This window comes from Enterococcus sp. 10F3_DIV0382, from assembly GCF_002140245.1.
In the GTDB taxonomy this organism is placed as follows: Bacteria; Bacillota; Bacilli; order Lactobacillales; family Enterococcaceae; genus Enterococcus_B; species Enterococcus_B lactis.
The window spans coordinates 1,467,827-1,525,497 of sequence record NZ_NGMF01000001.1 but is presented as its reverse complement, the minus strand read 5'-3'; the positions used below and the strand labels follow the sequence as shown (position 1 = coordinate 1,525,497).

Sequence of the window (57,671 nt, the reverse complement as noted above, 5' to 3'; positions counted from 1 at the left end):
GTTTCAACAGATCTGCATACATTTTTTCTTGCGGCTGATCAGTAGTCAGCCGTTTTACAGGGCGAAAGATTGGGGGATGTTTAGCAATCAGCAGATCGATTTTTTTCTCGATTGCTTCTTCGACCACTTCTGGGCGAACATCTAATGTCATCATTACCCGTTGAATCGGTTTATCTAATGTTCCAATATGCAGTCCGACTGGGTCTCCTTCTTCAGCTAGCCATTGAGGACAATAGCTCTCAAACTTTTGGATGAAGGTACGTCCGCTTATTGTCATATCTCTAAAACCTCCTCAATCATTTGGATTTCCTGTTCGATTTGTTTTTGACGTGCCTCTTGATTAGCTGCTTGTTTGAGCTGTTCACGGATAGCTTTTCTTTGTTGAAGCTCTCTTGTCCATTTTGATTTGAAGATCTCACTTTTCTCTTCGAGCAGAAATGGTCCGAACATCAGCTCCATTTCGTTGTAAGTAACTGGTTTTTGTTCTTTTTCGGCTACAATAATTTCATATATTTTTTTGTTTTCTTCAAGTATTTTTTCTGATTGGATTTTGTATTGATTTTCTTGCAGCCATGATCGTAACGTACGCTCTCCGATATTTGGCTGAAGGATCAAACGTTCTTGTCCACTTAGGCGTTGATGCAACTTGCCAGCTTCTAGGATCTCTCGGATCAGCGAACCTCCCATACCCGCGATCGTGACAGCCGTTATAGCATCTTGCGGTTGGATCGCATCTAGACCATTTGCAAGACGTACAGTGATACGGTCTTCCAATCCATCTTTTTGGACTTGCTTACGTGCTGATTCATAAGGACCTTGAACGACTTCACCTGCAACTGCATATTTGATTTTTCCTTTTAGCATCAATGCAACAGGTAAGTATGCGTGATCTGATCCAATGTCTGCTAAACGAGCAGATTCAGGAACAAATTCACCAACTGCCGCTAAGCGCTGAGATAAATCTAAATGGTTCATAGCTTCACTCCTTCTAGGTAATTATAGCATTTTCCATATAAAATAAGGAGACTAGGAATAAAAAAATTCCCAGATCTCCTTAAAAATTATACCTTTTTGTTCAATGAAATATCAATGATCGAATCTCCAGGCACTTGTGGTGGGATAGACATCGTCATGATCGGCATCTCAACTAATGTAAATTGGACTTTGTCACCGATTTTCAGTTCATCTATGTCCACGCTTATTTTTTCAGCAGTAGCATTCAAAATCACTCCGTCATTGCTGAATGATGTCCCCATATTCGCTGGATCTTCTTTGGCCATGACATCGACGAGTTTCAGTTGAATCGTTTCTTCTTCCGCTTCTACTTGAGTGATGCTTTCAATCGTTCCTACAAATATGCTTTGTCCCTCCGTTTTCGTACTGCTTGTTTTTATTGTTTGACCCGCATCAATCGAATCAAGAGAACCTGTGTTGCTGTCTGCACTACCGCATCCTGCTAAAATAAAAAATAGACCAACTACATATATACTAGAAAAAATAGCCCTCATAAAAAATCCTCCGTTTAAGTTTTTGCATTACTTGTTGCGGTGATTGTCTCCGGTCATTTCTGTCCATGTAAAGATTCGCTGACCTGCTTTTACTACTTGGTCAAATATCAGTTGGACTTATCAACTGTTCAACCATTGCGGCGGTTGCGACCAGTCATTTCGATTTCTTTTGTCAAATAACGTATGCGTTCCATTATGCGTTTTGCTTTCAGCGGCTCTTCATCTCCACGTTGAGTGACGGACAAATGCTGTTCCAATTCATCCATTGTGAAATTTGATGAGAAGAAGGTCGGTAGCTGTTCCTGCATCCGATATTGAAGGATGACGCCAAATACTTCATCCCGTATCCAACTGCTCATCGCGTCTGCACCAATATCGTCAATCATTAAAATGGGGGAACGCTTCACTGCATCTAGCTTTTCTGCCACTTGATCTTTTCCGATTGCCTGTTTCATCTCAACGGCAAACGTCGGAAAGTGGACTAATGTCGTGGTGAATCCAGCAATCGCTAGTTCTCTCGCTGTTGCTCCTAATAAGTATGTTTTTCCAATACCAAAACTCCCCACCAAATAAAGACCTTTATGATACCCTTTTGGATCTGCAGTATATTTCTCTACGAAATCTAGGGCTTCCAAGCTTGCATATCCTCGTCCATCTGTACGCTCAAAGTTTTCAAAAGATGCTGATTGAATATCTTTTGGCATATCCATTGCTTTTACTCGGCTTCTAATTTCTTCTTGTCTTTGCCGAGCTAACAATGCTTCTGTTGGTACATAAGTGACATCCACATAATGAAAATTCAACGTCAACTTCGGCTCGTATCCTGGAGCGATCATCGTTGGATCGTTTTTTTGATATTTACGCTTTTCTTGCACGAACTCATACAATTTGGCGTAGCTTTTTTCAATATCCGCTTGTGTCAGTTCTTCTTGGTGTGCACTTAGAAAAGCTTGAACATCCGTATCATTTAGGACGTCAGCAATCATTTCAGCATATTTTTCTTGATAATTACGTTTGCTGATGATCCTCTTCAATTCTTTGCCTACGTCTTCCATTAGATGTCACCCTCCTTTTTCGCCAGGTATTCTTTAAAACGGCGGTCAATCTCTGCTTTTTTCTCACTACTGATCTGTTTTTCATCTTTTGGCTGGTTGACCCAATCAGGAAGCTTTTCCCGCCGAACATTTCGCTTGCCGTTTGGATAATTTGTTTGCTTTTTTTGTTTTGATTGTTTTGCTTGATTGCTTATTTGCCGAATATGCTGAATCGCTTCTTCTGCTGTGGCGATTTTCTTTTGTGCCCATTCATTTGCCACTGTATTCACATAACTAGCATTTAAGCTAGCATTATTTTTGATCACCAACACATAATTCAGCAAAACATTGATCACACTGCTGGAAAGACCTGATTGAGAAACAAGGTCTTGCAGTAACCAAGTTTCTTGTTTAGAAACATATCCGCCTTTTTCTGACTTGATTGCTTCCAGATATTTCATCGGCGGAATGCTCTGTGCTTCTTTTATCAACTGAAGCGCTGCATTTGTCAAATGTTCGTTCGTCGGAGATTCATTGCTGTTTTCAGCAACAGCTACTGTTTCCTTTATTTGCTTCACTGGTCGTCTCTGCATTGCCAAAACAGCTTTTTGCAGCTCCTTCATGGATACTTTTTGTTCACTAAAATCATAAGATTGACTGATGAGTTCACCAAGAGTTAGTTCATCGAATCCATAAAGCTGATGATACATGTCGACTTGTTTGATGATTGAATCATCAAGAACAGTCATATGTTTTTTTGCCAGCCAATCATTCAAAAATTGCCAATCGAATGTCGAATCTGTTTCAAGTAATGCTACTGGCTCAGATTCTTCAAAAGATTTATTCAGTGATTCGATGTTTTCTTGATTAGCAGCGTATACTGCTTCATTGAAGCGATAAACATCTAAAAATTTTTTTGTGATTTTTTGATATCCCTCTGTTGTATGCCTTTTAGGTTCAAACAACTGGGTAAGCTTCTGGAATCGTCGTTCACCAACTTTTTCCAAAAGAAGAAATGCCAGAACAGAATCTTTGAAAAATGCTTTAGGAATGAGTGGCTCTAACAACTCATAAATAAAACGAGGCCCCAGATCGCTATCTTCTTTAAAATAAACATCCAGTAAGCCGATTCCTTCCAGCTTTTTTCTTGCATCATAAAATTGAGGGATCCCGCAGCCTAGACTACTGAGTAAATCTGCATGCATCCCTTCAGGACCTTCACCAGATTCTTGCGAGATCTCTGATAACAGAGTGAAATAGATACTCAAGGCTTCTCCGCCGATCAGTGGCTGATAAAGATACAGCAACGCGTTCTTGCTGTCTTCCCTCAGCGGAGCTTCTTTTCTTCCTTGGTAAATATTTTTTGGTTGAAGCTCTTTCCAAGCATTTTCCAAGGAAATGCCTCCTTTTTGTTTCTTAATTGTTTTCTTTATTATTCTCTTTATTATTCTCTTTATTATTCTCTTTATTATTTTCTTTTGCTTTATCCACGATATCTTGCAGCTCTTTTAAGAAAACAGACATATCTTTGAACTGGCGATAAACACTGGCAAAACGGATATACGCGATTTCATCTAAATCGACTAAATCCTCCATCACATATTCACCAATCAGATTCGTTGATACTTCGTTTTCCCCAAGACTGCGTACGCGGTTTTCGACATGGTTGACGATTTGTTCCATTTGCTCCATAGCTACAGGTCTTTTTTCTGCTGAGCGGATGAGTCCTCTTAAAATTTTATCGCGATTGAATTCTTCGCGTTCCCCGTTTTTCTTGATGACTAATAACGGAGCAGCTTCAATTCGTTCAAAAGTAGTGAATCGGAACGAACAATTCTCACATTCGCGACGGCGACGGATCGCACGTCCATCATCTGCTTGACGGCTGTCGATTACTCGTGAATTATTATGTTGACATCTGGGACATCTCATTTTGTCTCACCTCTTGCATCGCATTTTTATATAAAGGATGTGTCTTTCTTTACAACTAGTTGTATTATAACACGAAACAAATCACAAACGCGACTGTCCTACCCAAAAAAACACGGATATAAGAACAATTTTTTCTATTTTCATGCGTAATTATGTCCCCTGTCCTAATTCAATTTCAATTTTCCAGTACTGATGACCTTGATTGCTGAGAAATGACTCGCCCAAAAGCTGATTTAGTCGGCTAGCACAAAAAACTTGAAGCAGATGAACATCTTATCATCTGCTTCAAGTCACATCTCTATTTCTTATTGTTTTATAACTTCTCTTCGATTCCTGTATAGTGTTTCATTCGTTGTTCCTCGATTTTTTGTTCATCAGGAATGTGTTCACTTTCTGGGAGCGGTGTCTTACTACGATCAGGTACCGGATTTTTTCGTTCTTGAGTCAAATCTTGCTGTTTCGCTTCTTTTTCTGCCTGCTGGTCTTCTATTTCATCGATTCTTGCTTGGTACTGCTTTTCTTTCTCTTCTGCTGTTTCTGATTGCGTACGACCTTCATCGATTAGATTTTCTTTATTGAGTATTTCGCCGATTTTTTCTTTTGCGTTACCTACGACTTTATCCTTTTGGTTTTTAAATGATCCCATCGCTATCCCTCGCTTTCTATATACTCAGGATAGCAAACTTGACACAGATACTCAAAGAAAGCGATTAGCTGAAAGCCAATTTTCGATTTGTTCCACAAGTTCCTCTTTTGTTCCGTTGTTGTCAAACAAAATATCCGCACGTTGCTTTTTTTCTTCGATTGGAAGTTGACTGCTAATTCTCTGCTGTGCTTGTTCTAGTGTTAGTTGATTACGTTTCATCAAGCGTCTGAGTTGAATATCTGGCGTGGTATAAACGACAGCTACTGCATCCATATAGTGGTCATAATGACCTTCATAGAGCAATGGGATATCTACAATTACTAAAGGATGATGGGAACTTAGATAGGCGATTTGATCTTTTATCGCTTTTCGGATAAACGGATCTAATAGCTGATCAAGTTTTTGTCGTTTCTCCTTTGATGGAAAAACAATCATCCCAAGTTTCCCTCGATCTAGCTGACCATCAGACTGCAATATCTCTTGGCCAAACACGGACACAACCTTCCTCAGAGCAAGCGTTCCAGGCTCAACAGTTTCTCTAGCAATCACGTCACCATCGATCAAAGGAAATCCATGAGACTGAAAGACTTTGGCTGCCGTACTTTTGCCAGTAGCTATTCCGCCCGTCAAACCTAAAACAAAGCCTACTTTTCGATTTTCAGCCTTTGACAATTCGGACAATAGTGAGTCCCCCTTTGTGCCACTTTTATTTTCACGATCGGTGTCCCACAACGTATACATGGTTTGCCAGTTTGCTGATAGACATGCAGTGCGACTTGGAATCCGCCTGATTCTCCTAATGCATTCAAATAGCTGCGAATCGTGGTACCTCCGGCTTCTATTGCACGATTCAAAACATCAATGATCGATAGACGTAATTGTTCTATCTCTTTTGGACGTAATGTATTCGCCGGTTGTTCTGGATGAATCTTCGCTTCCCATAATGCTTCGTCTACATAAATATTACCTAGTCCCGTTACTAGACGTTGATCTAGCAGTAAAGGCTTGATTGCTTTGTGCGATTTTTTCAGTCCAACTGCAAAATCTGCTAATAAAAAGCTGTCAGGCAATGGCTCAGGTCCTAATTTCATGATTCCTCGGTAAGTTGCACTTGCTCCTTTTTCGACAATTGTCATACGACCAAATTTTCGTACATCGTTGTAGCGAAGTTGGCTCCCGTCCTCAAAAAAGAAAAGTACATGCGTATGTTTATCGATTGGTGTATTTTCTTTCGTGAATTGATATTTTCCTTCCATTCGCAAGTGTGAGATCAGTTCATAATGATCGAGATGAAAAATCAAAAACTTCCCTCTACGTCCAATGGATTGGATGGTTTCGCCAACAAGAGAAGCCTCAAAGATGGGCGTCTCTGGTTGCTCAATGATCTTGGGCCACAAGACCTGCACTTTCTGAATCGTTTTTCCTACTACTAACCGTTCCAATCCTTTACGAACGGTTTCTACTTCTGGTAATTCTGGCATTTTTTCTTTTCACCTTCATTATATTGCTCTGTCTTAAACAATGTTTATTTTGCTTCGTACCACGTTTTTCCCCAACTGCTGTCAGTGATCAGTGGTACATGGAGAGAAACAGCTTGTTCCATAACTTCCTTCACCAATTTATCTAATGATTCAAGTTCTTTTTCAGGTACCTCGAAGACAAGTTCATCATGAACTTGTAACAGCATCGTAGCTTGAAGACCTGTTTCTTTTAATCGTTTATCCAATTCAATCATCGCGATTTTCAAAATATCAGCAGCACTTCCTTGAATTGGTGTATTGATAGCTGTTCGTTCCGCAAAAGAACGGATATTGTAATTTCTTGAATTGATGTCTGGCAAATATCGTCGGCGGTGATACAGCGTTTCGACGTAGCCTTGATCTTTTGCTTCGCGTACGATTCTTTCCATATATTCTTTGACACCTGGGTATTTTTCAAAGTACGTATCGATGTATTGCTGTGCTGCTTTTCGGCTGATGCCTAAATTTTGTGAAAGTCCGTAATCAGAGATGCCATACACGATACCAAAATTCACTGCTTTTGCCTGCCGACGCATATTTGGTGTGACATCCTCTGCCTTTTCGATTCCAAATACGCGCATCGCTGTGCTGGCATGGATATCTTGACCTTCTAGGAAGGCAGCTTTCAAATGTTCATCATTTGAGATATGCGCAAGTACGCGTAACTCGATTTGTGAATAGTCAGAAGAATAAATCAACCAGTCTTTTTCTCTCGGAACAAATGCCTGACGTATCTTTCTCCCTTCATCTAATCGAATCGGGATGTTCTGCAAATTAGGATCAACAGAGCTTAATCGTCCTGTTTGGGTCAATGTCTGGACATAACGGGTATGCACTTTTCCATCTGATTGGATCACTTTCAGCAGTCCCTCGACATAGGTAGATTGAATTTTTGCGATTTGACGATAGGTTAGGATATCCTCTACGATTGGTGCTTGTTCACGAAGCTGTTCCAGTACATCTACGGCTGTGGAGTACCCAGTTTTTGTTTTTTTGATAACGGGTAATCCCATTTTTTCAAATAAGATCACTCCTAATTGCTTTGGTGAATTCAAATTGAATTCTTCGCCGGCTTCTTCGTAGATTTTTTGTTCGATCTCTCTTAAGCGAGCAGAAAACTCGCCCTTCATTTCTTGTAAGCGAGTCGCATCTACTTTGATCCCGCTTATTTCCATCTCTGCCAAAATGATAGACAATGGCAGTTCCATTTTCCGGAAAAGATCTTCTTGGTTTTTATCTGCCAGTTCTTGGCTCAATTTTGGTGTTAACGCATTGATTGCAGCTACTTTTCGCGCTAAATGAGCAAAAAAGAGTTCCTCTTCTTCTGGTAAACCTTTTTTCGCCCCTTTGCCGTATACAGTTTCATCTGATTGGATATCGTTGTATCCGTAATGTGCAGCTATTCCTTCGATATCTGTGCTTTTTTCATTCGTATCGAGAAGGTATGCACCTAGCAAGACATCAAAATCGATTCCTTTCGTTTTTCCAGTATAGCGATTTAAAGCAACATAAGTTCGTTTCGCATCATATACTTTTTTCAATCGGTTCGGATCAGTGATCCAAGAATGGAACGCTTGGTTTTCGAATACAGACAGATCATTCGTGACATAGATTTTCTTTTCTGTCCCCCACGCTACTCCGACGATTTCCTCTGTATGGTAATTGTCGCCCATCATTTCCACGTACAGTGCCATATCCGTAGTAAACATTTCCTCTTTAAATTCATGCACGACTTCAAATAAAATATCATCCATTTTTACTTCTTCTTCAACGATATTCAGTTTAGAAAGGAACTGATTGAAATCCATTTCTTTATAAAATGGAACGAGTTTATCGAGATTTTTCCCTTCATACTTCAATGAGTCGATAGAGACCTCCACAGGGGCTGAAGTATTGATGGTCGCCAATTTCTTCGATAAGAACGCTTGCTCTTTGTCATTTATCAGATTTTCTTTCATTTTGCTTTGCTTCATTTCATCAATATGCTCATAGATTCCTTCGACTGAGCCATATTGTTTCAATAGCTTGATAGCTGTTTTTTCACCGATTTTAGTCACACCTGGGATATTGTCAGAGGCATCTCCGGCTAGTCCCTTCATGTCAATAATCTGTTTTGGTATCAATCCATCATATTTTTCCGCCACATGTTCTGGTGTATAACTTTCGATATCGCTGACACCTTTTACAGTGATATCCACTTTTACTTCTTTACTAGCTAATTGAGTCAAATCCCGATCACCGGAAAGTACGACGACATCAAATTGATTTTTATCTACTTTTTCTGCCAAAGTACCGATAATATCATCCGCTTCATAATTGGGCAATTCGTAATACTGTACACCTAATCCCGTCAACAAATCACGGATATATGGCATTTGTTCTTTGAATTCGCCTGGTGTTTTAGATCTTCCTCCTTTGTACTCCGCATACATTTCTGTCCGAAAGGTCGTTTTTCCTGCATCGAACGCAACCAGAACATGCGTCGGTTGCTCTTTTTGCATAACATTTTCAAACATCGTATTGAATGCATAGATTGCATTTGTATGAAGACCGTTTCTGTTTTTGAAACGTTCAAGGGAATTGTGCAGCGCAAAGAATGCGCGAAAAGCCACACTGTTCCCATCAACGAGTAATAATTTATTTTTTGTCATCTTCTTAACTCCTTACTGTAAAGTTCTTATTCATTCTAACAAAGAATCATGCGGAATGCGAAAAGAAAAAGCGGGACCATACCAAATATTTTGGTATAGCCCCAACTGATCAATTTTTTCCTTTTTAGTTGTTCCGTCCAAAGATTCTTAAAAACGCCAAGAACAAGTTGATAAAGTCTAAATACAGCTTCAATGCCATAAATACAGCAATGCCACTATGTGCTGTTCCATTTGTCTGGACATAGATATTACGAATGCTTTGGTTATCATAAGCTGTGATCCCTGCAAAGATGACGACTAAAAGCAGTGAGATGAACAGCTCAACTGCGCTACTTCTCAAAATGAAGATGTTCAAGACTAGTGCAATGATCACTCCGATCAAAGCAGCCTGTCCTGCTCTTCCGACCCCGCTAAGATCTCGTTTTGTTGTCACTCCGACAACAGACATCCCCATGAACATCAAGGTAGCTGTCAAGAAAGCTTGTGTTACTGTTCCAATATCGTAGAATGCAAGAGTAACTGCTAATGTTACGCCATTCAAAAGAGAGTAGGCAATGAATCCACCGATCGCTAAGCTCGGATTCTTTTGTGCTTTTACGCCTAGAACCATTACCAAAATCAGTTCAACGATCCACAGACCCATAAAGCCTAATGGAAAGTTATTGATAAAAGTTGCTAGTTGTAAAGGAAATACCCAAAGAGCCAAGTAAGAAGTGACTGCACTAAGGGCAAGCCCCATACCTAAAAAACCATAAACTTTTGCATAAAAACGATTGATGCCTGACATTGATGTACTTGGATTATTCATTTAATTCACCTTCACTTTCGATTGCTATTTCCAATTCAGGAACTTGTGGCGGTTGGACCATAACAACAGCATCCAACACACGATCTTCGTTCGTGTTTTCCGCTTCTACAGAAATCGTCACCACGTCCTTCATCTTATCTACTTTTATGACCTCAAACTGAAAAGTCAGTGTTTCATAATGGAAAACCGGTTCAATAAAATTGACAGAAAAATTGACAACATGTGATCCTGGTCCAGGAAGATGCTTTGAAATTGCACTTGTGATGATCCCCATCAGCATCACTGATGGAACGATTGGCTGATGATATTCTGTTTTTTGTGCAAAGTCATGTTGGATATACAAAGGATTTGCATCATTCGTCAATCCCAAATACAGCAAAAGCTGGTTATCTTCAATAGATTCTGTTAAAGATAACGAGTCGCCTTCCTCGATTTCATTTATTGTTTTTCCTAGTTTTCTCGGCTTACCTATGTTCAAGATAGAAACCCTCCAGTTTATTTTTAATCATACATTATTGTACCAAAAGCAGCGCAAAAGGCAAGTTCTGCTCCTTTGATTTAACAGATTCCTATAGTTTAAAGAGGTCGTGAAAAAGCTGTCCTGCATCAAGTAATAAGAACAGCCAAGAAAAAACAGCTTCTCATGTTTTTGATTTGGTTGGGCTTATTGCCGCAGATGCAAGCTTTTGAACGCCGTTTATCAAAAGTTGTAAAAAAGGGAGCATGACAAGAATTTTGCCACTCTCCCTCTTTCTATTTTTATAAGGACACTGCAGTAATTGTATTACAGTACATTTTTCGTCGTGCTGCTTAAAAGTTTTTCATACGCTTGTTCAAATTTTTGAACATCTCCAGCACCCATGAAGATTACTACTGCATCATGATAATCTAATAATGGAGATACATTATTTTCTTTGATGACTTCTCCACCTTTTTTGATTTTCGCTCCAAGGTCTTCGATCTTAACGTTTCCTTGTTCTTCCCGAGCCGAACCAAAAATATCGCATAAGTAAACTTTATCAGCTAAATCAAGTGCTTCTGCAAATTCATCCATCAATGCAATCGTACGCGTAAACGTATGAGGTTGGAAAACTGCAATTATTTCTTTATCTGGATATTTTTGGCGTGCGCCATCAATGGTTGCTTTGATTTCTGCAGGGTGATGCGCATAATCATCGACTACGGTCATGTCTGCTACGATTTTTTCACTGAATCGACGTTTTACTCCTGGGAAAGTCAGCATTTCTTCCGCAACTTCTTTCAGATCCAGATTTTCGAAATACGCGACTGCAATAACACCTAAAGCATTTAAAATATTGTGTTTGCCGAATGCCGGTACAGTGAAATGTCCAACAAATTCATCCCCATGATAGACATCAAAAGCAGAACCGGATGTTGTACGTTCGATGTTTCGTGCTTGGATATCATCATTTTCTGTGACACCATAATAATAAATCGGCACATCTGCTTCTAATTTGCGTAAATAAGCGTCGTCACCGTACGCAAAAATAGCTTTTTTCACTTGTCCAGCCATTGTTTGGAAAGCTGTAAATACATCGTCGATACTTGTATAATAATCCGGATGATCAAAATCGATGTTTGTCATGATCGCATAGTCTGGTGAATAGGCAAGGAAATGACGGCGATATTCACAGGCTTCAAATGAAAAGAATTCCGCTTGCGGATCACCATGCCCTGTTCCGTCTCCAATTAGATAACTTGTTGGACGAACACCACTCAATACATGAGAGAGCAGACCAGTCGTACTTGTTTTTCCGTGAGAACCGGTTACAGCGATACTCGTATAGTTTTGGATAAAATGACCAATAAAGTCGTGATAGCGAATCACTTCCAAACCTAATTCTTTTGCTCGCTGGATTTCTTCATGTGAATCAGGAAATGCATTTCCTGCAATAATCGTCATACCTGGTTTTACATTGTCTGCGTTAAATGGCAGAATCGTGATATTTGCTTTTTCTAAATCTCTTTGTGTAAAGAAATATTTTTCAATGTCTGATCCTTGGACATTTAAACCTTGTTCATGTAAAACAAGAGCCAAGGAGCTCATTCCTGAACCTTTGATACCAACAAAATGATACAATTTATTTTGATTTTCCATTTGAATCCTCTTCTCTTATCTAGCGTCCATTCTTTTAGCTATTACATTCAACACGCTCCTCATTATCTTATAAACGATTGAAAATTTCAACCAAATTTATTTAGAAAGGAGGATTCGCCTGCTAAAAAGGTCATGTACGGGAAAAATCCGTTTTTATTGACTGTTTGATTCTTGTATAAGAAGACCAAACTTCTTCTGATATATCAATATGAGGAATAAAATCTTTTCCTTTCGGACCATAGCCATTCTCATCGTCGTGGAGTCGCTCCATTTCTCCTAACACCAGTGCATAGAAATATTCCTTCGGCCATTGATGGTTCAGTTCTTTTACTGTAAAGACGATCTCCTCAGAAAAGTGAAGGATTTCCGGCACAAATGGCACAGCATTTGCGAAAACAGTTTGTTCATTTTGCCATACTTTCTCAAAAGTTGCTCGAGTCCTGCGTTGCAGTGTCGGATCATTCATCAATAGGACTTTTTCTGGTACAGCATCTAAGGAATGAAGAATCTCCAGTGAAAAAGTGGCGTTCTCTCCAGAATTTGTAGACTTCGATTCTATCAGGAAAGCCTTATCGGGCAAATCATAGACTTCTTTTAGATACTGACGACAGATTTCACTTTCACTCATGCCTTCTTCAAAATGAAATCCTTGCTTTTCAAAATTCTCATAAAGGATCCTAGTCGCATGACCCACCCCGCCGACCAAAAACAAACGTTCTACTTGACCATTTACATACATTTGTGCTGCTTTATCAGCTAAGATAGGAAGACCGTTTCCAGCTAAAATAAGTGTAGGTGCCGACAATTTCTCAAAATCTTTCTCATCAGGTGCGGCTAAAAAGGCTAATAACTGATTCCAGTCTTTTAGATTTCTCTGCTCGTTTTTTTCCAAAAACTCTTCATCCTTTCATTTGATTTTTTATACTTCATTGAGGCTTTCTCTCTTTGTCTCAATCCATTTGATTTCCCCATGACATCTTCCACAACGATATTTGTGTACATCGATTCTTCTTTTGCGGCAGATCGTGGCAGAACAATCTTGGCATTGATAATATTCGATCTTTATCTGTTTCTTCGTCAAGGCTGGCGCATAGCGCAATCCTCCTGTTTTTTTCAAAAGATACTTGAAATCCATATCTTTATGACGATATCCTCTTCCAGTTAGATGCAGATGATAATGGCAAAGTTCATGTTTGATGATTCCTGCAATTGTTTCTTTGTCTGACTCTTCAAACAGCTTTACATTAAAATCTAAATGATGATCGTTTAAATGATAGCGCCCGCCAGTTGTACGCAAGCGTGGATTGAACATTGCTTGGTGCTTGAAAGGACGCTGGAAGCTTTTTAATGATATCTCTTCTACTAACTGCTGCAGTTCTTCTTGTGTCAATTTTTGTTACTCCTCATTGTTACTCTTCATAAGGGGAAAGCATCGTCAAACTGATTCTGCCTTTTTTCGTATCAACTTGCTCTATCCAAACCGTCACGATATCTCCGACTGACACGACGTCTGTTGGATGCTTGACAAATTTTTTGCTAAGTTTTGAGATATGGACAAGTCCGTCTTGTTTCACACCGATATCGACAAATGCGCCGAAGTCGATGACGTTACGGACCGTTCCAGTCAATTCCATACCTGGTTTCAAATCTTCCATACTCAACACATCTGTACGCAATAGGGGCGCTGGCATCTCATCACGCATATCTCGTCCAGGTTTTGTCAGCCCAGCTAAAATATCGGCTAACGTTTCTTCTCCGACTGATAAGCTTTCAGCCAGTTTCTCCGCGGATAACCGTGTCAATTTTTCTACTGCTTCTTCTGTCCCAAGCTCTTTTTCTGAAAGATGGACGGTCATTAATATGTCTTTCGCAATAGAATAACTTTCGGGATGGATACCGGTGTTGTCCAAAATGTTTTTCCCGCCAGGAACTCGCAAGAAGCCGATTGCTTGTTCATATGCTTTTGGTCCTAAACGTGGCACTTTTTTCAGCTGAGTTCGTGCAGTAAATTCTCCATTTTCTTCACGATAACTGACAATGTTTTGGGCAGTCGTTTTATTCAATCCTGATATATGCTGCAAGAGCTGTGGACTAGCCGTGTTCACATCCACGCCTACTTGGTTGACCGCTGTTTCCACGACAAAATCCAATTGTTCAGCCAAACGTTTTTGAGAAACATCATGTTGGTACTGTCCTACACCGACAGCTTTAGGATCGATCTTGACTAATTCAGCTAAAGGATCTTGCAGACGACGGGCAATAGAAACAGCACTTCTTTCTTCTACTTGTAGATGCGGGAATTCTTTTCGTGCAATTTCGCTAGCAGAGTAAACAGAAGCGCCAGCTTCATTGACAATGGCATAATAGGCTTTATGGTCGGCTGATTTCAATTGTTCAGCCACAAAAAGTTCTGATTCCCGACTGGCTGTTCCATTCCCGATAGCTACCATATCTACTTGATATTGATTGATCAATTGGATAAAAGCTGGACCAGCAGCTTCCCTTTTCGCTTGTGCTGCAGGTTTATGCGGATAAATGACTTCGATTGCCAAAACTTTTCCTGTCGCATCTACGACTGCTAGTTTACATCCAGTACGATAGGCCGGATCAAATCCCAGTACGACTTTACCTTTTAGCGGCGGTTGCAACAAAAGATTGCGAAGATTTTCTCCAAAAATAGCGATGGCTTGCTCATCCGCCTTTTCAGTCAATTCATTACGCAGTTCTCGCTCGATTGCCGGCTGTATAAAGCGTTTATAACTATCTTGATAGGCTTCTCTTACAAAGGAAGAAGAAGGTGAGGCAGGATTTTTCACTAATTGGCGATCCAAGTAAGCTAAAACTGCTGCTTCGTCTACTTGAAGGAATACTTTGAGAACCTCTTCTTTTTCTCCTCGATTAGTGGCCAATATCCGATGAGAAACCATTTTATGGACAGGTTCTGCAAAGTCATAATACATTTCATATACGCCTTTTTCATCTATTTTCTCATCCTTGACTTGGCTGACATACATGCCTTTGTTATACGTATAAGACCGAATCCAAGTCCGAAATTTTGCATTATCGCTGACTTGTTCAGCAATGATCTCATGCGCACCTTGCAACGCTTCTTCAGCAGAAGAGACTTCTTTTTCTTTATCGATATATTTTTCTGCTTCCGATTGCACCTCTCCATCTGTAAGCTGCATCAGCCACAGCGCGAGTGGCTCAAGTCCTTTTTCTTTAGCAATCGTTGCTTTTGTCCGTCGTTTCTGTTTGTATGGCCGATATAAATCTTCCACTTGTTGCATTTTTACGGATTGCGTGATTTCTGTTTCTAACTCAGGGGTCAGTTTCCCTTGTTCATCGATCAGCCGAATCACTTCGTTTTTTCGTTTTTCTAAGTTTTCAAGATATGCATACCGCTCTTCGATTTCACGAATCTGGACTTCATCAAGACTTCCCGTCATTTCTTTTCGATAACGCGCGATAAAAGGAACGGTGTTTCCTTCATTTAACAAATTAAGTACAGTCGTCAACTGCTTGGGACGATAGTCTGAAAGCTCTTTTTGTACAAGCTGAATGATTGTCTGGTTCAAATTTTCCGTCATTAAAATGCCTCTTTTCTGCTAAAAATTGCTTCTTTATTCTATCATACTTTTTATCATGGGTTAAACTGCTGAAAGAAACAATATTCTCTATACAAATAAAAAGAGCAGCAACAAAGTCGCAGCTCCTTCATTCTTTCCATTTGTCAGATTCCTTGCCAAGATCCTTCGTTGTTCTGATATTCAATGTCTTGAAGGATGCCTTCCTTGTCAAAAACAACCCCATGCAATGACCCTCCGAATACAGCCCCACCGTCCATTCCGATTTTATGATCCTGAATCCAGAGATCTGTTGTCTGCATATCTCCATGGAGCATTGGTGTAATCGTATGTCCAAATACAATTGTCTTACCTGTATTGTTTTTCCCTTCATGAAATGGTTCCCGTATCCAAATAAAATCGCTTGGACTTGTCTTACGCCAGTCTTTCTTTGTCAAATCCACTCCAGCATGGACAAACAGATAATTTTCCCATTCATAATACAAGGGGCGCTGGACTAAAAATTCAATCAGTTCTGGGTATCTCGATCGGATCATCATTGAGATTTCAGTCGGGGAGTATTCCTCCGACGCACCTGGGTGAAGTAGGCTTTCAAATGTTTCTTTTCCACCATTTCTGATATAAGGCGCATACCAGTCCTCCGGTGCTTGCAGAAATTGCAAAAAATATTCTTCGTGGTTGCCCCGGAGATAAATGGCTCCTGTTTCTTCGACTAATTGTTTTCCTAATAGAAAACATTCCTTTGTACGAGGTCCTCGATCATTGAGATCTCCTAATAAAACAAGCTGATGGATCGTCGGATCATAATAGTGAATAAGTTTTTCAAAAAGATCATATTTACCATGGACATCGCCAATAGCATAAATCAATGATTTCATGTGGATCACCATCCTCAACGATAGTATAGCGCATATTGGAAATGGTCGACAATCAAAACTATTGTTTTCTATTTATTTAAAGCTGCAAACCGCAGTTCTGCTTCTTCTGGAGAGATTCCATGGTCTTGAACATAGCGGTTGCGTGGATGTTTCGCACACTCTACGCTACATGCTCCTAAATGTTTTTCTTCATTTTCAATGGAAGCAAGAATCTGGCGATTGCACTCAGGATTGCTACAATTGATATATCGTTCACATGGTGTTCCGTCAAACCAGTCGCGACCGACGATTTGTTTATCTACTTGGTTGATATCGACAGCGATTCGTTCATCAAACACATACATCTTGCCGTCCCATAATTCTCCTTGGACTTCAGGATCCTTACCATAAGTAGCAATACCGCCATGCAGCTGTCCGACATCTTTGAATCCTTCACGGACAAGCCAACCAGAAAACTTCTCGCAACGAATACCACCAGTACAGTAGGTCACTACCCGTTTTTCCATAAATTCTTCTTTGTGCTCGCGAATCCAGTCTGGAAGCTCTCGAAAACTGCGTATATCTGGGCGTACGGCCCCTCGAAAATGCCCCAAGTCATATTCATAATCATTCCGTGCATCAATCACCACTGTCTGTTCGTCTAAAATAGCTTCTTTAAATTCTTGCGGTGAAAGATAAGCACCTGTCACTTGGTTTGGATCAATGTCCTCTTCTAGCTTTAAACTTACAAGCTCTGGACGGTATCTTACAAACATCTTCTTAAAGGCATGTCCTTCGCTTGGATCAATCTTGAACATCGTATCAGCAAATCGAGGATCAGCTTTCATTGCTTCCATATAGGCAGTCGTGTTTTCAACGGTTCCAGACACAGTACCATTTATTCCTTCTTCAGCTACTAGAATACGACCTTTAAGATCCAAAGATTTGCAAAAGGCTAAATGATTTTTGGCAAATTCCTCTGGTTCTTCTATTTTTGTATAATTGTAATAAAGCAGTACTTGATAATCCATGTATTTCTTCCTTCCTTCTTTTCGTTCCTAAACAGTATAAAGAAGGCGTTCGCATTTGACGATTTATTTGCTTGTGTATAATTACGCATGTGTTTTTTTGTTTACATAATATTATTATTTGAATTAAAAAAACTTCGCTTTCCTGTTTTGCACAGAAAAACAAAGTCTTTGTTTCTATTATTTACCTGTAACCGCAAAGTAATTGCCATCAGGATCAGCAAAGTTGAAGACATATTCTTCTCCAAGCTGTACCATATCACCTAATGTGACTGATTGCGTCTGCATTTTTTTATATAATCCAAAGATATCTTTGCTGTAAAACATCAAAGATGGGGCACTAGTAGCTGTACCAGGTGAATGGGACTCAACAAACGCTCGATCATATAACACGAATGAGGTTTGACTGTCCTCAATCCCTACTTCAATTACAAGCGTCCCATCCATTTCTTGACGATCTTTTTCCGCAAAGCCAATTGCTCTCCAAAACGCTGCATTTTTTTCTACATCGTCCACATACAGCATGATTTTTATTTCATTTGTAAACATCTGTTTCCTCCTAAACGATCTGTTCTAACATCCCCAACTTTGTCAGTTTACCATAGGAAAATGGGAAAATCTACGAAAGCTCTCAACAGATTCATCCTACTTAAATACGCTTCTCTTTAATAATAAATTAAGTTGGTTGTTTTTGTTATTCAGGCTTTCACTTTTCGGAATAAATATTTTGTACTTATATGGAATGAATAAAAAAACATACTAAGAGAGGAGAACCTCATTTATCAATGATGTTCCCCTCTAATCTTAGTATGTTTTTAACTATGCATTCACATCGATCACTTTTGAATCATCATTGATGACATCGCGATCTAAATCTTTGATGCGTGCACTTGTCACGATACCAGCTACCATGCTACCGCTGACGTTTACTGCTGTGCGTGCCATATCGATTAATGGTTCAACAGAGATAACTAACCCAACGATTGCTACTGGCAAGTTCATTGCCCCTAAAACGATCAGTGAAGCAAATGTTGCACCACCGCCGACTCCGGCTACACCAAAAGAGCTGATTGTTACAATCGCCACAAGCATCAAAATAAATTCCAAACTAAAGACATTCACTCCAGCCGCTGGTGCGACGATCGTTGCCAACATAGCTGGATAAACACCAGCACAGCCGTTTTGTCCAATAGATAAACCAAAACTTGCTGAGAAGTTAGCTGTTGCATCGTCTACTCCTAAAGCTTTTGTCTGAGTCTCGATGTTCAATGGCAAGGCTCCGGCACTTGAACGTGAAGTAAACGCAAAGCTCAATACTGGAAAAGCTTTTTTGAAATAGTTGATTGGATTGACTTTGGCACCAATCAAAATCAGTGAGTGGACAATTAAAACAGCCAGCAATGCTACGTAAGATGCAACGACAAATTTACCTAAATTGACGATAGCTGCAAAATCACTTGTTGCCAAAACGTTTGTCATCAAAGCAAATACCCCATATGGTGTCAAACGCAGAACAAGCGTTACGATCCGCATAATGATTTTATACAGACTGTCGACTAGATCTGAAAAGAATGCTGCTTCTTTTGGCGCTTTTCTTTTCACCCCTAGATAAGCGATACCGACAAAGGCTGCAAAAATAACGACTCCAATCGTACTAGTTGCACGGCTACCTGCTAAATCAGCAAATACGTTTTTAGGGATAAAGGATAAAATCTGCTGCGGAATCGATAAGTTTTCAACCGTTTCCTGACGTGTCGCCAATTCAGAGATCCGTGCTGTTTCTGCTGCTCCTTGTGTGAATTTAGCTCCTTGAAGACCGAACAGCATCGTTGAACCGATTCCGATCAATGCTGCAATAGCTGTTGTACCAAGTAAAGAAGTCAGTACAGTTGCACTGATTTTCCCCAGCTTTTCAGAAACTTTCATTTTTGTGAATGCACCAATGATCGAAATGAACACTAGAGGCATAACTAGCATTTGCAAGAATGATACATACCCTTGTCCTACGATCCCGATCCATTCCATTGATTGAGTAACGACTTTGTCTTCTACCCCAAAGATCAATTGAAGCAGACCGCCAAAGACGATACCAACTCCTAATGCTGTAAAGACGCGTGTTGAAAATTTTGTATGGCGCTTTTGCATACGATAGAACACATATAATAATGCCGCAAAAACTAGAACCACTAAAACTGTGATGAGTGTTGTCATTTTTCTCCTCCTCATATTATTAATGACAAGTCCATCGAAGGAAGTAAAGGTTCCCGAGAATGATTCTTCAACCATCCTCCTGAAAAATTTTTTTCAGTGACTTTTATATTTTAGACGATTTTTATCGAAATGACATTCTTTTTGCTTACAATTAGTAATAAAAAAACATGCCTGTGATAGATTAAAACTATCACAGGCATGTTTTTACTGTCTATTCTTGTTTTTCTGATTGAAAATTCAATTTTACCCCAGGCTGATCCAAGGCGATCTCTGTCACCTCATAAGACATCCGGCGTACGATATCGAATAAAGGTGCTACTAGTTCGTCCACTTCTTCTTGTGTGACATCATTTTGACCTTCAATTTTCCGATTGAGGATATGATTGATCTGACTCACACTTCCAGATAAAACATATGTATCAAACACTAAACGGAACTCTAAGCGTGCTCCTACGATGCTATGTTCTTTCGGATAGTTTTCGATCGTTTCTTTCAAAGGCGAGAAGCCCACTTTCAAATCTGTTTCTACTTCTTGGTTCGGTAATCTCATATCATAATGAAATGCTTCTACTACTTCTTTTTGTCTTCTGATTTCCATATAATTTTATCACTCCTTTATAAAAATTATAACATATCTCCTTTGTAAGGGGATACTATTTTTTTACGTTACTCTGCAAGGATAGGATTTCATTCAAATTTCCTACCACATAATCTGCAGGAATCTCTCCCAGAAAATGATCGATATCGTAAAGACAAGTAACGACTCCTGCGTTTTTCCCTGCTTCAATATCTAAACGGCGATCGCCGATCATCATCGTGTCTGTTCTTTCTAAATGAAAAGTCTCAATCAAATACTTTAAAGATGCTGGATCCGGTTTACGAGGAAAATCCTGATCAATCCCTACTACTTCCTCAATCAGATGGGCTAATTGATACTCTTTCAGCAGTTCCCATGTCGATTCTGTCAAACGGTGGGTCAAGATGAAGTGACGTCCTCCATTGATTTTTAGCCTTTCAAGTACTTGTTTCGTTTCTGGAAATGGACGGGAAGCTTCCTTGCTTTTTTTCTCATACCGATGAAACCATTCATTAAACTCATTGGCGTCCAAATTTGATTCATTGATCAAATAACTGGTGGAATATTTTTTCATTTTGAAGTAGATCTCTTTTTTGTCCATATTGATACCAAAATCTTTTAGAGCTTGCTGAGCACCATCTACCATTGCGGGATACGTATCAAACAATGTCCCATCAAAGTCCCATATATAATTTCTCACGTTTTTTGTTCCATTCCTTTGCTTCTTTTTTCTATCTTTCATTATAGATAAATACGTTGATTAAAGTATTGTTTTCTCTAGAATCGTCAAATCGTCTGTTAATGTATATTGGATTGGTTGTGCGTTCGGGATATCAATTGTATCCATTTGATCCTCAGGAACATTTTCTAAATATTTTGTCAGTGCTCGGATGCTATTCCCATGACCCACAACTAGTAAATCTTTCCGATCTTTCAGTTTTGGTGCTAGTTGATCTTGCCACAAAGGAATGATCCGATTCACTGTCATTTCTAGACTTTCTCCGTACGGAATCAAATGTGGATCCAAATGATCATATCTGCGGTCAAATCGGTTTTCTGCGGTTAGCGGCGGAACTTCTGTATATCCTCTGCGCCATTTCTTTACTTGATCTTTTCCGTATATTTCTTTCATCTGATCCTTGTTTTTACCAACAAGATCCCCATAGTGCCGTTCATTCAGACGCCATGTTTTTACTATAGGAAGCCACAACTGCCCCATTTCTTCTAGTGCGACTTGACCGGTAAGAATCGCGCGTTTTAAAACAGAGGTGTAAACCGCATCGAATTGAAGACCGGCTTCATACATTTTTTGACCGGCTACTGCTGCTTGTTCTTTTCCTTTTTCTGTTAAGGCGACATCTAGCCACCCTGTCCAGTAATTTTCAAAATTTGCTTCGCTTTCGCCATGACGCAATAATACTAATTTCATTTTTTTCTCCCTTAAACATTCGTTTCGAATTTTATGCCACATGTTTTGCATGTCACGCGTATTCGTCCTTTTCCTCTAGGCGCACGCTGCTTTTGATGACAATTCGGGCACTCAAAAAAAGTATAGCTTTTTCGTTCCGTTTTAGCTTGCTTTTTGTTTCTCATCTGATGATATTTTTCTTTGACTTTATCAAAATATTCCAAATAACGTTGATTTTCATTTAGTCTAGGATAGATTTTTTTTGATAGAAAACGAAATAGCATCCATCCGAAAAAGACGATGAACAACAATTGCCCGATTCTAAATGGCAACCACCGACTTAGTAAACTAAAAAAAAGTGCGATAATCAATAGAACCCGATTCAATTGATCAAATTTTGCATATCTTCCCTGCATAAGTTTTTGATAGTTCTGCTGAAACCGTATCAGTCTTTCTAACCATGTTTGCATCCTATTATCTCCTCCATCATCTATCATTCATTATGACAAAAAAAACAAAAAAGAAAAAGCCTTAATTGGCCTTTTCCATTGCGACTTGATGAAGGACATTCCGATTTCTGGTAAAGTCGATCACAATCACTTTCTTTTTATCTTCTCTGTTGACTACACGGAATGTGTCCGTCAATGGCAAAAACAGCTTCTTAGATGGTAGCTGTTGCATACGTATAAATCGATGGATCATCGTAATCAATTGAGGGAATTGAATGGACGTATGAAGCAGATTTGGATATTTTTTCAACAGTTGAGTCGTTTTGATCAAATTCCGTTTTTTACTGATTACTTTTAAAAAGCTTTTTAGAATCTTTTGCTGACGTCTAAAAATAGAAAAAGAATTTTCATCATCTATTTGATAACGCATTTGTTTCTGTAGTTCTGCTGCAGTCAAATGAATCTTCCCATCATTCGTATCGATCATCAAACCTTCTGGGAATAGCTCAACGACTGCTCGATCCCAAGATTCGAGAGAAAGCTCGATATAATCTTTTACCGGTAATTCCAATTCTGCCTCAAAAAAGTGCAAAACAGCCGATAGTCCTTCTGCTTGATAAATTTCTCCTAATGTTAGTCCCTCTAGATGGAACTCTGGTGAAAAATGCAGCAATGTTTTATTTTCCTGCAATTGAACATATAGAAATGTAGACCGCTCAATCAGAGTATCTTTTAAAACAACTAAAAAATTCATTTTTCTCCCCCTTTTTTCATCATTTTTAAAATAGCATATTTTGAAAAGAATGTCTGATGCTTAGAGAAGAATTTCATAAAAATTTACTATTTCATAAGTATTCACGAAAAAACCTAAACAAAAAAGCGGAAATAACGTTCATCCGCCTTCTTATTTAGGTATATTTTTTCTTCAAATGCTTGTCTATGATTCAGGACTTTCTCTATCGTTAGTTTCATCCAAAAGTTCCTGCATCCCGATAATTTCCCGATACTGATGAATCTTAGTGATACCAATTACTTTATCTACATCAATACTAAAACAAATCCCGTTACCTGGAACATCGATGTTGATGCCTTGACCAATCGCATCCATCACTTGATTCGTCAAACTATCTGGTACTAATGTCAAAACAACATCTTTTTCTGGCGAGATGTCCAAACCTAAAAATTTCCCTGAATCATGTACACCAGAACCACGACCATGCAAGATTGTACCGCCAGCTGCACCTGCTTCTTTTGAAAAGTCGATGACATCTTCACCTGTTCCTCCGTCCACGATCGTCACAATCATGTGAAGATTCAATGCTACAAGATCTTTCATTTGCTTCCCCCCAATTTTTGCAATCTTTCTTTTTCGATTCTGTCTTTTTCATCTTTTCGTTTATAAATATATCCTAGTACTAAAGTGGATAATATTGGTGTCAATGCAATCATTGCAACCACACCAAACCCATCAATGATCGGATCTCTTCCCTCAATTTGTGCAGCGATCGCCACGCTCATTGATAAAATAAATGTCGAACACATCGGACCCGTTGCTACTCCACCGTTGTCAAAAGCCATTGCTAAAAAGATCTTGTCCACTTTTCGTCCTAAAATAAATGCTAGCCCATATCCTGGAATCAAGAAATAATAAAGAGAGAATCCGACGAGCAAACGCCACATAGACAATCCTACTGCTGCGCCAATCCCAATCGAAATTACCATCAGCATGACTTTCGACCGGATCCTCCCTTCACTCAATTCTTCAACCTGTTTGACCATTACATGAATCGCCGGCTCAGCAAACCCTACTAGGAACCCCATCAAAAAGCCAAGTGGAACCAATATATAATTATAGGGCAATCCAGCGATCGTACTACCTAAATGCTGTCCTACCGGAACGTAAGCCATATTGACTCCGTGCAGGAAAAGGATCAACCCAATAGTCGTTATCAAGAAGCCTTTCATAATGTCAAAGAAACGCTTCTTGCGCATACGAAAACTAATGATATTCATCAAAACAAATAGAATCACGATAGGTGCCACTGCTAAAATAACTTCCATAGTAACGATCTCGATACCATCTATCACTTGCTGCCAGAAATTCATTGGAAGATCACCCCCAAAATCATTACGGCAAGAATTGGTCCTAATGAAGCAATACCAACCATCCCAAAGCTGTCATTTTCATTTTTCTTTTGTTTGATCATACTAGTCATCCCTCCGGCAAGGGCCAAGATAAATGGAACAGTTACTGGACCAGTAGTCACTCCCCCCGAATCAAAAGCAATCGGCATGAATTCGGAACTGGTGAAGAACGAGGCGATCAAAACGCCTATGTAGCCTATAGCCATCAATTGATAATAGGATAGCTTGAATACGACCCGAAGCAGCGCAAAGGCTAGAAATACTCCAGTGCCGACGCTGACGATCCCAATCAGCAACACTCTGCCAATCTCTCCGTCAGATATATCATATACTTGTTGTCCCAAAACTTGCACGGAAGGTTCGGCAATCGTGATCACGATCCCGATAGCAAACCCCAAACTGACCAAAACAGCCAAACTTTTCTTTTTGATCATATATTTCCCTACTAGATCTCCGACTTCCATCATGGAATAGTCTGCCCCAAACAAAAAGAGCGTCATTCCGATCATCATGATAGCCGCACCTACCAAGAATGAAGCGAGGTCTTCTCCTTCTAACGGCGCAAAAACAAACGTTAAAATGACAATCAGGACGGTCATCGGCAATATGGCAGCAATCACTTCTTTAAAATTTTTTAGCATGTATCCTCCTCCTTTACTCTTTAAGTTTACCTTAAAATGAAAGAGTTTTCGAGTATAAACTTAAAACGTTATCTTTTAATTTTTCTCAACATAAAATAACACACGTCCCAAAAGTATCTTTTTACTTGGAAAAGATGACTTTGTAGGGACGCACTTGCTGTTGTTTTTTATTTTACAGAGCCGATCATTCCTTGAACGAATTGCTTTTGCAAAACAAAAAATACGATGGCAGTTGGTAAAGTAGCAATGACTAATCCAGCCATGATCATTCCATAATCTGGCGTATAGGAAGCACCCATAGCAGATAAAACAAGCGGAACCGTCCGTTTATCAGGAGATTGCAAAGCCACTAAGGGCCATAAATAATTGTTCCAACTGCTCATGAATGTGATGATTGCTGCCGCTGCATAGGTATTTTTAGCCGTCGGCATATATACTCTAAAAAAAATACTTAGTTCTTTTAGACCGTCTAATCGAGCGGCTTCTACTAGATCTTTTGGAAAGGATTTAACATTTTGTCGGAAGAAGAAGATCAAAAAAGCAGTGCTGACAGATGGTAAGATTACAACTAAGAAACTATTGATTCCCAAAATCGTTCCGTTCAATTGTGAAAACATTCGATACAAAGGAATCATCAACGCCGCAAAAGGAACCATCATCGATAGCAGTAGAATATTGAAAATCAAGTCTTTTCGCTTGCTTTGATAAATCTCAAACCCATATCCTGCCATTGAGGAAATCAGCAATGCAAACACAGTGGTCACTAAAGCGATCATTGCTGAATTCCAAAGGGAACGAGTAAAATTCAGTTCATTGGAAAACAAATTTTGAAAATTGATGATCAAGTTACTGCCAATCTTTATTTTTCCCGATGTGATATCCACGGGTGTATTCGTCATTCCCAGAATCATCCAGACAAAAGGGAAAATGGAAATAAATGATAGGATGCTTAATGCTGTATACTTTAATGCTGACCCAATTGCCGAACGAAGTCCTAAGGCTTGTTTTTTGACGTTGGGATGTTCGATCGTTTCTTTTTCTACCATGCTTTTCATCGACTCTCTCCTCCTACTTTCGTTTGGATTATCGACAATATCACAATAAAGGCAACAATAACAAAGGAAACTGCTGCCGCATATCCAAAATTAGGCGTGAATTTATAACTCAAATTATAGATGTATTGAGACAAGGTGGTCGTTGCATTTGCTGGACCCCCGCCAGTAATATTTTGTACTTCATCAAAAAGCTGCAATGTCCCGATCGTCGAAGTAATGGAAGTAAACAAAATGATCGGTTTTAAATTCGGGATCGTCACTTTGATAAACTGCTGCCATTTAGAAGCACCATCAATAGATGCTGCTTCATAAATCTCCGAATCAATATTTTGCATGCCTGAAAGGAAAAAAATCATATTGTATCCAGTCCAACGCCAAGTGATCGAAAGAATGATCAGAACTTTCGCCCAAATTGGATGAGTCAGCCAGCCAATCGGTGTATCAATCATACCAATGCCCAACAACAAGTTGTTTACAAGGCCAGATTGAGAAAATAGACTTTTCATAATCAGAGAATAACTGACCATCGAAGTGATACACGGAAGAAAAATAGCTGTTCGAAACAACCCTTTATATTTCAGCTTTTTATCATTTAAAAGGTTGGAAATAAAAAGCGCTAGAAACAGCATGATTGGTACTTGAACTAGTAAATACAGGAACGTATTGAAAAAAGCTTTTTTAAAAGTAGCATCTGTCAGCATCCGCTGATAATTACCTAATCCGTTAAATGTCATATTGACAGGGGGACCACTTTGAAAAGACGTGATCAAAGCCAAAACCATCGGAATAAAAACCATGATCGATATCAAAATGACTGGCAAGATTAAAAAAGCATGCCCGTTTTTGAATAAATCTTTCTGCTTCATTCTTTTCCCTCCAATTCTATCATTGATTATCTACATGAAAAGACAAGAAAGACAACGTCTGTAAGGCAGCCGCCATCTTTTTTGTCTTTTCGGTTGTCTGATAAAAAAGCAAAGAAATTTGCTTTTTTATCACCAATCAATTAGCCAACTGTGCTTCTACTTGTTTTTGTGTATCTGCTAGTACCTTGTCTGTCTCTTCTCCATTGATGATTCGATGAAGAGCTTCGGCTACGACTGCTTCAATTGCATAGGTCTCATGTCCGTAATTCACTTCTGGAATTTCTGATGTCCATTTGGAAAAATCATCAAAGACCTTTTGGCCACTGTAAAATTCTGAAGCTTCTTGATAAGCTTCTTGTTCATTTGCACTAAGCATCGTAGACACCAGTCCGATTTCTTTCGCAAGAGTGCCCATCAGTTCTTCATTCGATGCAAACGTTGCTTCGAGGAAATCTTTCGCTGATTCTTCTCCAGCTACTCCTTTGAGCACATACCAACCAGCTCCGCCAAGGTTAGAAGCTTGCGCTTTTTGTAAATTTTCTGGCAGTGCAGGTATTGGCGCAATCTTCCATTTTCCAACTTGGTCTTCTGCTCCTTGGATCGTTGAAGAATACCAAGCGCCAGTTGGGCTAGAAGCTACTGCTCCTGATTGTATCGCAGTTACTCCAGCATTCCAGTCAGAAGTTTGTTCGACTAGATCTTCTTTCAAAAGAGTGGCAAATAATTCAAGACCATACTTTAAAGATGCATTGTCTTGGATCGTGACCGTCTCCCCATCTTTGGACGTATACCATTCTCCCGCCTGTTGCATCATCATTCTTACTCGACCAAGATCAGAAGGATTGACTTCAGCGATTTTCTTTCCTGTCTTTTCTTTGACATCTCGCGCCACTTGAATATACTCGTCCCACTTCAGATTCTCCATATCCTCTTCTGTATAGCCTGCTTCAGCCATCAGATCCGTACGATAGAAGTTTGCTGTTACGCCCGAATCGAAAGGAACACCGTATATTTTTTCTCCTACTTTGTTTACCGCAAATTTATACGGTGCAAAATGATCTTCCTTTACAATAGCAGACAAATCAGCGAATGCATCTGGATAAGAAGTCAAATAGCCTTGTATCCTATAATCTTCAATCAAGACGATATTGGGCAATCCTTCTGTATTCCCGCTTGCTAAAGCGGTGTTCAGTTTCTGAACGATATCATCCTGAGACATCGTAACAACTTCTATCTCTGTTTCTTCGTTCTCATAAATTTTTTTTGCTTCATTCACTGCTTTGATATTGAATGTCTCATCCCACGCCCAGACAGTGACTTTTTCTTCGTTGTCTGCTGTGCTACTAGCACTTCCGCATCCTGTTAAGAAACCTGATGCTGCCGCTAAACAAACGACTCCAGCAATTAACTTTCTGATGTTCATTTTTATCCGCTCCTTTTCCATCCATTAGTTGTTTATGTTTGCTACATTCATCATACCAAAATCTGAAAACGGTTTCTTTATTATCCAGATACTTCAAAAATTTCTCCTAAAATAATAAAAAAATACAAATCAACTATGACAAAAGGAATAATCTTAGCATCTAGACCAAAGATCGAATGGGTGGAGGTTTCTTTAAAATAAAAATATCCTTGCATTTTCTCCTAGAAATAAGTATTTTTAAATTACAAGACTATTCTTAAGGCGGGTAAAAAAATGCCAATACGCGTAATTCTTATCGATGATGAACAGACGATTTTAGATGGAATGAAACAGTTGATCAATTGGTCTGAGCACGGGTTTCAATTAATAGGAACTTTTTCCAGTCCATTGAAAGCGTTTGACTTTTCTTTGGCACATGCAATCGATATTGTGGTCACAGATGTAATGATGCCTGAACTAAATGGGATCGAATTATCGCGGCTATTAAAACGGCAACAACCTGAAACACAGATCCTTATCCTCTCTAGCTATGATGAATTTGATATGGTTAAAGATTCTTTTAAAGAAGGCGTCGCTGATTATCTTTTAAAACCTCGATTGAGTCCTGATTTTTTTCTAAATTCCTTAACTGCCGTTTCACAAAAAATCAAAAAAAAGCCCAACAAAAGCCCAATCACCGATCGTTATGAGCAGATCTGCGAGAATCTTTCACAGCAGATTGCTGGACAAACTCGTCCATTGCTTGACCCTCTTCTTTTTGAACACACCTTGTTTTTTCTGTTATATACCGAAAAACGGCCATTCAGTTCAAAACAAGGCTCTAAACAAAAACAGTCGATCATCCATTCGTTGATGGATAGCGACGATTCGTTTACTATTTATCCCTTTTCTACCTTTTCGGAAGAATCCGGCTATGTGATCAATACTGATTCCAAAGATACGCTTAGGAAGTTTGTTCAAAAGTTTCGTCAAGAAGTTTTTCCAGGTGATTTTTTTGTTGTTTCTGACTCTTTTCCAATCCAAGATATCAATGAAATATTCCAAGAAATCAGAAATTGCACCAAAGGACAACGTTTCTATCATAAGGGAAAGAACCTTGCTTATCAGCATGAACTTCTTCCGTTATCAACCAACCACGAGCAGCAAGCAAGTAGCTATTTAACAAAAATCGTTCATAAAGACTACGCTTTAGCTGTCAAAGAACTTGAGGGTTTCTTCACGACAATATTGGAACAGCCTATTGATCCAGCTTATTTGAAACATGAGGCAATCAATCGTTTCTATGCATTACTCAACGCTTTGGCTGACGAATATGTTGGGAATGAAGAACTTTCTTTGCTCAAGATCGCCCTTCCTTCTTTATTAGCCGATGCTGAGTACTTGGAAGATTTTTCTATTCTTGTCAAAGAAACACTTGAGAAACTCACCCACTTTTCTGCAAATGCAATAAAAGACAATTTCGATATCTTGACTTTGATCTACGAGTTCGTCCAGGAAAATTATGAGAAAGAAATCAATTTACAACTTCTATCCGAAAAATATCATTTTTCATATAGCTATCTCTCAGCTATCTTTACTGAAAAATTTGGTATCAACTTTTCAAAATATCTAAAAAAAGTCCGTATTAGTAAAGCCAAGCTCTTTTTAACGGAAACACGGCTTACTTTGACGGAAATCTGTGAGAAAGTCGGCTATACCGAACTGGGTTATTTCTCCAGAGTTTTTAAAGAAGAGACAGGAATGACACCTTCTCAATACCGTAAAGGAACTTTTGTAAAATGAGAAAAAAAATCAAAGAGCATGAACTCTTTACCAAACTTCTGTTCATTTTGTTCATCGGTCTTTTTCTGCAGGCCATCGTCATCTCTTTGTTTATTTATCATCGATCAAGGGATGCCTATATCCAGCTGTTCAATCAATCGAATGATGTGGTACTAAAAAAGATCCAAACTGAATTTGAAAGCTTGAATGATGCAATCGAGAATACATTAGCCGCTTTTGATTCCAACCCAGCTGTCGAAAGCTATTTTTCCAATGGTCCAGTCCAACATATGGAACAGCTTCAGCAGCTAAGAACGATCCAAAAAATGAATGACTCTCTTTCAAAAATCCATCCAATGATTGATTACGATGTGTTGATCTTTGGAGAAAATGGAAGAACTTTTGTCGGAAACGATATGCTCACTGCCGTATCTGCCGATTCTTTTTTTCAATCTGCGATTGCCCAGAGAGTGAATGAACGTGCTGCGGATACACAAATGCTTTTTGCACAATACGGATTGACTCTTCGCGATAAGAAAGCGCCCAGCGTCTTCTTTGTCAAAAAACTGAAAAACACATTGAATCACGTTTACGGATATGCTGTTTTATCGATCTCATCCCAGCAACTAGCGAATCTTTTTCAATCTGTAGTAAATCCTGAGATATCGAAGATCTCCTTCATGAACGAAGAACAGACGATCATCGCATCAAATGAAGAAAATACAATTGGAAGCCGATCAATGATTTTCAAAAAACTAACAGTAGGTGAAACAACGATTTCAAATGGACAGCAGTTGACCCGTCTTCCTCTGTACCGCCAGGATTGTACATTACTCAGTCAAGTCGATCTTCATTCTTTGTCTAACCAAATGGGCGTGATTTTCCCCATTATTTTGTATAATATCGTGACACTTGCTTTTGCTGGCTCATTGGTATTTATGTATTTGGATCGACACACAAAATCGATCTACCGCTTGATTGATTCGCTAAAATGGCTAGAGGAAGATGGCTTAAAAGCTACTGTTCCTGTGCAAGGAAGCCATGAAGTCCAATTGCTAGGGAATACGATCAATCAATTGCTAAGTAATGCGCAGCATCATTATGAACAGACGATCCAAGACGAAAAGAAGAAACGTTCGCTTGAAATCCAGACTATGCAAGCACAGATACAGCCCCATTTTATTTATAATACGCTGACTAGCTTGAAATTTTTGATTTGGCAGCAAAAAACAGATGAAGCAGTTCAAGGAATCGACAGTTTCATTACTTTACTAAGAAGTACGATTGGGAAAAAAGAAGAAGTGATTCCAGTCAAGGAAGAAATCAAAAGCGTACAAAGTTACATCGATCTTTTGAGTATGCGATATGGCGAAAGAATCTCGGCTAAAATAATGATTCCTGATGAACTGCAGACATTATCTATGCCGAATATGATCCTTCAACCAATTATCGAAAACGCCTATCTTCATGCTTTTCACAATAAAACGCAAGGATTCATCACGGTGTACGGCAAAACAAAAAATCAGCTTCTTTTATTCGAAGTGATTGATAACGGTGATGGCTTCGATACTGAAAATACCAAACAAAAAAATGATCATTTTTCAGGAATCGGCATCAGCCATGTAGATGAGCGGATACGCCTAATGTATGGAGATGCATATGGCTTAACGATCCAATCAGTGATTGGGACAGGAACGACTGTAACGATTTGTCTCCCACTTCTTCTTAAAAACCAATCAGAATATTAAAAATAAAGAATAGCCAAGCGCTGATTTTTTTATTTTTAAGTTAAATCAATCAATCAGTATTCTTGACTTTCATCTACGCGTCTATTCTACTGTCAATACTGGATAACAGCCTAATATTTGACTTTTTCCTCCGAGCATCTTGATTTCTTGGAGCGCATTCTCTACTAATGCCATTGGGCGATCCAATAACAAATCGATTACGAAAAAATATTCTCCCAAGCTAGTTTTCAATGGTCGGGATTCAATCTTACTTAAGTTGATCTCCCGCCAGCCAAAAGCTGCCAGCATTTTATGAAGCATCCCTGGCCGATTAGCAGGTAGGGTCAAGATGACACTCATTTTTACTGGAGCTGACTGTTGGCTGGTCAGCTTTCGGTCACCGACGATCCAAAAACGTGTCTGGTTCAACTCATTATCTTGGATATTCTCAGCTAAGATCTCCAATCCAACATGCTGTGCTGTTTCTAATGAAGCAATCGCTGCTGCGTCTTCTTTCGGATGTTCTGCTACATACATTGCTGCAGCAGTTGTTGATTCTGTTGCTACTAAAGGCACATTAGGATAATGCGTTTCTAAAAACTGTTGTGATTGTGCTAGTGCTTGGGGATGAGAAAGGATTTTTGTAATCTTTGTTGCTGCATTGCCTAAAAGCTGCTGCTTGATAGGAAGAACGATTTCACTTTTAACTTCGACTTCTGGATGTTTGGAAAGAAGATCGATTGTGTGATGAACAGATCCTTCCAATGAATTCTCTACAGGAACGACAGCCAGATCGACCTGTTTGCGAAACAACGCGCGCAAACAAGCAGGGATCGAAGCATACGCAGTCAATTGTTCTGTAGGAAATAGCTGGCAAGCCGCCTGATAAGTGAACGAACTTTCTGGCCCTAGATAGCTGACATTCATATGCTTTTGATCCTTTCTATAATGGTATCGATGATCTTTTCTGGTGTTTCATTGGTCGTGTTGATTCGATGTGTCGCGCTCTCTTCATACCAGGAAAGTCGTTGTGCCAATAAAGCTTTTATTTCTTCTCTTGTTTTTCCAAGAGCTAACGGCCGAATAGACGTTTTATCTTGTTGGATACGATCGATTAGACAATCTGCTTCTGCCTCTAAATAAAGAACAATTGGCTGCGTTTGTAAAAATTGCCGATTGGCAGCACATTGGACGATTCCTCCACCAGTCGCGATAATTTTATCTTCATTTGACAGCTTTCTTAAAACCTTTGACTCCACTTTTCGAAAGCTGTTTTCACCGTAATAGTGAAAATATTCGGCAATCGATAATTGGATATGTTCCTCAATCTTTGTATCTAAATCTACATACTCTTTTTGTAAACGTTGAGCTAACCCTTTACCGATCGTTGTTTTTCCAGCGCCCATGAAACCAATCAGCAAAATGCTAGCCATGAACTTCTCCTCCTGACACAAGTTCTGCTAAATCATCGAAAAATGCCGGATAAGAGATTGAAACGGCTTCGGCTCCTTCTAGTTCGCAAGGTCCATCAGCTATCAAAGCAGCTACTTGCAGCATCATCCCGATTCGATGATCGCCTCTGCTGGAAACTTTTGCGCCATGCAGAGGTGTTGGTCCATGGATGATCAAACCGTCTGCTGTTGCTTTTATCTTTGCCCCCATTTTTTGCAATTCTTCTGCCACCGCATCAATTCTGTTGGTTTCTTTTACTTTTAATTCTTCTGCGTCTTTGATGATCGTGATTCCTTCTGCTTGAGTAGCCACTAAAGCTAGAATGGGCAGTTCATCAATCAGACGCGGAATGATTTCTCCACCAATCATTGCTTTCTTCAAACGACTCGTCTTGACACTTAAATCAGCCGATTGGTTCTGTTCATTGTGATTCGTCTGGGTAATCGCTGCGCCCATCTCCTCCAACACATCTAAGATACCGGTTCTTGTTGGGTTGACCCCGACATTTTTTAACAACAGTTGGCTTTCCGGAACAAGAAGCCCTGCTGCTAGAAAGAATGCAGCTGATGAAATATCACCTGGAACAGTTATCTGCTGACCGGTTAATTTTTGCGGTCCTGTCACCATGATTGTTTTATCTTCCACTGTGATCCTTCCACCAAATTGACGAATCATTTCTTCCGTATGGTTACGGGAACGTTCTTTCTCAACGATTACGGATGTACCTTCTGCTTGTAGTGCCGCAAACAGCAAAGCAGATTTGACCTGTGCACTAGCTACAGGCATATTGTATCGGATAGGTGATAAAGAGCGGGCTCCTGTCACAGTGATTGGTAGATACTGATCATTTTCATTTCCTTGCAAGTCAGCACCCATCTCGCGTAAAGGCTCCATCACTCGCCCCATTGGACGTTTAGACAACGAAGCATCACCGAACAGAGTCGTTGTAAAAGGCTGTCCAGCCAAAATACCCATCAATAAACGACTCGTCGTACCGGAGTTTCCCATGTCGATGGGTTCAGTTGGTGGGACAAAGGAGTGGCTACCGCGACCATGAATCTTGATCACCTCTTCCTCTTCTTCGATTTCGACGCCTAATTGTTGGAAGGCATGTAAAGTACTCAGACAATCTTCTGCGCGCAAAAAATTTTGTATAGTCGTCGTTCCCTCAGCAATTGCTCCAAACATGATGCTGCGATGAGAAATCGATTTATCTGCTGGTATCCTAACAGTCCCTCTTAATCCATGTATTTGTTGTAATAATCGCATTTATCCAGCCTCCTATTTGATCCAGCAATGATAACTGGTATTAGACAAAATGGTTCTTTTTGCTTGTAACAAATCCTGTTGATTTTTGAAACTGATTTGCAGTATCCCTAAAATATCTTCTCGCGTCTCTTGGATCTTCAAATTAATCAAAGAAACTCCCGCTTTTCCGATCAGTCCAGTTACTTCTGCAATAACGCCAGGCTCATCTGGCACATCGATAAATAAATCAAAAAAGGCAGGGATCGCGCCTTGCTTATGGATAGGCAACTGGTCTCGACTTTCTTTTGCCCGATTGAAAAAAGAAAAGATTTCCGATTGGTTCTCAGTCATGATCCATTCTGCTATTTGTGTCATTTCTTGCTGCCAATCTGCCAATCGTTCCAATAATATCTGCTTATTGCTCAACAAAATATCTGTCCACATGACAGGATCCGAGGAAGCGATCCTAGTGATATCTCGAAAGCCTCCTGCTGCTAGTTGTTTGGCTCGCGGATATTCTTGATTGAATTGTTCTGCCTGATTGACTAAACCAGCTGCCAGAATATGTGGAAAATGACTTAGCATTCCTGTTATACGGTCATGTTCTCCTGCTGTAAGAGTCACATATTTTGCTTTGGTTCCGCAAAATAGTTCTTGCAGTTTTTCAACATCTTTTTTCGTCTTTTCCAAAGGTGTAAAGATGTAATAGGCATTTTCAAATAGTTTAGCATCTGCTGCCTGTATACCTGATTTGTGAGAACCAGCCATTGGATGTCCACCGACAAACCGAAGATTTTTCTGCTCAGCGGATGTCACGACTTGCTGCTTCGTACTGCTGACATCCGTAATGATGACGTGATCAGACAAGTTGATTCTTTCAAGGACATCAAGATAAGCTAAGGTTGTACGGACGGGAACGGCTAATAAGATAACGTCTGCTTTTTCTGCACCTGTTTCAAAATCATTTGCAACGTAATCAACGATCTGCTGTTCTACTGCTTGCTCACGGGTTTTTGACTGACTATCCCAACCAACTACTATCAGTTCTGGATTGGTCTGACGAATACAAAGTGCCATAGAAGCACCAATCAGTCCAAGCCCCACGATAAAAACATGTTGTGCCATCTTATTTGCCCCCTTTTTAGTAATGTTTCAAGTAGTCACGGTACTCCTTCACTGCAGCTTTCAACTCAACAAGCGAATCACTTGGGAATTTTGACAATAGCTCTGTCGCTACCACAGTGGCTACAACATTTTCCGCAACGACACTAGCTGCAGGAACTGCTGTACTATCCGAACGTTCTACACTTGCTTTGTAAGGTTCTTTTGTATCGATATCAACACTTTGAAGCGGCTTGTACAATGTAGGGATGGGTTTCATGACCCCGCGGATAATAAGTGGTTCGCCATTGGTCATTCCGCCTTCGAAGCCGCCTAGATTATTGCTACGTCGGAAGTAGCCTCGTTCTTCTTCCCATAAGATCTCATCCATCACTTCTGATCCTGGTAATGATCCAGCAGTGAACCCGACCCCAAATTCTACTCCTTTAAAGGCATTGATACTAACCACAGATTGCGCGATTTTGGCATCTAGCTTCGTGTCCCATTGTACATAGCTTCCTAATCCAGCTGGAACGCCTCCAACGAGCACTTCTACAATTCCTCCGATCGTGTCTCCATTTTTCTTTGTCTGATCGATCAGTTCTTTTATTCTTTGCTCGACTGCTGAATCAACAACCCGTACTTCAGATGCTTCAGAAATTTCTTTGATTTCTTGAATGGAGATATTTCCAGGTATTTCTGCTTGGATTCCACCAAGACAAATCACGTGTCCGGCTACGATGATGTCAAGTTCTTCCAGAATTTTCTTGGCAATTGCGCCGATTGCTACACGCATGGTCGTCTCTCTTGCAGAGGACCGTTCAAGCACATTCCGAAGATCTCGATGATGGTATTTCATACCGCCTACCAAATCCGCGTGTCCTGGACGCGGACGTGCAACTCGCCGCAGTGATCGGTCTTTTTCAGGTACTTCTGCTACAGACATGACAGTTGTCCAATTTTTCCAATCTTTATTTTCTACCACTAAAGTGACAGGTGAACCAATTGTTTTGCCGTGACGGATGCCAGACGTGATCCGAACACGGTCTTTTTCGATCTTCATCCTTCCTCCTCTGCCGTAACCAGTTTGTCTGCGAGCGAGTTCGTAATTGATTTCTTCTTCTGATAGAGGTAACCCTGCTGGTAGTCCTTCAATAATCGCTGTTAATTCTGGTCCATGGGATTCTCCCGCAGTCATATAACGCATCTTACAGTCCTCCTAAGTAATCTTTGAATGTCTCTGTAGGAACAGGTACGATTTTTGCTTGCCCAATCTTTTCTAGCAAGATGATATTCAATTGGCTTCCTCTTGCTTTCTTATCATGGGTTATCGCGTGGAATAATTCCTCTGAATGACTTAGATCGTAAGTAATCGGCAGGTGGAATTTTTGGAGTATCCTTTCTAATGCAGCTGTCGATCCAGTTGGAGACAAGCCGATTTTTTCTGCATGAGAAGTGATGGCTACCATTCCAATAGCTACTCCTTCTCCATGACTGACTACCCCATATCCTGCTGTATTTTCAATTGCATGGCCAATTGTGTGACCAAAATTTAAAATAAGTCGATTTCCTTGGTCAAAGACATCTTCTTCCACTACTTTTCGCTTGATTTTCAACGTAGCAGTAATGATTGGAACAGCATGCTCTAAAAGATCTTTTTCGTCTTTCAGCTCATTCAGCTGTTGCCAAAGCATTGCATCTGCTATAGCTGCTGATTTGATGATTTCAGCGATCCCTTCTCGTAAACGACGTACCGGCAAAGTCTTTAGAACCTCAGGATCAATCAATACGCCAGCTGGCTGGCTAAATGTTCCGACAAGGTTCTTCGCTTTGTTTGTATTGACTGCTGTCTTCCCACCGATACTAGAATCTACTTGTGCAAGTAGCGTAGTCGGAAGTTGAACGAAATGGATCCCACGCATGAACGTTGAGGCCACGAATGCGGCTAGATCACCCACCATTCCTCCACCAAGTGCAAGTATTCCATCGCTGCGGGTAAAATCATTATCTGCCAAAAAATCGTATAACTCAGCTGCTTGTTCCAAAGATTTACTGGTCTCACCCGCCGGTACGATTGAAAGGACTGGTTCAAAATCAGCTTGTCTCAATTGGAACATGATTTTTTCCGCATACAGTGGAGCAACGTTGGTATCAGTGATTACAGCTACTTTTTGAGGCTTCCAAATCGTTTGAAGCCATGATCCAGCCTGTTCTAGTGCACCTTCTTCAATATGAATATCGTATTTCTGGTTATCAACATGTACAGTAAGCATTCGTTTCACTTCTTTCTTTTAAAAAGCTGACATTAATCGAGTGTTTGGATCTTTTCCATTGCTTCTTTCATGATCGTCACTTCTTTCATCATGCGTGAGTAAGTCTTTTCATTCAACGATTGGGGACCGTCTGACCAAGCATTTGCAGGATCAGGATGAATCTCTACGATCATGCCATCTGCTCCGCTTGCCACACCCGCACGGGCCATTGGTGGTACAAGATCCCAAATACCTGTACCATGACTTGGATCAACGATCACAGGGAAATGAGTTAATTTTTTCATCAATGGGACAGCACTTAAATCAAACGTATTACGTGTAGCTGTCTCGTAAGTCCGAATCCCACGTTCGATAAAAATGACAGGAGATTTGTCTTCGACTGCAATGTATTCTGCAGCATTAAGCCATTCATTGATCGTACCAGAAATCCCACGTTTCAATCCAACAGGTTTACCTGTTTTGCCGACAGCAGATAGCAGTTTGAAATTTTGCATATTACGTGCGCCAATCTGTAGGATATCGCTGTACTCAGCCACCATGTCGATATGTCCTTCATCCATCACTTCAGTAATCACTTTCATTCCAAATTCATCAGCCGCTTGACGGATGTATTTCAATCCTTCTTCTTCTAAACCTTGGAAAGCATATGGAGAAGTACGTGGTTTGAAGGCACCACCTCGCAGAATTTTTGCGCCCCCGGCTTTAGCCATCCGCGCACATTCTCTGATTTGGTCTAATCCTTCGATAGAACAAGGACCAGCCATCGTCACAAAACTGCCGTCACCGATTTTTACTCCGTCTACATCCACGACTGTATTGCCAGGATGGAATTCTCGAGAAGTCAATTTGTATGTGTTCAAAATACGCACAGCATTTTCTACTCCTTCGTAGCGTGTAAATGCTCCTTCTTGTAAACTTCGCGTATCACCTTTTAGTCCAATCACTACTCGTTCTGTTCCTTGATCGATTGAGACTTTGAATCCTTCTTTTTCGATATGATCGACGACTTTTTTTACTTGTTCTTCCGTTGCTTCTTTTTTCATAATTACTATCATTGTTTTTCCCGCTTTCTTTTGTTTACTTATCTATCTTGGCTGATTTTCTCTACTTTTTCAAGGTGGTTTTACATAAATTCCTACTAAACGACCGTGTCCTATTGTTCTCATTTTCGCTCCTTCTTTCCTACTTATGAACCGGATAATCAACAAAAAAAGATGTCCCTGTAGGAAATTGCCTCTACAGTGAACATCTTCAACGAGCCTTAAAAAGCGCTGCAAAAATATAAAATAGCCACTATAGATGAATTTCTCTACGTGGCTGTAAGTCGTGTTTAAAAATCTTTAGCCATCATAGATACAAACTTGGTTTGTTTGTACCCACGAAGTCATGAATACAAACCTATCTAAAATAGCTAAAGTAATACGTATTCAGTTTTGTAAGTTTTCTAGATTTCATAAAAAATCGCTCCAAACTGATGTAAGAATTGTACCTAGTATAGACATAAAAAAATCGACTGTCAATCATTTTTGTGAAACTTTTTTTAATTTTCTGATAGTTAACTTTATTTTTCAGAAAAATAACAATTGGTTTCATTGAAGAAAATAGTCATGAACAAAAGATTCTGAGAACTTTTTTGCTCGCTTGTTCATGACGTATCTTGTTCATGACGTATAGAATAAAGCAGCTTTGTCTTGTAAACTCTGTTTTTCAAATAATAATCTAAAGATCGCTACTGGATAATAAAGCTGATTTCATGGTCCTCTTCGCCGCTGATGCGATAAGGTGACTCAACATCCGCTCCCCAGCTATTGATACCCCCGACTCCTCTTACTTTTGCAAAAATCGTAAGAACCGTTCGTCTTTCTGGCGGTAGTTCTTCTATATGTGTCGCCTGTTCCAGTTCTTCTGCTTTGAATGGTAAAGCGGAAAAAGCAAATGGCGTATCCTGCTGTTCAAATCGCAACGAAAAGTCTTCTTGATCTTTGTCCGTATTATCCAATGTTTGATTTCTTGTCAGTTCTAGCCATTTCGTTTCCATATGCATACCGCATTCTTGGGGAACAAGATATGGAGGGATAGGGAGTCCTTCCACTTTATAAATACCTTCGATACCACCAGCCAGCCGATCCGGATATGTTTCCCCTGATAAACCCTCATACTCAAAGAATTTTGCTTTTGTTGGCATAATGAACCTTATACCCAATGCTGGTAATTCCGGCAACCCTTTTTGTCCAACATAATGCATTTTAACAAGCATTTTACCCTCTCCAGCGATTTGGTAGGAAATTGTCACTTGTGTTTTTGGTACTGTGTTGATTTCCAGTGTAAAAATGATTTCAACTGTTCCAGCGTATTCATTACTTGAATATTGATTATTTACTGGGGCAATCGGCAAATCGATCTTTTTATTGTCCACCAGTACTTCTATTTCTTTGACTTTTGGATACAATCCGGCTCCTAACCACATACCAGATTTAAATCCAAATCCGCTACCTCTGTCATTATCGGTCGTTGCCCGCCAAAAAACTGGAAGTGTTTCCCGGTATAGCCATTCTTTTCCGTTTTTATTGAGCGATTCTAGTCCGCCTCTTGTATAAGAAAAAATATAATGCGTATTCCCCGATTTGACACCTAATGTACAGTCGCCGAAGACGATTGCAACTTTTTCTGTCTCCATATGACTTTTATTTACTGTATTTTTCATAATAATATCTTACCTCCTGCATGGCGGGTTTTTCTTGTCCATCTGCAAAAACGATTCCATTCCCTGAGAATTCATAGTCACTTGGTTTATCGTCAAAGTCACCGCCATAGCGCATCACTTCTCTACCAGTGATTGGATCAGTCACTTGGATCGCCTGATCTTTAAAATCCCATATATAGCCTCCTTGGTACATTTCATAACGATCAAGCAACGTCATGTAAGAATCCATTCCACCTAACGAATTCCCCATGTCATGCATGTATTCACATAAGATGAACGGTTTTTCCGCTTTATTTTCAAGGTAGTCAACAATCTCTTCTGGTGGCGCATACATGCAGCTTTTTACATCTGAAATCGAATCTTCGAATGCTGGATTTGGAAAATTCCCTTCATAATGAACAAGTCGATCGGGGTCTACTTTTTTGAAGTAATCGTTCATTTGTCGAATGTTTTCTTCCGCATAGGATTCATTTCCAAGAGACCAAAAAAGAATGCTTGGATGGTTCTTTAATGTTTCGAAATTCGTTTTTGCCCGATCAAGAACAGCAGATTGCCACTGAGGTACTGCACCTGGCACATTGTAAGAAGGCTCAAATGCACCCATTTTTTGCCATGAGCCATGGGATTCGAGGTTCGTTTCCGCCATCACGTGGATACCTGCTTGGTCGCATAAATAATACCAAGTGATCTGGTTGGGGTAATGAGATGTCCGTACGCCGTTGATCTTTGCATTTTTTATGATAGCCAAATCTTTTTCCATATCTTCTATAGTGATGGCGCGTCCTTTTCTTGGATGCCACTCATGTCGATTTACCCCGTTGATGATCATCCGTTTTCCATTGAAGTATATGATTTTATCTTTGATTTCGATTTTACGAAAACCGAAGGAATAGTTAATATACTCCGTTACTCTTTTTTCTTCGTCTATCGTCTCCAATTCAAGCTTATATAAATTGGGCTGAAAATGCCCCCACAATGCCACGTTTTCAAATCCATCGATCCGAATCGTCATTTGTTCTTTTAACGGATATTGCTGTTGATAGATTTCCTTCCCCTCAGGATCTAGTATCGCTACATTCAGCTGACTGTTTTTGGCTACTTGCTCAAAAGACAAATCTACTTCAAGTTTACCATTTTGACATTTGTCATCTAAGCGAGGTTTGATCCAAAGATCTTCTAAATGGTTTTGTCCTCGAGCAACTAAGAAGACCTCTCTGAAGATCCCAAAAAATCGGAAAAAGTCCTGATCTTCCAAGAATGCAGCTGTACTTCTTTTGTAAACCTCCACAGCTAGAATATTTTCTTCTTCCAAATAAGGTGTTAAATCAAATTCAGACGGAGTGAACGAATCTTCGGCATAGCCGATAAAATGACCATTCAACCAAAGGAACATTGCTTGTTCTACACCAGCAAAATGTATCGAGATTTGTTTTCCCTTTAGACCTTCTTCTAATCGAAAAGTCGTCAAATAGGACCCCACCGGATTGTCTTTAGCAGCTGAAAATATCCCTTCCGCCTCTTTCTCAGGGCTTGTCGTGAAAGGGGGACGGCGAAATACATGTCCCTCCCACGGATACATCGTATTGATGTAATGGATCTTGTCATAATTTGCTAATTCAATATGACTAGGAACAGTGATTTCATCAAAAGAACAGGCATCAAAATCTTTTTTATAAAATGTTTTTGGACGTACCGAAGGATTTGGCGAATAACAAAAACGCCATGTTCCATTTAAAGACTGTTTAAGGGATGATGTGGTTTCTACTTCTTCCCTTGTTGCATAGCAAACATGATCACTATGCGCATTTGATTGGTTCACTCTAAAAACTTGTGGATCATCTAACCATTTTATATTTGCTTTCATACTTTTTTCCTTCTCTCTCATAACTTTTTGAAATGAAGCAGCTCTGTTTGGAAATCACCTTGAAAATCAGGGAAGTAAAGTCCGACTGTCATCAATTCGGCCCCCGAAAATAGCCGCTTCGAGGTCTGTTCCTGATAAAGTGCCTCATCATCTAACCCCAACAGATATACTTCATGGAACGCTGGTTGAGCTGAAGCTAGTATCCTCCCTAAAAACACAATAGCTTCATCTTGTTTAGGAGACACAAACATCCATGCGACAATATTTTCTTCAAAAGGACTCGCCAAACGATAATAATGGCCGTACTGGATCACGGGACGAATCGTTTGATAGGATATAATTTGTTCTTTGACTTGCTTTTTTTCTTCAGGAGACAGCTTTGTCAAATCCAGTTCATAACCAAAAACAGCGCTCATAGCTGTTTCTCCTCTTGTTTTCAACGAAGTAGATCTGCCAGTCTGATGATTTGGTACAGCTGATACATGAGCCGTGATGGACGAAATCGGATAAGCAAGACTTGTTCCATATTGGATTTTCATACGCTCCACTGCATCCGTGTTATCACTTGTCCATGACTGCGGCATATAATAAATAAAACCAGCATCAAACCGCCCACCTCCACCAGAACAGCCTTCCCATAAGATTTCCGGATAATCAGCTGTCAAATGTTCGAGTAGTTCATAAAGCCCAAGCATATAACGATGCGCTACTTCTCCTTGTCTAAGTGGGTCAAGGGTAATCGAATAGATATCTGAAAGCGAACGATTCATATCCCATTTGATGTAGTCAAGAGGAATCGTGTCTAAAATCTTTCTCATTTGTTTCTCAATCGTCTGCCGAACATCTAACCTTGTAAAATCCAGTACATGTTGTGATCTGGAAGCAGAAGGCATTCTACCTGGCACCTGCATAAGAAAATCAGGATGTGTTCGATACAGTTCAGAATCAATGGAGATCATTTCTGGTTCAAACCATAAACCAAATTTCAATCCTTTGCTATGAGCATAATCTGCTATTTCACGTAATCCATTTGTTAACTTGCCTTTATACTCGAACCAGTCTCCTAATGAAGAATTGTCCGCATCTCTTTTTCCAAACCAGCCATCATCTAATACGAACATTTCGATGCCTAGCTCCTTTGCTTCATCAATGATCGCCTTGATTTTTTCACTATTGAAGTCAAAGTAAGTGGCTTCCCAGTTATTGACAAGAATCGGCCGTTCAGCAAATTGATGACGACCTCTTGCGATTCTTTCACGTAGCAACTCATGGTGGATCTGACTCATTTTGTTCAATCCCTGACTTGAGTAAGAAAGGATCATTTCAGGTGTTTGAAAAGACTGATTTGCATTCAATTCCCACGAAAAACAATGGCTGTTGATCCCACCGACGACTCTCAATTGATTGATCTGATCTTTTTCAAGTTCGAAAGAATGGTTGCCGGAATAAACAAATTGAAGTCCAATCGCTTCTCCAGTATTTTCTGTCGTATGATGATGAACTAAAGCAATAAAGTTATTCATATGGTGACTGCTCGTTCCTCGACGGCTTTCAAATACTTTTGTTCCAGATAAAAGAGATTGCCGTGAGATCTGTCTTTCATTGACATGTGCTCCTGGCAAAGCAATGACTTCATCAAATCGCCTAGTATGGGCAAAATCTAACTGGAAACTAGCTGCTTTTTCTAGTTTGATTGTTTCTCTAGTTTCATTTCTTATCTTTACAGATCGTGTGATCACTGCTCTATCACTAAATATGGTATAGAACAAATCGAAATAAATCGCTGTTTCTCTATCCTTAAGTGAAATCACCAACGTTTGTGCCTCTGACTTGTCTAGCACATAAGTTTGAGGCAAGCCTTCGATGTCTGGCTTCCCATCTGTAATATAATGACTATCATATCTCAGATCCAGTAAGTCTGACCCATTCTTGCGCTGAATGATCGATGCGGGCGTTCGAAAGTCCATGCTGCCATGAGAAGAGTATTCTTGTGGTAGTGTATCTTTCGACAGAGACCGGTCAGGATTTAAGGGAATATTTCCTGAAAATCCACGATCTCTTCGGGGATAATTTTTATTGTCTTTGTACTGCTTGACTGGTTTGCCAAAATAAATATGCGCCAATACATTGCTCTCTTCTATCTTTATCAGATAAGAAAGAAATGTATTTCGTAAATGGAATACTCGGCTCTTTTCATCAAATAAGATGAAATTTTTTTCTGTTTTTTTATGCGTAATATCCATCATTTCACTCCCACCAAAACGGAAATCGTTTACTTTTTTTATAATTCCTGTATACTGTTTACTAAACAATTTTGTCAATAGAAATTTTTTGTTTTTTTGAGGAGTGTGTAAAAATGGTTGGAATTAGAGATGTCGCACGAAAGGCAAATGTCTCTCCTGCTACAGTTTCCCGCGTGTTGAATAACGATCAGACGATCCATGTGGCTCAGGCTACTCGGCAACGAATAGTAGAGGCAGCAGCTGCGTTGGATTATGATATCAGTACTCGAAAATATATCAAAAAGAGAATGCCTTCGATTGGTGTGATCTCTACGATCGGCAAAGCGAGCGAAGAACAGGATATCTATTACAAACATTTGCGAGTAGGGATGGAAGAAGAAGCTCGACGTCTGCATTTAGGGATGAATCGAATCTATAATCTATCTGATAATCCTAAACAATGGGAAGATCTAGATCAGTTAGGTGCGGTGATCGTTGTTGGGACCGTTACGAAAGAATCGATTACCGCCTTATTAAAACAAAACATGCAAATAGTCGTCGTGGATAACCCTGACATCCAGCAAGAGGTCGATATGGTTTATGCAGATCTTGAACGGATGACTAAAACCGTACTGGAATTGTTCTTAGAAAATGGCCATAAAAGAATAGCCTATATCGGGGGGTATAAAGTCGATATGGATGAACTGGGTGGGAAGCAGATTTCTATAAACGAAAAGAGAATGCGTGCCTATCAGCATTTTATGATCGATCATCACTTAGAAAAATATATGTCTTATCGTCTAGGTGGCTGGACAGAAAAACAAGGTGAGGGACTTGCGACTGATCTATTAGAAAATGAATCCCCTCTTCCTACTGCCATTCTTGTCGGGAGCGATCCAATGGCAATCGGTGTCTATCGGGCATTGAAACAAAAAAATATCCAAATTGGAGAAGAGATTGTTGTAGCAAGCTTTGATAATATCGAGACAATCGCAAACCTCTCCCCTGGCTTGACCAGTGTCCAAATCAATGCGAAATCAATTGGGCAAGCAGCTGTTCGAATGGCATTGGAGCGAATTGACGGAATACGGGACGAACCAATCATTTTGACTTATCCTGCACGATTGATTGTTCGGGAAAGTTTTATCCCAAGAACAAAAAGGTATTAAAAGAGAGGTTGCAAAAAGCCGCTTCGTTTCTTCATACTCAAAACTAAACGGCTTTTTCACAACCTCTTACTTATACTTATTCACAAAATCCAATGTCTGCTGGTAACAATTTTGCGATTCTTTTAGCGTGTAATCAAATTGGTATTCATGGGTAATCTCTTTTTTTGTATCTGTATAAAACAAGGATTGCACGGGTACCTTTAATTCTGTCAACCGATTTTCTAATGCTTGACCTTGCTCTTGGAAGGAGTAAGCATTTCCGTCAGTTATATACGTTGGCGGAAATTCCTTAGAAACATGGTCAGCCACACTAGCTTCTTTCAGTTGCTCGCTCGTTTTCCAATCTTTTGTTCCAATCAACGACCATGCAACGGTTTTGACGAAGAACTTCATAAATCGATCATCCGAATGTTGCTGTGCTGTTAGCTTTAAATCAACGGGTCCACAATAAGAAATGGTTCCTTTCAAACTATCTTTTGGAAGTACCTGTTTGATTTTCATCTGTTTGGCATACGCTTCATTTGTTTGTAGAGCTGCATATTGCAAAGCGATTTGTGCACCTGCACTATCGCCGCCAAAAAATAGTTGTTCCATGTCTAGCAGTTTGTCGTCGCCTTCAGCTAATAAATCTTTGACCAGCTCATTCACTTGAAGAACTTGATTAGGGTATTCTGAATCAGGCGCTAATTCATAATTCATCGCAACCACTGCGATGTTGGCATCTGATACTAATTTTGTCGCAAATTCCTTGACACCTGATTTATCTCCGCCGACGAACCCTCCACCATGTACCCAAAACAGAACAGGAACAGGTCCCTTGCTGTTTTTTGGATAGTAGATATCATACGTATTCTCTTTATAGTTGGACTCGTACGTCAAATCTGTTTTTTTCGCCACGTTTTTTTCTGCTTGATTGAACGTTTTCTGATCGATGATTTGAACAGTATTTGAAAACATATGGTTGATCAAGAATGCTCCGGGTCTGGGGGAAAGCTGGAAGGCAAGAAAGATTGCAAACGCGATCCCAAGAATGATTCCGAAGAACCATCCGATAAATTTAAGAATTTTCTTTTTCATAAGTCTCCCTCAGAAATTAATATTAAGCATTCTGATTATACCATAGTGTTCTTTCCTAGCAAGCTCTCCTGCATGATTTAATTGTTCCCCCAAACTTCTTCTGCAATGCTTTTGACAAAAGCAATCTTTTCCCATTGTTCTTCTTCAGACAAAATATTTCCTTCTTCTGTTGAAGCAAATCCGCATTGAGGACTTAAGCACAAACGATCCAAAGGCAGATATCGTGTCGCTTCGTAGATCCGGTCAATCACTTGCTGGCGCTCTTCCAGTTCACCACTTTTCGTTGTGATCAAGCCTAATACAACTAATTTATCTTCGGAAACTTTCGCTAAAGGTGCAAAACTCCCAGCACGTTCACTATCGTATTCTAAATAATAGGCACGGACATTTTCTTGAGTAAATAATGGATCTGCTACGTCGTCATAGCCCCCCGATGCTGCCCAAGTAGAATGATAATTCCCGCGACAGACATGTGTATTGAGTGTTAAATCATCCGGCTGGTCAGCTAAGACTGCATTGTTGATCGTTAAATAAAGATTTGCTAGTTCCCGACGAACTTCTTTTTCATCTTTTCCCTCATCCATCGCAAACCCTTTAGGAAGTGGTGCAACTAATACTCCCCATGTACAATCATCTAGCTGGATCGTCCGCGCACCTGCTTCATATAAGTCGTCGATCACTTGACGATAAGCTGCGATGATATCTTTGATCAATGTTTGATTGTCTTCATAGACTTTTCGAACATGGGGTAATATATCCGGACGAAGTAGTTCCACTAAAATTTGAGCTGGAGCAGGAATTGTCTGTTTCACTTCGATGCCTTGACTTGTATGTGCCTGAGTGAATTTAAAATGTTCGACGAAAGGGTGGTTCGTACCAGAAATTTTCCCCGTCACAATCACTGTACCAGGACGTGTCTCTTCTCCATGAAAGAAATAGCCATGTTCAGGCACATAAAATTCCACGCCATTCAACCCATAAAAGAAGTCCAAGTGCCACCAGCTGCGACGGAACTCTCCATCAGTAACAGCTTTCAAACCAGCTCCTTCTTGTTTTTTTATCAATTCGATGATTGTTTCATCTTCTACTTTTCGAAGTTCTTCTTGTGTGATTTCCCCATCAGTAAAACGAGTCCTTGCCTCTTTCAATTTTTCAGGACGTAAAAAGCTCCCAACGATGTCATAGCGAAATGGTGATGTTGTTCGAATTGTCATAAAAAATCTCCTCCAATAATCATGTTTTAACAAAGCGTAAGAAGCTTTTCAAAAAAAGAAAAAAGTACCCGCCTCTTTTGCCGTTGAACGACAAAAGGGACGAATACTTCGTGTTACCACCCTTATTTGCATTATTCTCACAAATAATGCCTCATCGGTACAGATTGTATACCCGGCGAGTTATCGGTCGCTTTACCGTTTAGATTGCGTGAACAATCCAAAAAACTCAGAGCTCATCTTCACTGACCAAACAATCCTTGCTCTCACCTACCAAGGTCTCTGTACTTATTTCCGATCAGCTACTCTTCTCTTCAACGCTTCATTATTTGCTAATTAATATCCCACTTTCGTTTCATTTTGTCAATCTTTTTTCAATAAAAAAAATCGAGCGATTTCTCTCTCATTTCATTTTCATCCATTCAATCCACTTATCCTAAATATTTCTTTCCTATTTTTTCATTTCCATCCATGCATGATAATATTCAATTCTGATATTGTTTTCGTCCGTATTGGTCAATAGATATTGTCCGATCACTTCTCCTGTTTCCCACCCTTTTACATGCATTGTTTCTCTGACTTCTAAGATATTATTACGTTCCGCATGGTTCATCTCAGATTTCAATAAAAACCGGCGATAAATAGTCGTATCTTTTTTCTTCCAAATCACATCTTGGGAAAATAAATGTATGTCACTGGGGTCGATAAAAAAGCCGTACATCGTTTGCGAACTGGAAGCTGGCATACTCATCATTCCAAAACTCGAATAGTTTGGTAGAAATTGTTTTATTTCCACAATATCTTCAAATTCCGTTGAGATCATACAGTCAAAAGGGATCTCTTCTATAGGAAATTCTTCCTCGTTTGTATCGATCATCAATTTCAACTGTTTTTTTCGCGCCCTTATCTCTTTCTGTTTTTGTTTCATTATCAATAGTTCTTTATGGATTCTTTTTTCTGTTTCATCAAGTGTCTCATATAACTCCGTCAACGTTTTACCATATAAATTCTTCATCTGCTTGATCGGTATATCTAATTTTCTATAAAAAACGATATCATAAAGCATAAAAATATCATCGATATCAAACAAGCGGTAATCATTCTCTTCCTGTCTGCTTGACCGGATCAGTCCCTGTTCATCCCAATAGCGAATCGTTGATTTTGGCAAATCAAACAGTTCCGATACTTGGCCGATCGTGTACATTTTTTTCATTTTTTCTCACCTCTTTTCCAGTTTATTCTTTTTTCTATTGACCTTCAAGCTACTTGAAGGTATAGAATCGAAAAGTATCAGGAAAAAGGAGGAATAATATGACTATCTTAAAAAAATTCTTACAGCAAAACAAAGGACTCGCTCTCCTTACCTTTGTGATGATCTGTTTACAAATCGCCGGTACATTAGGTGTACCAAAATTAGTAGCCAAACTGATCGACACAGGTATAGCAAGTGGCGAAGCCTCTGTTATCAAGAAAATCGGCGTTGAAATGCTACTTGTAGCATTTCTAGGAACGATTGCTGCAGTTGCCTCTAGTTACTTTTCAGCATTGGCATCCGCTCGGTTTGGTTTCCAGACACGGGAGAAATATTTCCGTAAATTCCAACAACTGTCAATGAAGGATATCAGCCGTTTCAGTTCTGGATCTCTTTTGACAAGAATGACGAATGATGTCGATAATGTCCAGCAAATGATTGTTTTATTTTGCCAAATGATTTTACCAGCACCAGTTATTTGCTTTTTCACCATCCTCATGATGTTTCGTTATTCTCTATTGCTTACATGGGTTACATTATTCTCTGTTGTTTTTTACGTATGGATCGTTTACCGACTGATGAAACGAGGAACGCCTTTATCTTTGAGTATCCAACCAAAAATGGATCGGATCACCATCACATTGAGAGAATTCTTTACGGGGATCAATATGATCCGTGCCTTTGATAATCAATCATATGAAGAAAAGCGAACGAATCAGACCTTTGCAGATTATGCTAGTCAAATGATCAAAGTGAACCGAATCTTTGCTTGGGTCACTCCAATTGCTTTTTTACTCATGGGAATCGTTTATGCTTCTATTTTGTGGTTTGGCGGAAATCTTGTGGCAGACGGGACGTTACAGATCGGGGTCGTGACCGCGGTAGTGGAATACTCTATGCTGACACTTGCTTATTTGATGATTGCAGCCATGGTACTGGTCATTATCCCTAAATCATTCGCCTCTTTACGACGGATAGAAGAAATACTCGAAGCAGAGATCGAAATTAAAGAAGAGACGATCCAAACAGTTGCTAAACCATCCTTTGATCAGACAAATGCAGCTGCTTTTAAACATGTCACATTCAAATATACTGAAACTTCTGATCCAGTTCTAGAAGATATTGATTTTACAATACCTAAAGGAAAAACAACGGCGATCGTTGGTGGGACCGGATCTGGAAAAAGTAGTTTAGCAAAACTTCTCTTGAGACTAAGTGATCCTACGGTAGGAAAAGTGACCCTTGGTGGTATTCCTCTTACTCAAATGACGCAGGAACAGATCCGCTCCCACATCAGTTATGTCCCTCAAAAAGCCTTCTTATTCAGCGGTACGATCTTAAGCAACTTGCAGATGGGAAATGAACATGCTTCACCAGAAGAATTGGCTAAAGCGATCAAGGTCGCCCAATTAGAAGAACTAGTGGACACTCTTCCTGATGGATTAGATAGCTTTGTTGCTCAAGGTGGTTCTAATTACTCTGGCGGACAGAAACAGCGGATATGCATTGCTCGAGCATTGATCAAACCAGCAGAAATCTATGTATTCGATGATAGTTTTTCCGCTTTAGATTATAAGACAGACGCAGCATTAAGGGCAGCACTCCATAAACACATGTCGGAGAAAACTCTCGTGATTGTTGCTCAACGGCTCAGTACGATCCAACAAGCAGATAACATCATTGTTTTAGATGAAGGAAAAATCGTAGGACAAGGTACTCATGAAGAACTATTGTCTAATTGTCAAACATATCAAGAGTTTGCCAAATCACAAGGAATATAGAAAGAAGGGATTCGATGGAAAAGAAAAAAACGTTGAACACACACGCTTTGATACGTTTTTGGAAAATGATCAAACCTGAACATAAATATTTTTACGGATTGTTTCTATGCAGTTTATTGGGCAACCTATTAGTTGTAGCCATGCCCCTGATCATGGGAATTGGGATTGATGATTTGTTGTCGCAAATAAGAAAAACAGGTATTGGACAGCTTACTTTCAGTGATATCAAACAGGCATTGCTGTTCCCTGTCTTATTGCTGATCGGCTGTTCAGTCCTAAGCAGTGTTGCTTCATTTATCCAAGAACGTACAATGGCAGCATTAAGCGAAAAGATCACATTGAGGGTACGAAAAGAAATCACAAAAAAATTCAAAACATTGCCGATGTCGTTTTTTGATAATCATCAAGTCGGCGACATCATCAGTCGGACGACTACCGGACTCAATCAGCTTTCTCAAGTGTTATTGACAGGTATCAATCAATTTTTCACTTCTGTGGTAACAATAGTTGCTGCTGGTCTAATGCTGTTTTATATCGAAAGCAAGCTTACTTTGCTCGTCTTATTGCTGATCGTCGGAAGTTCAATTGTTACAACTAAAATTGCGAATAAAAACAAACAGATTTCTGAACAAAACCAATATGAACTAGGTGTCTTGAATAATCGGATGGAAGAAATCTTAGCTGGTAATCTAGTAGTCAAAACATTCAATCAGCAAGCTCGTGCAGAGGCTTCTATACATGAAGTAAACAAAAAACAATACAATGCTTTTAAACGTGCTCAATTTATGAACTTTGCCATCTATCCGGCAATCCGTTTCATCAATCAACTTGCCTTCATCATAAGTGCGGTATTCGGTGCTATACTCGTTCTTTCTGGCGGTGTGACGATTGGCTTCTTACAAGCTTACCTTCAGTACATCAATCAGATCTCTGAACCAATTTCCACTGCTTCTTATGTGATCAACTCGATCCAATCCGCAATGGCTGCAATCGAAAGGATCTTTGAAATATTAGATGAAACAGATGAAATTCCGGACCTACCAGAAGCAAAACTTTTGGAAGAACCGAAAGGAAAAATAGCTTTCAAAAATGTACAATTTGGTTACACATCAGATAAAATATTGATGAATCAAGTTGATTTTTCAGTAAAACCAAAACAAACTGTGGCGATTGTTGGCCCAACTGGTGCAGGAAAAACGACTTTAGTTAATCTGCTGATGCGTTTTTATGAACTGAATAAAGGAAAGATCGAATTTGACGGCTGCGATATTACTAAGCTTTCGCGTGGAGAACTACGCCGTTCTTTTGGGATGGTCTTACAAAATACCTGGCTGTTTGAAGGAACAGTGGCCGATAATATTGCCTATGGGAAAATGGATGCCACGAGAGAACAAATTATCGAAGCGGCTGAAATCGCGCAATGTGATCACTTTATTCGAACACTGCCAGAGGGATATGATACAATCATCTCTAGCGAAAATGGTACGTTATCTCAAGGGCAGCAACAATTATTAACAATTGCACGGGTCATTCTGGCAAATCCCCCTGTCGTTATTTTAGATGAAGCAACTTCTAGTGTAGATACACGAACAGAAGCATTGATCCAGCAAGCAATGGAGGCTGTGACAAAAGACAGGACAAGTTTTGTCATTGCCCACCGTTTGTCAACGATTGAAAATGCAGATATGATCCTTGTAATGAAAAACGGCGATATCGTCGAAAAAGGAACGCATTCTGAATTACTCCAAGCACCAACGCTTTATGCTAGCCTTTATAATAGTCAATTTCAGGTAGCATAGCCAAAAGAGCGTGGGACAAAAGTAAAGAACACTTTTGTCTCACGCTCTAAACACGTATAAAAGGCGGAAGCAATTCTGATGGCTTTCATGAGTTTTTTTAACGTAGCTTTTCTAAATGCAGCTACGTTTCTTGTTTCTTTTGTCATCATGACTTTTTTCACCCCTCATTTTCAACGACTTTTTCATGAACAGCCGTTTGAATTACCAAAAAACGTGGAGTAAAGCGGCATTTTGTTCACTCTTTCTTTGTCTTTTTTAGGTTATATTATTGTCAAGAACATGAAACGAAGTATAGGAGGATTTAAATAGTGAAAGGATGTGGAACGATCATCAAGATCATCGTTCCACATCCTTTTTTAACCATATTAATTATTAAAGATCTTAGGGCCTTTTCTCATGTTTTTACGATCATTTTTAGGTGTTTCCATTTGTTTGGATCGACCTCCACCTTGTTTCTTTTTGATCAATTCTTTCATTTTTTCTTTTTGGTCCATTTTTATTCTCCTTTAACGAATGAAGCGACTAATTCGATATGTCTTGAGAGGACAGAATTGATGTCATTTGAGTATGTCTGTTCTCGGAAACATATCCATGGTGTTTTTGGCGCTATCGGTAGACGGGAACATATCTACCAATCGTACTGATTGCGAAAAGGAGCTGTGACATAAGTCCCTAGAAAAAATCGCATGAAATTACGAAAAATCGTTCTTTTCATGCGATTTATTGGGTAAAAGGAAAGGAGCACCGGTTGCCGCTAATGTCCCAACATTTAATCCAGAAAGAACTAAACAAAATGCACACTAATATAACATAAATCAACTCACTTTGGATTTATCTACTTCATTTTCTCCAAAAGGATCTTTGCAAAATAATCATATCAACCAGCTGCACACTACATTCAAAAATCGGATTGTCATCATTGTCAATAAAAATTTTTATGTTATGATAACAAACAACTTATCTAACTTCTGTCGGTTACGCGTCCGACAATCTTTCATCGATATGCTCCAAAAAATAGAAATACTTTTCAATCCTTATCCATTAATGCCGATTTGTAAATCATATATTTCGTTTAATAAGTTCCTTCTTCTCCTTGAGATGTTAGAATTAACGGCCCATCTTTCGTGATTGCCAAGCTATGCTCATATTGACAACTTAAACTGCCATCTAGAGTTCTTGCTTCCCATCCATTAGACATCATCTTTACTTGCCCATCACCCACATTCACCATGGGTTCAATCGTGATGACCATTCCCTCTCTCAGGCGAACCCCTTTCCCAGGTGTCCCATAATGAGCAAAGAAAGGTTCCTCATGGATACTAGGTCCAATGCCATGAGCAATAAAATCTCGTACGACGCTATACCCTTGTGCTTCTACATAAGCTTGTATGGCATAACCAATATCCCCAGTCCGATTGCCAACCTGTGCTTGCTCGATTCCAAGATAAAGAGCCTTTTTAGTTACCGCCATCAAATTGTCAACTTCCGGTGTGCTTGCACCTACTACATAAGCCCAACAAGAGTCCGAGATCGCGCCATTTAAATTGACACACATGTCAACTTTAACCAAATCACCTGACTTTAAGACTTGTTTTTTGGGGAATCCGTGACAAATTTCATCATTCACACTGATACATGTAGCATACTTATAACCTTCAAATCCAATTTGGGCAGCAACTCCTCCATGACTTTCGATGTAATGACGCACAAAAACTTCAATGTCCCAACTGGTAATTCCTGGCTTGATAAAATCTCGTAGATGGATATGAACATCGGCTAATAACGATCCAGATTCAGCCATCAACTCAATTTCCCTTTTAGATTTTAAGGTAATCATGTGTACTCCCCGCTTTCAAATTTTTATAAGATTTTGTTACAAAGTTTCAAACTGATTTAATTTCCCATATTTCTACCGAAGTTTTCAGCAAGAATGCCGAGTAGCCTTTTTATTTCTCTACAGTCCAAAAAAGAAGAAGATTTCTTCTTTTCATCCTAGGAAACATAGCAGTATACGATGGCTTTTTTAGGAGAGCGTCGTCCGTTGGAGCAGATCAATAAATATCATATAACATTCTTTTCGCTCTGATAAAAATCCGTTTTCTCGAATGGACGCTCTAATATCCTCATGGCATCTTCCCTTTTGATATTAAAAAAGCTATATACCAACTATCCCTTTTCCCTTCATTCTCTTTAGAAAGATAGATTCTGTCCATTTGCTTTCAATTTCTTTGATAACGATAGACCTCAGCAAAACAAATCCTCCTCAAGCTTCATAATAGCTAGATGTCTTCTTTCTGGGGTGTGTTCGGTTATTTAGATGTGCTTTCACTAGTAGTATCCTTTAATAATTCTTCAAACCATTGCACGTTTACGACATGATGAGAACGGGAATTTTCCAACATCTTTTTAAAATAAGTAGGGATAGCTTCATTATGTTGAAGTGTTTGATCTAATAAAAAAATTTTCTTTTTCGTTTGTTCAATTTGTATTTTTATTAGCTTTATAAATTCCTCTTTTTTATATTCGTTAGCAAATAACATCGCTGCATAAAAAGAAAAATTTATATAATCGGTCTTAGAGCCATACTTAAACATTAATTTTTCGAATTCTTTGTTTCCTCGTTCAGTAATGATATAATTATGCTTTTCTCTAGTATTGTCTAGCTGATCGACTTTTTTAATATATTGCTTTTCTTCTAATTGTTGAAGATTATAGTAGAAGGACCCTTTCGTATAATTTACTATATATTTATAGTGACGCTCCTCCATTAATGCTAATAATTCGTAACCATAAGAACCTGGTTTTTGTTTTAATAAACCTAAAATTAGTAGTGGAATCAAAAAAACACCTCTTTAGACTCTGAATTGGTATTCTGTAATGCTAAAGTTTACCTCTTGTAGATTTGTTTAAGTTGAGCTTCAAATTCAGGATAGGAAATTTTTCCCAACGCCAATTCTAGGCTTTCCATATATATTTTTTCTGTTTGTGTATGTGGTCGATCACAATTAAGCTTGATCAACTCATTTTCATTATTTAATGGTTTTAATATATGCTGCCTATTAGAGAAAGCTTCAAAATATCGTAAACCAAATTTTCTTTGCGAAATTGCATCAATGTGGATACCATCAGGATTAGATGTTAAACCTTCGGCTGTGACAAAATAACAATGATCTTGTTCGAAAGCAAATTTTTGCAATTCTTGATTGATGAGGTTATATTCCGTACAATTTTTCCCGAACCCTTCTTTACCTAGAAAATCTCCTAAGCCACCAATAATGATCGGTATATTGGGGGCACTTAATTCCTTTCTAAGAGCCTTCATAATGGCAAGTAATTTTTGGTAATAGACTTTATACTTCCCATTCATACTATCGCTTTCTCCTTGGTGCCAAAGAATTCCTATTAACTCACTATTCTCCATAGCAAATTTTGCTTCTGTTATAGCATGTCTAAAAAGAGTCTGATCTACATGCCATTCATCAAGTGTACTTCCTCCTTCCGCACAGGGAATTAAGCCAATCGTTTCTTCTCGGTTTACATTGCACCATGCATCTGCAAAGGAAGCAGCTAAACTGACTCCAGAAACAGGGCGATCATAATTAATGGGTTCCGTCATCATTTGCCATCCCCCATTACGTAACATTTTAATCCTTTCATTATAAATTGGAGGTACATCATTGATAAAGCCTCGTCCTGCCATATTCGATTGCCCTATCATTAAAAATGATTTAATCATTTTCTTCATCCTTTCTTTCCATTTTCGAAGTAATCCTTTCAAGCTTCAATCAATATTGAAGAGATGCTCCACTCATTGACTGCTTCAACCAACTTTATTGAGTTATAAAAATAATCATAGTCTAATTAGACGAATATCCTATAAACATTATAGTCTAATTAGACTAATTGTCAACTCTTAAGTTTTGACGCGACAAAGATCCATTCCGCCATCCATCTGACATTCACGCTTGACAAAATCGACAATTCTCGATAAAATGAATTGTATGAAACAAGTAGATATTTTTAAAGCATTATCTAATGAAGCAAGATTGAAAATCTTAGAATGGCTGAAGGAACCAGATTTCTATTTCACTCCCCACGAAGGGATTGATATGAACAAAACCGGGGTATGCGTTAGTCAAATTTCAGAAAAATTAGAAATGACGCAATCGACGGCATCTCATTATCTCTCGATGCTTTTACAAGTTGGACTTATAAAAGCTGAACGTATAGGGAAGTATACCTATTACAAAAGAAATGAAGAGGCCATCAATGGGATCGCTGAGTTCCTAAAGCAAAAGGGATAACTGGGTGAAGCTGAATTCCTTACATTGTTTGGGGGATTCAGTTTCATCTCCGCTTAAATATATCGTTAGTATTCACGATATATTTTTTTGAATAAACATATCGATAATTAGCAATATATCGATGTAAAAACATAAGAATAAGGAGGGACATCATTTGTCTAATACTTTGAAAATTTATATCTTGGCAAGCGTTAGTTTTTTAGTGGGAACTTCCCAATATATTGTTTCAGGAATTTTAGATACGATTGCAAATTCACTTGA

General features: G+C 39.3%; 55 protein-coding genes, 1 pseudogene and 1 other annotated feature (1 of these 57 cut by a window edge). Of the genes and pseudogenes, 7 read left to right on the top strand and 49 right to left on the bottom strand.

Features of this window, described 5'->3' with window-relative positions:
- From A5849_RS07705 to A5849_RS07555, 31 genes are all read right to left on the bottom strand, one after another.
- Positions 1–277: the start of a Nif3-like dinuclear metal center hexameric protein gene (locus tag A5849_RS07705; RefSeq protein ID WP_002309063.1), read on the bottom strand. 845 nt of this gene lie to the left of the window's left edge; the window shows 277 of its 1,122 coding nt (coding positions 1–277); the start codon lies at positions 275–277; its stop codon lies off the left edge, out of view.
- Entirely contained in the window at positions 274–975 is a 702-nt protein-coding gene (locus tag A5849_RS07700; protein ID WP_002309061.1) for a tRNA (adenine(22)-N(1))-methyltransferase TrmK, read from the bottom strand. The genes A5849_RS07705 and A5849_RS07700 overlap by 4 nt, the downstream gene beginning before the upstream one ends.
- Before the next feature lie 86 nt (positions 976–1,061).
- Positions 1,062–1,508: a hypothetical protein gene (locus A5849_RS07695; protein ID WP_086310028.1), complete on the bottom strand. Its 447-nt coding sequence runs from the start codon at positions 1,506–1,508 to the stop codon at positions 1,062–1,064.
- 128 nt (positions 1,509–1,636) lie between these two features.
- Positions 1,637–2,563 (bottom strand): primosomal protein DnaI, encoded by a 927-nt coding sequence (gene dnaI, locus A5849_RS07690; protein WP_002306563.1) that lies wholly within the window; start codon positions 2,561–2,563, stop codon positions 1,637–1,639.
- Positions 2,563–3,936 carry a replication initiation and membrane attachment family protein gene (locus A5849_RS07685; RefSeq protein ID WP_002291965.1) on the bottom strand — a complete coding sequence of 458 codons (1,374 nt, stop codon included), beginning with the start codon at positions 3,934–3,936 and terminating at the stop codon, positions 2,563–2,565. Before A5849_RS07685 ends, dnaI begins: the two co-directional genes overlap by 1 nt.
- Positions 3,937–3,958: 22 nt before the next feature.
- A complete protein-coding gene (gene nrdR / locus A5849_RS07680) occupies positions 3,959–4,474 on the bottom strand; it encodes a transcriptional regulator NrdR (RefSeq protein WP_002324940.1) in 516 nt (171 codons plus the stop codon).
- Positions 4,475–4,787: 313 nt separating this feature from the next.
- A complete protein-coding gene (locus A5849_RS07675; protein WP_002291968.1) occupies positions 4,788–5,120 on the bottom strand; it encodes a hypothetical protein in 333 nt (110 codons plus the stop codon).
- A gap of 51 nt (positions 5,121–5,171) precedes the next feature.
- Positions 5,172–5,801, bottom strand: a complete 630-nt coding sequence (coaE, locus tag A5849_RS07670) for a dephospho-CoA kinase (protein WP_002291970.1) — start codon at positions 5,799–5,801, stop codon at positions 5,172–5,174.
- Entirely contained in the window at positions 5,765–6,601 is an 837-nt protein-coding gene (mutM, locus tag A5849_RS07665) for a DNA-formamidopyrimidine glycosylase (protein ID WP_002345145.1), read from the bottom strand. Before mutM ends, coaE begins: the two co-directional genes overlap by 37 nt.
- A 44-nt stretch (positions 6,602–6,645) precedes the next feature.
- Positions 6,646–9,291 carry a DNA polymerase I gene (gene polA, locus A5849_RS07660; RefSeq protein WP_002309058.1) on the bottom strand — a complete coding sequence of 882 codons (2,646 nt, stop codon included), beginning with the start codon at positions 9,289–9,291 and terminating at the stop codon, positions 6,646–6,648.
- 124 nt (positions 9,292–9,415) lie between these two features.
- Positions 9,416–10,099 carry a Bax inhibitor-1/YccA family protein gene (locus A5849_RS07655; RefSeq protein ID WP_002306560.1) on the bottom strand — a complete coding sequence of 228 codons (684 nt, stop codon included), beginning with the start codon at positions 10,097–10,099 and terminating at the stop codon, positions 9,416–9,418.
- Positions 10,092–10,577 carry a MaoC/PaaZ C-terminal domain-containing protein gene (locus A5849_RS07650; RefSeq protein ID WP_002291977.1) on the bottom strand — a complete coding sequence of 162 codons (486 nt, stop codon included), beginning with the start codon at positions 10,575–10,577 and terminating at the stop codon, positions 10,092–10,094. The genes A5849_RS07655 and A5849_RS07650 overlap by 8 nt, the downstream gene beginning before the upstream one ends.
- A gap of 306 nt (positions 10,578–10,883) precedes the next feature.
- On the bottom strand, positions 10,884–12,218 hold the full coding sequence (gene murC, locus A5849_RS07645) for a UDP-N-acetylmuramate--L-alanine ligase (protein WP_002313703.1): 1,335 nt from the start codon (positions 12,216–12,218) through the stop codon (positions 10,884–10,886).
- A 130-nt stretch (positions 12,219–12,348) separates the two neighbouring features.
- Positions 12,349–13,110 (bottom strand): YdcF family protein, encoded by a 762-nt coding sequence (locus A5849_RS07640; protein WP_002336444.1) that lies wholly within the window; start codon positions 13,108–13,110, stop codon positions 12,349–12,351.
- Between the two features lie 27 nt (positions 13,111–13,137).
- The gene (locus A5849_RS07635) at positions 13,138–13,608 is read right to left on the bottom strand and encodes a SprT family protein (protein ID WP_002306555.1); all 471 of its coding nucleotides are present in this window, start codon (positions 13,606–13,608) and stop codon (positions 13,138–13,140) included.
- A gap of 19 nt (positions 13,609–13,627) precedes the next feature.
- The gene (locus tag A5849_RS07630; RefSeq protein ID WP_002313701.1) at positions 13,628–15,808 is read right to left on the bottom strand and encodes a Tex family protein; all 2,181 of its coding nucleotides are present in this window, start codon (positions 15,806–15,808) and stop codon (positions 13,628–13,630) included.
- A 143-nt stretch (positions 15,809–15,951) separates the two neighbouring features.
- On the bottom strand, positions 15,952–16,683 hold the full coding sequence (locus tag A5849_RS07625) for a metallophosphoesterase family protein (RefSeq protein WP_002291986.1): 732 nt from the start codon (positions 16,681–16,683) through the stop codon (positions 15,952–15,954).
- A 68-nt stretch (positions 16,684–16,751) separates the two neighbouring features.
- On the bottom strand, positions 16,752–17,693 hold the full coding sequence (locus tag A5849_RS07620) for a rhodanese-related sulfurtransferase (protein ID WP_002291988.1): 942 nt from the start codon (positions 17,691–17,693) through the stop codon (positions 16,752–16,754).
- 177 nt (positions 17,694–17,870) lie between these two features.
- On the bottom strand, positions 17,871–18,239 hold the full coding sequence (locus A5849_RS07615; protein ID WP_002291991.1) for a VOC family protein: 369 nt from the start codon (positions 18,237–18,239) through the stop codon (positions 17,871–17,873).
- Positions 18,240–18,509: 270 nt separating this feature from the next.
- A complete protein-coding gene (locus tag A5849_RS07610; protein WP_002306552.1) occupies positions 18,510–19,901 on the bottom strand; it encodes an L-cystine transporter in 1,392 nt (463 codons plus the stop codon).
- 211 nt (positions 19,902–20,112) lie between these two features.
- On the bottom strand, positions 20,113–20,499 hold the full coding sequence (locus A5849_RS07605) for a DUF1149 family protein (protein ID WP_002291995.1): 387 nt from the start codon (positions 20,497–20,499) through the stop codon (positions 20,113–20,115).
- A gap of 55 nt (positions 20,500–20,554) precedes the next feature.
- Positions 20,555–21,178 carry an HAD-IA family hydrolase gene (locus A5849_RS07600; protein ID WP_002306550.1) on the bottom strand — a complete coding sequence of 208 codons (624 nt, stop codon included), beginning with the start codon at positions 21,176–21,178 and terminating at the stop codon, positions 20,555–20,557.
- Positions 21,179–21,238: 60 nt separating this feature from the next.
- Entirely contained in the window at positions 21,239–21,907 is a 669-nt protein-coding gene (locus tag A5849_RS07595; protein ID WP_002309053.1) for a 2,3-diphosphoglycerate-dependent phosphoglycerate mutase, read from the bottom strand.
- An 11-nt stretch (positions 21,908–21,918) separates the two neighbouring features.
- Positions 21,919–22,356 (bottom strand): hypothetical protein, encoded by a 438-nt coding sequence (locus A5849_RS07590; RefSeq protein ID WP_002292001.1) that lies wholly within the window; start codon positions 22,354–22,356, stop codon positions 21,919–21,921.
- A 61-nt stretch (positions 22,357–22,417) separates the two neighbouring features.
- On the bottom strand, positions 22,418–23,089 hold the full coding sequence (locus tag A5849_RS07585; protein ID WP_002292003.1) for a hypothetical protein: 672 nt from the start codon (positions 23,087–23,089) through the stop codon (positions 22,418–22,420).
- 183 nt (positions 23,090–23,272) lie between these two features.
- Positions 23,273–23,671, bottom strand: coding sequence for a P-II family nitrogen regulator (locus A5849_RS07580; protein ID WP_002313700.1), 399 nt, complete (start codon positions 23,669–23,671; stop codon positions 23,273–23,275).
- The gene (locus A5849_RS07575) at positions 23,668–24,441 is read right to left on the bottom strand and encodes a DUF1538 domain-containing protein (protein WP_002306549.1); all 774 of its coding nucleotides are present in this window, start codon (positions 24,439–24,441) and stop codon (positions 23,668–23,670) included. Before A5849_RS07575 ends, A5849_RS07580 begins: the two co-directional genes overlap by 4 nt.
- Positions 24,438–25,121 (bottom strand): DUF1538 domain-containing protein, encoded by a 684-nt coding sequence (locus A5849_RS07570; RefSeq protein WP_002292009.1) that lies wholly within the window; start codon positions 25,119–25,121, stop codon positions 24,438–24,440. The genes A5849_RS07575 and A5849_RS07570 overlap by 4 nt, the downstream gene beginning before the upstream one ends.
- 167 nt (positions 25,122–25,288) lie before the next feature.
- Complete coding sequence (locus A5849_RS07565) at positions 25,289–26,176, bottom strand: carbohydrate ABC transporter permease (protein ID WP_002334734.1); 888 nt, start codon at positions 26,174–26,176, stop codon at positions 25,289–25,291.
- The gene (locus tag A5849_RS07560) at positions 26,173–27,042 is read right to left on the bottom strand and encodes a carbohydrate ABC transporter permease (protein WP_002329276.1); all 870 of its coding nucleotides are present in this window, start codon (positions 27,040–27,042) and stop codon (positions 26,173–26,175) included. The genes A5849_RS07565 and A5849_RS07560 overlap by 4 nt, the downstream gene beginning before the upstream one ends.
- 136 nt (positions 27,043–27,178) lie before the next feature.
- The gene (locus tag A5849_RS07555; RefSeq protein WP_025478111.1) at positions 27,179–28,465 is read right to left on the bottom strand and encodes an ABC transporter substrate-binding protein; all 1,287 of its coding nucleotides are present in this window, start codon (positions 28,463–28,465) and stop codon (positions 27,179–27,181) included.
- Between the two features lie 273 nt (positions 28,466–28,738).
- On the opposite strand from A5849_RS07555, the pseudogene A5849_RS15200 reads away from it, so the two are divergent.
- The 3 genes and pseudogenes from A5849_RS15200 to A5849_RS07545 form a co-directional block, all read left to right on the top strand.
- A pseudogene (locus A5849_RS15200) lies at positions 28,739–28,999 on the top strand (response regulator); the annotation flags it as partial.
- 318 nt (positions 29,000–29,317) lie between these two features.
- The gene (locus A5849_RS15195) at positions 29,318–30,247 is read left to right on the top strand and encodes an AraC family transcriptional regulator (protein ID WP_025478110.1); all 930 of its coding nucleotides are present in this window, start codon (positions 29,318–29,320) and stop codon (positions 30,245–30,247) included.
- Positions 30,244–31,974, top strand: coding sequence for a sensor histidine kinase (locus A5849_RS07545; protein WP_002348380.1), 1,731 nt, complete (start codon positions 30,244–30,246; stop codon positions 31,972–31,974). The genes A5849_RS15195 and A5849_RS07545 overlap by 4 nt, the downstream gene beginning before the upstream one ends.
- Before the next feature lie 81 nt (positions 31,975–32,055).
- Here the strand turns inward: A5849_RS07545 and pheA are convergent, their stop codons facing one another.
- The 10 genes from pheA to A5849_RS07490 all read right to left on the bottom strand — a co-directional run bounded on the left by pheA (position 32,056) and on the right by A5849_RS07490 (position 44,838).
- Positions 32,056–32,880 (bottom strand): prephenate dehydratase, encoded by an 825-nt coding sequence (pheA, locus tag A5849_RS07540; protein ID WP_002348379.1) that lies wholly within the window; start codon positions 32,878–32,880, stop codon positions 32,056–32,058.
- On the bottom strand, positions 32,877–33,386 hold the full coding sequence (locus tag A5849_RS07535) for a shikimate kinase (RefSeq protein ID WP_002348378.1): 510 nt from the start codon (positions 33,384–33,386) through the stop codon (positions 32,877–32,879). Before A5849_RS07535 ends, pheA begins: the two co-directional genes overlap by 4 nt.
- Positions 33,379–34,674: a 3-phosphoshikimate 1-carboxyvinyltransferase gene (gene aroA / locus A5849_RS07530; protein WP_002348377.1), complete on the bottom strand. Its 1,296-nt coding sequence runs from the start codon at positions 34,672–34,674 to the stop codon at positions 33,379–33,381. Before aroA ends, A5849_RS07535 begins: the two co-directional genes overlap by 8 nt.
- A 12-nt stretch (positions 34,675–34,686) precedes the next feature.
- Complete coding sequence (locus tag A5849_RS07525) at positions 34,687–35,778, bottom strand: prephenate dehydrogenase (RefSeq protein WP_002309040.1); 1,092 nt, start codon at positions 35,776–35,778, stop codon at positions 34,687–34,689.
- A 16-nt stretch (positions 35,779–35,794) separates the two neighbouring features.
- Positions 35,795–36,961: a chorismate synthase gene (gene aroC, locus A5849_RS07520; protein WP_002313695.1), complete on the bottom strand. Its 1,167-nt coding sequence runs from the start codon at positions 36,959–36,961 to the stop codon at positions 35,795–35,797.
- A gap of 1 nt (position 36,962) precedes the next feature.
- Positions 36,963–38,027, bottom strand: a complete 1,065-nt coding sequence (gene aroB, locus A5849_RS07515; protein ID WP_002316320.1) for a 3-dehydroquinate synthase — start codon at positions 38,025–38,027, stop codon at positions 36,963–36,965.
- Positions 38,028–38,059: 32 nt separating this feature from the next.
- Entirely contained in the window at positions 38,060–39,082 is a 1,023-nt protein-coding gene (aroF, locus tag A5849_RS07510) for a 3-deoxy-7-phosphoheptulonate synthase (protein ID WP_002313693.1), read from the bottom strand.
- Between the two features lie 674 nt (positions 39,083–39,756).
- Positions 39,757–40,731: a beta-galactosidase small subunit gene (locus A5849_RS07500; protein ID WP_002306525.1), complete on the bottom strand. Its 975-nt coding sequence runs from the start codon at positions 40,729–40,731 to the stop codon at positions 39,757–39,759.
- On the bottom strand, positions 40,712–42,595 hold the full coding sequence (locus A5849_RS07495) for a glycoside hydrolase family 2 TIM barrel-domain containing protein (protein ID WP_002342180.1): 1,884 nt from the start codon (positions 42,593–42,595) through the stop codon (positions 40,712–40,714). Before A5849_RS07495 ends, A5849_RS07500 begins: the two co-directional genes overlap by 20 nt.
- Before the next feature lie 17 nt (positions 42,596–42,612).
- Complete coding sequence (locus tag A5849_RS07490) at positions 42,613–44,838, bottom strand: alpha-galactosidase (RefSeq protein ID WP_002292032.1); 2,226 nt, start codon at positions 44,836–44,838, stop codon at positions 42,613–42,615.
- 113 nt (positions 44,839–44,951) lie between these two features.
- Between A5849_RS07490 and A5849_RS07485 the strand changes: the two genes are divergently transcribed.
- Entirely contained in the window at positions 44,952–45,986 is a 1,035-nt protein-coding gene (locus A5849_RS07485) for a LacI family DNA-binding transcriptional regulator (RefSeq protein ID WP_002306521.1), read from the top strand.
- Between the two features lie 66 nt (positions 45,987–46,052).
- Here A5849_RS07485 and A5849_RS07480 read toward each other — a convergent pair whose 3' ends face one another.
- From A5849_RS07480 to A5849_RS07470, 3 genes are all read right to left on the bottom strand, one after another.
- The gene (locus A5849_RS07480; protein ID WP_086310026.1) at positions 46,053–47,063 is read right to left on the bottom strand and encodes an alpha/beta hydrolase; all 1,011 of its coding nucleotides are present in this window, start codon (positions 47,061–47,063) and stop codon (positions 46,053–46,055) included.
- A gap of 77 nt (positions 47,064–47,140) precedes the next feature.
- Positions 47,141–48,277: a 5-methyltetrahydropteroyltriglutamate--homocysteine S-methyltransferase gene (locus A5849_RS07475; protein WP_002292037.1), complete on the bottom strand. Its 1,137-nt coding sequence runs from the start codon at positions 48,275–48,277 to the stop codon at positions 47,141–47,143.
- A 92-nt stretch (positions 48,278–48,369) separates the two neighbouring features.
- Positions 48,370–48,601 (bottom strand) — a binding site (T-box leader).
- Between the two features lie 124 nt (positions 48,602–48,725).
- Entirely contained in the window at positions 48,726–49,487 is a 762-nt protein-coding gene (locus A5849_RS07470; protein ID WP_002348373.1) for a MerR family transcriptional regulator, read from the bottom strand.
- Between the two features lie 98 nt (positions 49,488–49,585).
- Here A5849_RS07470 and A5849_RS07465 point away from each other — a divergent pair, with 98 nt between their 5' ends.
- Both A5849_RS07465 and A5849_RS07460 read left to right on the top strand, forming a co-directional pair.
- The gene (locus A5849_RS07465) at positions 49,586–51,307 is read left to right on the top strand and encodes an ABC transporter ATP-binding protein (protein ID WP_002309027.1); all 1,722 of its coding nucleotides are present in this window, start codon (positions 49,586–49,588) and stop codon (positions 51,305–51,307) included.
- Positions 51,308–51,321: 14 nt separating this feature from the next.
- A complete protein-coding gene (locus A5849_RS07460; RefSeq protein WP_002309025.1) occupies positions 51,322–53,106 on the top strand; it encodes an ABC transporter ATP-binding protein in 1,785 nt (594 codons plus the stop codon).
- On the opposite strand, the gene A5849_RS14950 is transcribed toward A5849_RS07460, so the two are convergent.
- The 5 genes from A5849_RS14950 to A5849_RS07440 all read right to left on the bottom strand — a co-directional run bounded on the left by A5849_RS14950 (position 53,094) and on the right by A5849_RS07440 (position 56,842).
- Complete coding sequence (locus A5849_RS14950; protein WP_002306511.1) at positions 53,094–53,255, bottom strand: hypothetical protein; 162 nt, start codon at positions 53,253–53,255, stop codon at positions 53,094–53,096. The two genes, A5849_RS07460 and A5849_RS14950, sit on opposite strands and share 13 nt — an antisense overlap.
- A gap of 216 nt (positions 53,256–53,471) precedes the next feature.
- Positions 53,472–53,600, bottom strand: coding sequence for a hypothetical protein (locus A5849_RS15190; protein WP_002292046.1), 129 nt, complete (start codon positions 53,598–53,600; stop codon positions 53,472–53,474).
- 578 nt (positions 53,601–54,178) lie between these two features.
- Positions 54,179–54,943 (bottom strand): type I methionyl aminopeptidase, encoded by a 765-nt coding sequence (map, locus tag A5849_RS07450; RefSeq protein WP_002348372.1) that lies wholly within the window; start codon positions 54,941–54,943, stop codon positions 54,179–54,181.
- 472 nt (positions 54,944–55,415) lie between these two features.
- Positions 55,416–55,946: a PadR family transcriptional regulator gene (locus A5849_RS07445; RefSeq protein ID WP_179189222.1), complete on the bottom strand. Its 531-nt coding sequence runs from the start codon at positions 55,944–55,946 to the stop codon at positions 55,416–55,418.
- Between the two features lie 47 nt (positions 55,947–55,993).
- The gene (locus A5849_RS07440) at positions 55,994–56,842 is read right to left on the bottom strand and encodes a sialate O-acetylesterase (protein WP_025478109.1); all 849 of its coding nucleotides are present in this window, start codon (positions 56,840–56,842) and stop codon (positions 55,994–55,996) included.
- Positions 56,843–57,107: 265 nt separating this feature from the next.
- On the opposite strand from A5849_RS07440, the gene A5849_RS07435 reads away from it, so the two are divergent.
- Positions 57,108–57,410, top strand: a complete 303-nt coding sequence (locus A5849_RS07435; protein WP_002348368.1) for a helix-turn-helix transcriptional regulator — start codon at positions 57,108–57,110, stop codon at positions 57,408–57,410.
- The last annotated feature ends 261 nt before the right edge of the window (positions 57,411–57,671 follow it).

Coding starts and splice junctions, on each gene's coding strand:
- A5849_RS07700 (WP_002309061.1), bottom strand. CDS start 975: ATGAACCATTTAGATTTATCTCAGCGCTTAGCGGCAGTTGGTGAATTT.
- A5849_RS07695 (WP_086310028.1), bottom strand. CDS start 1,508: ATGAGGGCTATTTTTTCTAGTATATATGTAGTTGGTCTATTTTTTATT.
- dnaI (WP_002306563.1), bottom strand. CDS start 2,563: ATGGAAGACGTAGGCAAAGAATTGAAGAGGATCATCAGCAAACGTAAT.
- nrdR (WP_002324940.1), bottom strand. CDS start 4,474: ATGAGATGTCCCAGATGTCAACATAATAATTCACGAGTAATCGACAGC.
- A5849_RS07675 (WP_002291968.1), bottom strand. CDS start 5,120: ATGGGATCATTTAAAAACCAAAAGGATAAAGTCGTAGGTAACGCAAAA.
- mutM (WP_002345145.1), bottom strand. CDS start 6,601: ATGCCAGAATTACCAGAAGTAGAAACCGTTCGTAAAGGATTGGAACGG.
- polA (WP_002309058.1), bottom strand. CDS start 9,291: ATGACAAAAAATAAATTATTACTCGTTGATGGGAACAGTGTGGCTTTT.
- A5849_RS07655 (WP_002306560.1), bottom strand. CDS start 10,099: ATGAATAATCCAAGTACATCAATGTCAGGCATCAATCGTTTTTATGCA.
- murC (WP_002313703.1), bottom strand. CDS start 12,218: ATGGAAAATCAAAATAAATTGTATCATTTTGTTGGTATCAAAGGTTCA.
- A5849_RS07630 (WP_002313701.1), bottom strand. CDS start 15,808: ATGACGGAAAATTTGAACCAGACAATCATTCAGCTTGTACAAAAAGAG.
- A5849_RS07625 (WP_002291986.1), bottom strand. CDS start 16,683: ATGAAATCATTGATTTATGCTATTGGCGATGTCCATGGTAAATATGAT.
- A5849_RS07620 (WP_002291988.1), bottom strand. CDS start 17,693: ATGGATTATCAAGTACTGCTTTATTACAATTATACAAAAATAGAAGAA.
- A5849_RS07615 (WP_002291991.1), bottom strand. CDS start 18,239: ATGTTTACAAATGAAATAAAAATCATGCTGTATGTGGACGATGTAGAA.
- A5849_RS07610 (WP_002306552.1), bottom strand. CDS start 19,901: ATGACAACACTCATCACAGTTTTAGTGGTTCTAGTTTTTGCGGCATTA.
- A5849_RS07605 (WP_002291995.1), bottom strand. CDS start 20,499: ATGGAAATCAGAAGACAAAAAGAAGTAGTAGAAGCATTTCATTATGAT.
- A5849_RS07595 (WP_002309053.1), bottom strand. CDS start 21,907: ATGAAATTAGTATTATTGCGTCATGGCGAAAGCGAAGCAAATTTTGAA.
- A5849_RS07590 (WP_002292001.1), bottom strand. CDS start 22,356: ATGCAAACATGGTTAGAAAGACTGATACGGTTTCAGCAGAACTATCAA.
- A5849_RS07585 (WP_002292003.1), bottom strand. CDS start 23,089: ATGAATTTTTTAGTTGTTTTAAAAGATACTCTGATTGAGCGGTCTACA.
- A5849_RS07580 (WP_002313700.1), bottom strand. CDS start 23,671: ATGAAAGATCTTGTAGCATTGAATCTTCACATGATTGTGACGATCGTG.
- A5849_RS07575 (WP_002306549.1), bottom strand. CDS start 24,441: ATGAATTTCTGGCAGCAAGTGATAGATGGTATCGAGATCGTTACTATG.
- A5849_RS07570 (WP_002292009.1), bottom strand. CDS start 25,121: ATGCTAAAAAATTTTAAAGAAGTGATTGCTGCCATATTGCCGATGACC.
- A5849_RS07565 (WP_002334734.1), bottom strand. CDS start 26,176: ATGAAAAGCATGGTAGAAAAAGAAACGATCGAACATCCCAACGTCAAA.
- A5849_RS07560 (WP_002329276.1), bottom strand. CDS start 27,042: ATGAAGCAGAAAGATTTATTCAAAAACGGGCATGCTTTTTTAATCTTG.
- A5849_RS07555 (WP_025478111.1), bottom strand. CDS start 28,465: ATGAACATCAGAAAGTTAATTGCTGGAGTCGTTTGTTTAGCGGCAGCA.
- A5849_RS15195 (WP_025478110.1), top strand. CDS start 29,318: ATGGATAGCGACGATTCGTTTACTATTTATCCCTTTTCTACCTTTTCG.
- A5849_RS07545 (WP_002348380.1), top strand. CDS start 30,244: ATGAGAAAAAAAATCAAAGAGCATGAACTCTTTACCAAACTTCTGTTC.
- pheA (WP_002348379.1), bottom strand. CDS start 32,880: ATGAATGTCAGCTATCTAGGGCCAGAAAGTTCGTTCACTTATCAGGCG.
- A5849_RS07535 (WP_002348378.1), bottom strand. CDS start 33,386: ATGGCTAGCATTTTGCTGATTGGTTTCATGGGCGCTGGAAAAACAACG.
- aroA (WP_002348377.1), bottom strand. CDS start 34,674: ATGCGATTATTACAACAAATACATGGATTAAGAGGGACTGTTAGGATA.
- A5849_RS07525 (WP_002309040.1), bottom strand. CDS start 35,778: ATGGCACAACATGTTTTTATCGTGGGGCTTGGACTGATTGGTGCTTCT.
- aroC (WP_002313695.1), bottom strand. CDS start 36,961: ATGCGTTATATGACTGCGGGAGAATCCCATGGACCAGAATTAACAGCG.
- aroB (WP_002316320.1), bottom strand. CDS start 38,027: ATGCTTACTGTACATGTTGATAACCAGAAATACGATATTCATATTGAA.
- aroF (WP_002313693.1), bottom strand. CDS start 39,082: ATGATAGTAATTATGAAAAAAGAAGCAACGGAAGAACAAGTAAAAAAA.
- A5849_RS07500 (WP_002306525.1), bottom strand. CDS start 40,731: ATGAAAAATACAGTAAATAAAAGTCATATGGAGACAGAAAAAGTTGCA.
- A5849_RS07495 (WP_002342180.1), bottom strand. CDS start 42,595: ATGAAAGCAAATATAAAATGGTTAGATGATCCACAAGTTTTTAGAGTG.
- A5849_RS07490 (WP_002292032.1), bottom strand. CDS start 44,838: ATGGATATTACGCATAAAAAAACAGAAAAAAATTTCATCTTATTTGAT.
- A5849_RS07485 (WP_002306521.1), top strand. CDS start 44,952: ATGGTTGGAATTAGAGATGTCGCACGAAAGGCAAATGTCTCTCCTGCT.
- A5849_RS07480 (WP_086310026.1), bottom strand. CDS start 47,063: ATGAAAAAGAAAATTCTTAAATTTATCGGATGGTTCTTCGGAATCATT.
- A5849_RS07475 (WP_002292037.1), bottom strand. CDS start 48,277: ATGACAATTCGAACAACATCACCATTTCGCTATGACATCGTTGGGAGC.
- A5849_RS07470 (WP_002348373.1), bottom strand. CDS start 49,487: ATGAAAAAAATGTACACGATCGGCCAAGTATCGGAACTGTTTGATTTG.
- A5849_RS07465 (WP_002309027.1), top strand. CDS start 49,586: ATGACTATCTTAAAAAAATTCTTACAGCAAAACAAAGGACTCGCTCTC.
- A5849_RS07460 (WP_002309025.1), top strand. CDS start 51,322: ATGGAAAAGAAAAAAACGTTGAACACACACGCTTTGATACGTTTTTGG.
- A5849_RS14950 (WP_002306511.1), bottom strand. CDS start 53,255: ATGATGACAAAAGAAACAAGAAACGTAGCTGCATTTAGAAAAGCTACG.
- A5849_RS15190 (WP_002292046.1), bottom strand. CDS start 53,600: ATGGACCAAAAAGAAAAAATGAAAGAATTGATCAAAAAGAAACAAGGT.
- map (WP_002348372.1), bottom strand. CDS start 54,943: ATGATTACCTTAAAATCTAAAAGGGAAATTGAGTTGATGGCTGAATCT.
- A5849_RS07440 (WP_025478109.1), bottom strand. CDS start 56,842: ATGATTAAATCATTTTTAATGATAGGGCAATCGAATATGGCAGGACGA.
- A5849_RS07435 (WP_002348368.1), top strand. CDS start 57,108: ATGAAACAAGTAGATATTTTTAAAGCATTATCTAATGAAGCAAGATTG.